The sequence below is a fragment of the Chryseosolibacter indicum genome (genome assembly GCF_018598585.1).
Taxonomy (GTDB): domain Bacteria; phylum Bacteroidota; class Bacteroidia; order Cytophagales; family Cyclobacteriaceae; genus Chryseosolibacter; species Chryseosolibacter indicus.
In genome coordinates, this window is sequence record NZ_JAHESD010000021.1 from 1 (window position 1) to 57671 (window position 57671).

At 40.1% G+C, this 57671-nt stretch carries 49 protein-coding genes (1 of these 49 running past the window's edge); 14 read left to right on the forward strand and 35 right to left on the reverse strand.

The window, feature by feature from the left end:
* Positions 1–245: 245 nt before the first annotated feature.
* A complete protein-coding gene (locus KK060_RS10980; RefSeq protein WP_254153776.1) occupies positions 246–1307 on the reverse strand; it encodes a glycosyltransferase family 9 protein in 1062 nt (353 codons plus the stop codon).
* 87 nt (positions 1308–1394) lie between these two features.
* Here KK060_RS10980 and KK060_RS10985 point away from each other — a divergent pair, with 87 nt between their 5' ends.
* Positions 1395–2387 carry a glycosyltransferase family 2 protein gene (locus tag KK060_RS10985; RefSeq protein ID WP_254153777.1) on the forward strand — a complete coding sequence of 331 codons (993 nt, stop codon included), beginning with the start codon at positions 1395–1397 and terminating at the stop codon, positions 2385–2387.
* Here KK060_RS10985 and KK060_RS10990 read toward each other — a convergent pair.
* The 5 genes from KK060_RS10990 to KK060_RS11010 are packed head-to-tail and all read right to left on the reverse strand — an operon-like array spanning position 2384 to position 8274.
* A complete protein-coding gene (locus KK060_RS10990; protein WP_254153778.1) occupies positions 2384–3508 on the reverse strand; it encodes a glycosyltransferase family 9 protein in 1125 nt (374 codons plus the stop codon). The genes KK060_RS10985 and KK060_RS10990 overlap by 4 nt on opposite strands.
* Positions 3509–5020, reverse strand: a complete 1512-nt coding sequence (gene rfaE2 / locus KK060_RS10995) for a D-glycero-beta-D-manno-heptose 1-phosphate adenylyltransferase (RefSeq protein WP_254153779.1) — start codon at positions 5018–5020, stop codon at positions 3509–3511.
* Positions 5017–5580, reverse strand: a complete 564-nt coding sequence (locus KK060_RS11000; RefSeq protein ID WP_254153780.1) for a D-glycero-alpha-D-manno-heptose-1,7-bisphosphate 7-phosphatase — start codon at positions 5578–5580, stop codon at positions 5017–5019. Before KK060_RS11000 ends, rfaE2 begins: the two co-directional genes overlap by 4 nt.
* On the reverse strand, positions 5573–7507 hold the full coding sequence (locus tag KK060_RS11005) for a glycosyltransferase (protein ID WP_254153781.1): 1935 nt from the start codon (positions 7505–7507) through the stop codon (positions 5573–5575). Before KK060_RS11005 ends, KK060_RS11000 begins: the two co-directional genes overlap by 8 nt.
* Positions 7504–8274 carry a hypothetical protein gene (locus KK060_RS11010; RefSeq protein WP_254153782.1) on the reverse strand — a complete coding sequence of 257 codons (771 nt, stop codon included), beginning with the start codon at positions 8272–8274 and terminating at the stop codon, positions 7504–7506. The genes KK060_RS11005 and KK060_RS11010 overlap by 4 nt, the downstream gene beginning before the upstream one ends.
* 240 nt (positions 8275–8514) lie before the next feature.
* On the opposite strand from KK060_RS11010, the gene KK060_RS11015 reads away from it, so the two are divergent.
* Entirely contained in the window at positions 8515–10329 is a 1815-nt protein-coding gene (locus KK060_RS11015) for an ABC transporter ATP-binding protein (RefSeq protein WP_254153783.1), read from the forward strand.
* 9 nt (positions 10330–10338) lie between these two features.
* Here KK060_RS11015 and KK060_RS11020 read toward each other — a convergent pair whose 3' ends face one another.
* The 3 genes from KK060_RS11020 to KK060_RS11030 form a co-directional block, all read right to left on the reverse strand.
* Entirely contained in the window at positions 10339–11310 is a 972-nt protein-coding gene (locus tag KK060_RS11020; RefSeq protein ID WP_254153784.1) for an L-histidine N(alpha)-methyltransferase, read from the reverse strand.
* 4 nt (positions 11311–11314) lie between these two features.
* On the reverse strand, positions 11315–12517 hold the full coding sequence (egtB, locus tag KK060_RS11025) for an ergothioneine biosynthesis protein EgtB (protein ID WP_254153785.1): 1203 nt from the start codon (positions 12515–12517) through the stop codon (positions 11315–11317).
* Positions 12518–12587: 70 nt separating this feature from the next.
* On the reverse strand, positions 12588–16160 hold the full coding sequence (locus KK060_RS11030; RefSeq protein WP_254153786.1) for a tandem-95 repeat protein: 3573 nt from the start codon (positions 16158–16160) through the stop codon (positions 12588–12590).
* 209 nt (positions 16161–16369) lie between these two features.
* On the opposite strand from KK060_RS11030, the gene KK060_RS11035 reads away from it, so the two are divergent.
* The gene (locus tag KK060_RS11035) at positions 16370–16627 is read left to right on the forward strand and encodes a hypothetical protein (RefSeq protein ID WP_254153787.1); all 258 of its coding nucleotides are present in this window, start codon (positions 16370–16372) and stop codon (positions 16625–16627) included.
* Positions 16628–16671: 44 nt separating this feature from the next.
* Positions 16672–17409, forward strand: coding sequence for an OBAP family protein (locus tag KK060_RS11040; RefSeq protein WP_254153788.1), 738 nt, complete (start codon positions 16672–16674; stop codon positions 17407–17409).
* 21 nt (positions 17410–17430) lie between these two features.
* Here KK060_RS11040 and crcB read toward each other — a convergent pair whose 3' ends face one another.
* Positions 17431–17811 carry a fluoride efflux transporter CrcB gene (gene crcB, locus KK060_RS11045; protein ID WP_254153789.1) on the reverse strand — a complete coding sequence of 127 codons (381 nt, stop codon included), beginning with the start codon at positions 17809–17811 and terminating at the stop codon, positions 17431–17433.
* A 127-nt stretch (positions 17812–17938) separates the two neighbouring features.
* On the opposite strand from crcB, the gene KK060_RS11050 reads away from it, so the two are divergent.
* The 5 genes from KK060_RS11050 (at position 17939) to KK060_RS11070 (ending at position 21324) form a co-directional block, all read left to right on the forward strand.
* Positions 17939–18379, forward strand: a complete 441-nt coding sequence (locus KK060_RS11050; RefSeq protein WP_254153790.1) for an RrF2 family transcriptional regulator — start codon at positions 17939–17941, stop codon at positions 18377–18379.
* A 122-nt stretch (positions 18380–18501) separates the two neighbouring features.
* A complete protein-coding gene (locus KK060_RS11055; RefSeq protein ID WP_254153791.1) occupies positions 18502–19134 on the forward strand; it encodes a peroxiredoxin in 633 nt (210 codons plus the stop codon).
* Positions 19135–19406: 272 nt separating this feature from the next.
* Positions 19407–19583, forward strand: coding sequence for a hypothetical protein (locus KK060_RS11060; protein WP_254153792.1), 177 nt, complete (start codon positions 19407–19409; stop codon positions 19581–19583).
* On the forward strand, positions 19556–20716 hold the full coding sequence (locus KK060_RS11065) for an FAD-dependent monooxygenase (RefSeq protein WP_254153793.1): 1161 nt from the start codon (positions 19556–19558) through the stop codon (positions 20714–20716). Before KK060_RS11060 ends, KK060_RS11065 begins: the two co-directional genes overlap by 28 nt.
* Before the next feature lie 83 nt (positions 20717–20799).
* Positions 20800–21324: a GNAT family N-acetyltransferase gene (locus KK060_RS11070; RefSeq protein WP_254153794.1), complete on the forward strand. Its 525-nt coding sequence runs from the start codon at positions 20800–20802 to the stop codon at positions 21322–21324.
* On the opposite strand, the gene KK060_RS11075 is transcribed toward KK060_RS11070, so the two are convergent.
* Together KK060_RS11075 and KK060_RS11080 are read right to left on the reverse strand one after the other, a co-directional pair.
* Positions 21321–22274, reverse strand: coding sequence for a phosphatase domain-containing protein (locus KK060_RS11075; protein WP_254153795.1), 954 nt, complete (start codon positions 22272–22274; stop codon positions 21321–21323). The genes KK060_RS11070 and KK060_RS11075 overlap by 4 nt on opposite strands.
* Positions 22275–23144 (reverse strand): diacylglycerol/lipid kinase family protein, encoded by an 870-nt coding sequence (locus tag KK060_RS11080; protein WP_254153796.1) that lies wholly within the window; start codon positions 23142–23144, stop codon positions 22275–22277.
* Between the two features lie 87 nt (positions 23145–23231).
* On the opposite strand from KK060_RS11080, the gene KK060_RS11085 reads away from it, so the two are divergent.
* The 4 genes from KK060_RS11085 (at position 23232) to KK060_RS11100 (ending at position 28708) form a co-directional block, all read left to right on the forward strand.
* On the forward strand, positions 23232–23648 hold the full coding sequence (locus tag KK060_RS11085) for a nuclear transport factor 2 family protein (protein WP_254153797.1): 417 nt from the start codon (positions 23232–23234) through the stop codon (positions 23646–23648).
* 89 nt (positions 23649–23737) lie between these two features.
* Entirely contained in the window at positions 23738–24079 is a 342-nt protein-coding gene (locus KK060_RS11090) for a YciI family protein (RefSeq protein WP_254153798.1), read from the forward strand.
* A gap of 341 nt (positions 24080–24420) precedes the next feature.
* Positions 24421–25665: an RNA polymerase sigma factor gene (locus KK060_RS11095; protein WP_254153799.1), complete on the forward strand. Its 1245-nt coding sequence runs from the start codon at positions 24421–24423 to the stop codon at positions 25663–25665.
* 97 nt (positions 25666–25762) lie between these two features.
* A complete protein-coding gene (locus tag KK060_RS11100; protein WP_254153800.1) occupies positions 25763–28708 on the forward strand; it encodes a hypothetical protein in 2946 nt (981 codons plus the stop codon).
* Here KK060_RS11100 and KK060_RS11105 read toward each other — a convergent pair.
* The 23 genes from KK060_RS11105 to KK060_RS11215 all read right to left on the reverse strand — a co-directional run bounded on the left by KK060_RS11105 (position 28705) and on the right by KK060_RS11215 (position 56284).
* Positions 28705–29229, reverse strand: coding sequence for an SET domain-containing protein (locus tag KK060_RS11105; RefSeq protein ID WP_254153801.1), 525 nt, complete (start codon positions 29227–29229; stop codon positions 28705–28707). The genes KK060_RS11100 and KK060_RS11105 overlap by 4 nt on opposite strands.
* 93 nt (positions 29230–29322) lie before the next feature.
* Positions 29323–30069, reverse strand: a complete 747-nt coding sequence (locus tag KK060_RS11110; RefSeq protein WP_254153802.1) for a DUF2490 domain-containing protein — start codon at positions 30067–30069, stop codon at positions 29323–29325.
* Positions 30070–30105: 36 nt separating this feature from the next.
* Positions 30106–33039, reverse strand: coding sequence for a TonB-dependent receptor (locus tag KK060_RS11115; protein ID WP_254153803.1), 2934 nt, complete (start codon positions 33037–33039; stop codon positions 30106–30108).
* 175 nt (positions 33040–33214) lie between these two features.
* Positions 33215–33673 (reverse strand): thioredoxin-dependent thiol peroxidase, encoded by a 459-nt coding sequence (gene bcp, locus KK060_RS11120; protein ID WP_254153804.1) that lies wholly within the window; start codon positions 33671–33673, stop codon positions 33215–33217.
* 93 nt (positions 33674–33766) lie between these two features.
* Positions 33767–35218 (reverse strand): phytoene desaturase family protein, encoded by a 1452-nt coding sequence (locus KK060_RS11125; RefSeq protein WP_254153805.1) that lies wholly within the window; start codon positions 35216–35218, stop codon positions 33767–33769.
* 103 nt (positions 35219–35321) lie between these two features.
* Complete coding sequence (locus KK060_RS11130; RefSeq protein ID WP_254153806.1) at positions 35322–36068, reverse strand: hypothetical protein; 747 nt, start codon at positions 36066–36068, stop codon at positions 35322–35324.
* 52 nt (positions 36069–36120) lie between these two features.
* On the reverse strand, positions 36121–36885 hold the full coding sequence (locus KK060_RS11135) for a DUF4097 family beta strand repeat-containing protein (RefSeq protein ID WP_254153807.1): 765 nt from the start codon (positions 36883–36885) through the stop codon (positions 36121–36123).
* A 20-nt stretch (positions 36886–36905) separates the two neighbouring features.
* Positions 36906–37676 (reverse strand): DUF4097 family beta strand repeat-containing protein, encoded by a 771-nt coding sequence (locus KK060_RS11140; protein ID WP_254153808.1) that lies wholly within the window; start codon positions 37674–37676, stop codon positions 36906–36908.
* A 45-nt stretch (positions 37677–37721) separates the two neighbouring features.
* Positions 37722–38495: a HEAT repeat domain-containing protein gene (locus KK060_RS11145; protein WP_254153809.1), complete on the reverse strand. Its 774-nt coding sequence runs from the start codon at positions 38493–38495 to the stop codon at positions 37722–37724.
* A 36-nt stretch (positions 38496–38531) separates the two neighbouring features.
* Entirely contained in the window at positions 38532–39071 is a 540-nt protein-coding gene (locus KK060_RS11150) for an RNA polymerase sigma factor (protein ID WP_254153810.1), read from the reverse strand.
* 245 nt (positions 39072–39316) lie between these two features.
* Positions 39317–41560: a helix-turn-helix domain-containing protein gene (locus tag KK060_RS11155; RefSeq protein WP_254153811.1), complete on the reverse strand. Its 2244-nt coding sequence runs from the start codon at positions 41558–41560 to the stop codon at positions 39317–39319.
* A 79-nt stretch (positions 41561–41639) separates the two neighbouring features.
* A complete protein-coding gene (gene ilvA, locus KK060_RS11160; protein WP_254153812.1) occupies positions 41640–42893 on the reverse strand; it encodes a threonine ammonia-lyase IlvA in 1254 nt (417 codons plus the stop codon).
* An 83-nt stretch (positions 42894–42976) separates the two neighbouring features.
* Complete coding sequence (gene ilvC, locus KK060_RS11165) at positions 42977–44047, reverse strand: ketol-acid reductoisomerase (protein ID WP_254153813.1); 1071 nt, start codon at positions 44045–44047, stop codon at positions 42977–42979.
* A 108-nt stretch (positions 44048–44155) separates the two neighbouring features.
* Positions 44156–44449, reverse strand: coding sequence for an ACT domain-containing protein (locus KK060_RS11170; protein WP_254153814.1), 294 nt, complete (start codon positions 44447–44449; stop codon positions 44156–44158).
* Between the two features lie 109 nt (positions 44450–44558).
* Positions 44559–46316 (reverse strand): biosynthetic-type acetolactate synthase large subunit, encoded by a 1758-nt coding sequence (gene ilvB / locus KK060_RS11175; protein ID WP_254153815.1) that lies wholly within the window; start codon positions 46314–46316, stop codon positions 44559–44561.
* Positions 46291–47907 (reverse strand): dihydroxy-acid dehydratase, encoded by a 1617-nt coding sequence (gene ilvD, locus KK060_RS11180; protein WP_254153846.1) that lies wholly within the window; start codon positions 47905–47907, stop codon positions 46291–46293. The genes ilvB and ilvD overlap by 26 nt, the downstream gene beginning before the upstream one ends.
* A 136-nt stretch (positions 47908–48043) precedes the next feature.
* Positions 48044–48931 carry a branched-chain-amino-acid transaminase gene (gene ilvE, locus KK060_RS11185; RefSeq protein WP_254153816.1) on the reverse strand — a complete coding sequence of 296 codons (888 nt, stop codon included), beginning with the start codon at positions 48929–48931 and terminating at the stop codon, positions 48044–48046.
* 382 nt (positions 48932–49313) lie between these two features.
* The gene (locus KK060_RS11190) at positions 49314–50474 is read right to left on the reverse strand and encodes a 2-isopropylmalate synthase (protein WP_254153817.1); all 1161 of its coding nucleotides are present in this window, start codon (positions 50472–50474) and stop codon (positions 49314–49316) included.
* 35 nt (positions 50475–50509) lie between these two features.
* Positions 50510–51610, reverse strand: coding sequence for a 3-isopropylmalate dehydrogenase (gene leuB, locus KK060_RS11195; RefSeq protein ID WP_254153818.1), 1101 nt, complete (start codon positions 51608–51610; stop codon positions 50510–50512).
* A 9-nt stretch (positions 51611–51619) separates the two neighbouring features.
* Complete coding sequence (gene leuD, locus KK060_RS11200; protein WP_254153819.1) at positions 51620–52207, reverse strand: 3-isopropylmalate dehydratase small subunit; 588 nt, start codon at positions 52205–52207, stop codon at positions 51620–51622.
* A gap of 23 nt (positions 52208–52230) precedes the next feature.
* Positions 52231–53640, reverse strand: a complete 1410-nt coding sequence (gene leuC, locus KK060_RS11205; protein ID WP_254153820.1) for a 3-isopropylmalate dehydratase large subunit — start codon at positions 53638–53640, stop codon at positions 52231–52233.
* 616 nt (positions 53641–54256) lie between these two features.
* The gene (locus tag KK060_RS11210; protein ID WP_254153821.1) at positions 54257–54982 is read right to left on the reverse strand and encodes an FRG domain-containing protein; all 726 of its coding nucleotides are present in this window, start codon (positions 54980–54982) and stop codon (positions 54257–54259) included.
* Between the two features lie 474 nt (positions 54983–55456).
* Positions 55457–56284, reverse strand: a complete 828-nt coding sequence (locus tag KK060_RS11215) for a sugar phosphate isomerase/epimerase family protein (protein WP_254153822.1) — start codon at positions 56282–56284, stop codon at positions 55457–55459.
* A 209-nt stretch (positions 56285–56493) separates the two neighbouring features.
* On the opposite strand from KK060_RS11215, the gene KK060_RS11220 reads away from it, so the two are divergent.
* Positions 56494–57671, forward strand: the 5' portion of a protein-coding gene (locus tag KK060_RS11220) for a pyridoxal phosphate-dependent aminotransferase (protein ID WP_254153823.1). Its footprint extends 145 nt past the window's final position; the window shows 1178 of its 1323 coding nt (coding positions 1–1178); the start codon lies at positions 56494–56496; its stop codon lies beyond the right edge, outside the window.

Below are 57671 nucleotides of genomic sequence, written 5' to 3' on the forward strand. Positions count from 1 at the left end.
GGCCGGAGGTGTGCTTGAGCAGGCAGAAACTAATAGAGACTTTAAATGCTGGCATTATCGATTTATAACGCCGATAGATATGATCAGCAAAATTATTGTTTTTATTCAGGATGATGTGGGGAATGTAGCATCGAGCGAAGTCTTAGTTTAATTGGTTTAATTGGCGTAAGCACTAAGAAAAGATACTTTGATTATTAGTCGTCACCCGGCAAAGCCGAGTGACTGAGGTTGTATTGCGTATGCAATTACCTGGCAAGGCCGAGTGGTTGGGAAGAGAATTCGTTTGACGTATTTGAAGTTTGAATTTTTTCGAGTTGATCCAAAACCGTGTAAAGAACAAACTCAGGATCTTTTGCTTGTTCAAAAAGAATAATCTTGTGAAGTGATGTTTGTAAAGGTGCCCAGCGCTGCATATCGGAAAAGGGAGAGAAGACGACAACGCTAGGAACTTTAAGTGCGGAAGCAACATGAGATACGCCAGTATCATTACTGAGGAGCATTGAACAGTTATTGAGTATTAAACCCAGCTCACCTAACGGTACCTGGCCAAGCCGATCGACAATGTTAACTACTGGAGCATCAATTTTATTTTGAAGATCCTTTAGCAACTCTTCTTCGTCCATGGATCCCGTTAGGACTAATTTATAGCCTTTAAGAGCCAATTGATTAGCCACAAAAGCGAAGTTATCAACAGGCCACCTTCTTCTTACATCACGAGCACCTGCATGAATACAGATATACTTATTATGGAGCTGAAGTGTATTAACGATTGATTGATAATTCTGAATTTCTTCCTCAAGGAATGGGAACTCAAGTTCTGCTCCCTGATGAGGAATAGCCAGCGCATCCGCCAGCTTTAAAAATCTTAGGACTTCATGATCGGTGTCTTCTGATACCGGAAACAATGTATCATCGTGATAGTGCTGCTCGCTCCTTCTTAAACCGGCAACCTGTTTGGCTCCCCATGAAAGGCACATGCTGTTAGTGATGATACCATTTCCCTGCATTTGCAGAACAAGGTCAAATTCGTAAGTACGAACGCGCGTGAGAAAATCAGCAATGCTGTTTTCATCAGGCTGTTGCTCGGGTAATCCTGGCCAACCGGGGAACTCCATGAAATCGTCGAAGTAATGAGAAAAGCGTTTGACAAAATCTTTCTGCCATCGCAAACCTATCAGTGTTATATGCGCGTGCGGATAAGCGTGGCGCATAGCTCGTACCATAGGGATGATACATAACATGTCACCCAAGTAAAGTGCGCGAAAAATACCTACTTTTTTAATTGATGTTTCGTCAAATCTTTTCATCTAACTTCTCAAGAAATTTTATAATTGAGTATATAATTTAATGCCATTGAAAAGGCACACTTTTTATTTAATGCAGAGCATTACATTATGGAAGTAAGTCAATCAATAAAAGTTTCAGTTGTTATTCCTACTTACAAGAGGCCTGTACTTCTGCTCAGATGTATAGACGCACTTTTGCAACAAGACTTTAGCAGGGATCTTTTTGAAATAATTATTGTAAGTGACGGGCCAGACGAGATTACTCAAAGAGAGTTTAACAAGGTTAAGTCGAAGACGAACCTGAATGTCTATTATTACGCTTTACCCCAGAAGAAGGGACCGGCGGCTGCGCGGAATATGGGATGGAGAAAGGCTGCAGGAGAGCTTATTGCGTTTACTGATGATGATTGCATGCCGGGATCGAAGTGGTTAAGCGTACTGTATCAGACCTTCGTTCAAAAAGGACTTGAAGAAATTGCATTTTCAGGACGAACAATAGTGCCAATACCGAAAGTACCGACAGACTACGAAAAGAACATTTCAAATTTAGAAAGAGCTGAATTTATAACTGCTAACTGCGCCTGCAGCAAAAAGGCTTTACTTAAAGTGGGCGGCCTTGATGAACAGTTTACCATGGCCTGGAGAGAAGACAGCGATTTACACTTTAAATTAATACTGCATGGTGTACCGGTGATCACCTTAAAGAACGCTATTGTTACACATCCGGTAAGAAAGGCGCCGTGGGGAATTAGTCTTCAAGAGCAACGCAAGGGAATATTCAATGCATTGCTCTTCAAGAAATATCCAAGATTGTATAGAGAAAGAATACAACCTAACCCACCACTTCTCTACTATTTTATCTTATTGTGCCTCTTACTATTTCTTATAGGAGCTTCTGCTCCTCATTATGAAATAAAGATAGCTGGGTTATGCGGCTGGATTGGCGGAACGCTATGGTTCACTGCAAAAAGGCTTTCATCAACTTCCCGATCATTTTCGCACGTGATGGAAATGATCTTAACTTCCCTATTAATTCCATACTTATCGTTGTATTACCGGATATATGGTGCCTTAAAATTTAAAGCACCACTTATTCCTTAAGCCAAAACATTTGTATTCGTAATAATAAGTTCGGGCATTGGCTCTGCGACTCCTTCAATAAGAATAGAACGCACGGCCAGATAAATATCATGAGGCCTTATACCCGCTGCGGCATCTTTAAAATAGCTGCGATTGAGAAACTGCAATACCTCGTTTTTACTTTGTAAATTATCTTCAACGGGAAAGGTTAAAATTTTACCTGTTGTTTTCCAAGGCGCATGCTGTGGGTTGGTAAGTGCGTATAACACAACAACCGGTTTTTGCAGTGCAGCACATAAGTGAATTGTTCCTGTGTTTACCGATACCGTTAATGGAGCAGAATCAATAAGTTCTATAAATCCACCCAATGAAAATTCCCCTGCTGCTGATATACAATCTGCTCCGATACCATTTTGAATATCGGCACATAACTCTACTTCAGCCGGGCCACCTGTAATGACTACCTGGCAAGCCAGGTTTTCTGTAATTAATTTTCCTGCCTCTGTCCAAAGCGCAGAAGGATATTGCCTTTTTACTTCGCTAACGCCAGGATGAAAGATTAACCATGGTTTATCCAGGTTAAGCCCCAATGATGATAACTTATCTAGAACAAAATCCTTTTTCTCTTTACCTGTTGTTAATACAAGTTGAGAGTTGGTTGTGACAGCGCCAACTGTTTTGACGAGGTCCAAATCCCGTTGTACCTGATGTCGTATGAAGGTGTATGGTTCTTCTTCAGGTACCCAGTGCGTTAGCAAGCCGTACGGGTTTTCGCGGCAATAGGCCAGGCGCAAGGGAATCTCTGCGAGGTAGGCGAGCATAACAGATGGCAGCGGATTTTGGCTGAAGACCGTAAAGATTACGGCACCATCAAACTTCTTTGCCTTTAGTACCTGTACTATTTCTGAAAAAGAGTCAATATCTGATGATGGTCCTTTTACCCAAGGAACATCATACGTAATTACTTCATCTACAACAGGAATAAACTGCGCTATGCCTTTACCGGCAGAAGAAGTAAGCAAAGTTATATGTGCACCGAACGATTCTTTCAACGCTTTAAAAGCAGGGCTGGACATGAGAACATCTCCCATGTTATCCAGCCTGATACAAAGTATGTTTTTGCAGTTAGCCCAATTCATCATCTACTGCAAGCTTGTTATTATTACAGCCTGATCTGAAGTGGCTGTGTTACTAATTCGCCTTATGATTTCCGTAGTTGAATGATCCGGTATATGAGGAAGAAAAACAATTTGTCCACCGAATTGCTCTACAGTTGATGCTTCCGGAAGTTTTTCTTTTGTATAATCACCACCCTTTGCAAAGATGTTTGGCTTAACAACTTTGATTACCTCAATAGGGGTATCATCCTTTTCGTTGCCAAAGGCAACAACATAATCAATAGAAGCAAGACCAGCCAACACTTGTAACCTATCGAGCAGAGGATTAATTGGACGTGACTCTCCTTTCAATCTCTTAATACTTTCATCTGTATTGACACCTACGATTAATACATCACCTAGCTCTTTCGCACAATGGAGGTAGGTAACATGACCACTGTGAAGGATATCAAAACATCCGTTGGTAAACACAATACGCTTACCTTGTGCCCGATAGTTTTCACAAATATTTTCAAGTTCTGCAAACGAACCTACATACTTGCTTTGAACGCTATAATAGTTTTTGAGCTCTGCATTTGAGCACGTTGATGTTAACTCCTTTTTGACTGCTATGTGCGCTGCTGCATTGGCAATATCAGCACTCCTCCTGCTATCAATAGAAGTTATATAAGCCAAAACGAAAGCGCTGAGATAAGTATCGCCTGCTCCCGCAACGTAAGGCGTTGCAATAGGCGGGGCAAAACATCTGTATGCTGCCTGGCCAAGTTCAATAACCATAGACCCTTCTGAATCCAGCGTTACTGCTATCAACTCGGCATTAACTTTCTCATATAATTGTGCTGACACATCGCGAATCTGCTCTGCTCGTCCTGAAACCTGGTAAGGAAGGTTCATCAATTTTACTACCTCATCGTAATTCGGCTTTACGAGATAAGGATGCAGTGATGAAAAGAAAGTAAGACGTTTGGAATCTACGGCAAGAAACTTAGGCATTTTTGACTGCAGTGCCTTCAATGCCTGAAGCACTCTATCTGTGATAATTCCTTTATCATAATCAGACAGGAATATTGCATCACAGGACTCGTAATTTTCAGTTATGTATTCAATTAATATATCTGCTGTTTCTTCATCAAGTGCATCACACGAGCCATAGTCAAACCTAGTTATAACATGCTTGCCAGACATAACGCGAGTCTTAGCTATTGTTTTACGCTCGGTAGTGCGCAGTATGCTGTAATTCTTTACATCTATCTTTTCAAGAAGTTCTATTGCTTCATCGCCCTCGGCATCTTCACCTACTACCGTACAGAAAGTAACGTTTGCTCCTAAAGCCTTTAAGTTACAGACCGTATTTGCTGCTCCTCCTAAAAAAGCTTTTCTTTCCTTTACATCAACTACGGGAACCGGTGCTTCGGGTGAGAGTCTTGTGCTTGTACCCTTGAGGTACACATCTAGAATCATGTCACCTATAACAAGTACATTTTTATTTTGAAATCCATTTATTATTTCCTGATGACTTAGCTTTAACGTATTCATACGACTACTTGTTGAAATATAAAAGAAGCGGCTTCATTTATAGAGCTTGCCTTATATGTTGGCTCTCTGTATTCATCCTTTATCCATTCTGTTTCATTACCATTATCAATCAGAATAGTACGGCAACCGGCGCGGTTCCCTGCTTCAACATCATTCAATATATCACCAATCATCCAAGACGCGGAGAGGTCAATATTAAAATCTTTCGATGCTTTTATGATCATACCTGGCATAGGCTTTCTGCAATCGCAGTTTATGGCGTAAGGAGATACACTACCCTTCGGGTGATGCGGACAATAGTACATCGCGTCTAATTTTACTCCATGTTCGCCCAGTAGTTCATCAAGTCTCAATCTAACACCTTCAAGCTTATTCTCGCTAAAATAACCGTGAGCTACGCCTGACTGATTTGAAATAATAACTAACAAATAGCCTTCGTCCTGGAGTAGCTTTAATCCTTCAGTACAATTTTCCTCTAATACAATGAGCGATGGATCGACATTATATGAAACGTCTTTAATCAACGTTCCATCCTTATCAAGAAAAATTGCTTTACGCATGACCATTGTACTTCGTATTTGTACTCAAGGAATATTTCGCATTTACCTTTTCGCTTACCAGATGCGTCTTGACACTGGTTTTAACCCTGATCTTATTTTTAAACAACTTGTCTTCAATCAGACTGCATAATGTATGCAACAGATGAAGATGCATCTCCTGAATGCGTTGTGTGCTATCCGACGGAATGATCAGATTAACATGGGCATACAAGCTCATTGCTCCTCCATCTTTCCCTGTCATAGCGATAACATACATATTCTTTTCAAGCGCGACCTTCATGGCGTTAATGACATTAACGGACTGGCCACTGGTACTAAAGCAAAATAAGATGTCTCCCTTTTGACCATACGCCTCTACTTGTCTTGCAAAAACATCTTCATAACCAACATCGTTGGACCATGCGGTAATAGTAGCAGTATCGGCTGTGAGGGCGATTGCTGGTAGCGCCTGTCGTTTTGCTATTTCAAAACGCCCAACAAGCTCTGCTACGAAGTGTAAACTTTCAGCAGCGCTTCCACCATTGCCACAAACCAGCACCTTCTTATTCTTCCTGAAACAATTTGCCATCATTGTTGCCGCCCGTAACGTTGGCACAGCAAGTAATTGCTTTGTTTTTATTACTGTATCAACAACCTGCTCGAAAGACTCATCAATAAAATTGAGCGCTTCGTCTTCATCCATGCGGTATACAGGGTTGAGGAGCAATGTTCTTTCGTATAAGCTCGCCATCATCTCTGACACTTTGGACCAGGTGAATAAAGCATTTACTCTTTTCAATGCGTTCTTGCGCATTGTCTTTAATAGAGCAGGATCGTTGAACATGTCATACATCTTCAAGGCAAGCATCTCTGGATCATTTGGCTCAACCAGGAACCCGGTCTTACCGTCTTCTACGCTATACTTGATACCGCCAACATTGCTTCCAATAACGGGTGTACCACACGCCATTGATTCCAGCGGTGTAATGCCGAAGGGTTCGTACCAAGGTGTAGTTACGAATACATCAGCGGCTGCGTAGTAATACTTTAGAATATCACGTTTTTTGCGGCCTGCAAAAGTTATACAATCCAGTACATCTTCTTCCGCGGCAATGTCACGGAGTCGGTTTATCTCGGGATTTGTTTCCGTCTCAATGTTGTCGGTCTCACCTCCTACAACAACCAGCCTGATTGGTGAAGCAAGTTTTTTCAGGCGTCCTACTGCACTAATGACGTTATCGATTCCTTTCCTGGGAACCATTCTGCCTAACTGAAGAACTACAAATTCATTACAGTCGATATTCAAGACCATGCGGGCAAGCATTTTATCCATCGGATAAAATTCATTTGGATTAAAGCCGCAGGGAATAATAGTAATCTTTTCAGTCTTAGCATCGTAATACTGAATGAGATCTTCCTTGTCCTGCGGACACTCAGCTATAATCTGATCTGCTTCTTCAACAATCTTTCTTTCAATGTCGATACGTTCCTCAGGAAACTTGTCGTTATTGCCCTGGTGAATTTTTCTGATATAACCGAGGGCATGAAAGGTTACAACAAAAGGAATATTTAATACTTTCTTGATATCAGCTGCTACCATTGCAGACATCCAGAAGTTAGCGTGAATAAGGCCATACGAGATATTCTCTTTTGTAATGAAGGAGATCATATTGCTTGTGAACTCGGGCATGTGTTCATACAGCTTCTCCTTTTCCATTACTTCAACAGGACCTGCCTCGATGTGTATTACACGGATATCGTTCACCCAGTTAATTACCATTGGTAAGTTACTGTTATCCCAACGGGTAAAAATATCAATCTCGTAACCTTGTGACACTAAATGTTTAGCGAGCTCTCCGACATATACATTTTGTCCCCCGCTGTCAACCCCACCCAAAGTTGCTAATGGCGAAGCATGCTCACTGATAAAGGCGATTTTTCTCTTCATAAATTCTTCCCTCCTGGTAATCCGCGATGCGGCATTTTTAAAACTTCTTTTTTTCTAGTAATTGCCTTAGGTGTGTACTGGTCTGTGTTGTGGTGCATGGCAGGTAATTGGTGATTGTACGCTTTGTCGTTTATACTTTGCTCTAAAGCACTTTTGGTATTTACCGCTTGTGTTTGGGCCGGTAAAGTTTTCACACAAGTATCCAATTCATTTTTTCCGACACAGCAAAGATTTATCAGCGAGGTATGAGTAGTAAATACTGCTGTAGTATCAATGTTGCGAGATCCAGACACAACCTGTTTAAGGCGTGGATAGCAAATGGGATTTGAAAAAATTTTGCTAGTAAACGCTAATGACGATACATAAGAATGTAATATTTCCCTTTCTCTGCTAACTTTTCGAATATTCATACAGAACCGAACGCCAGCACCATGCTCAGAGGCCTTCCCACTTGGACGGGAAGTAAAGTAAATGTTACTGTTTCCGGAAGGAACACTTTCTGTTTGTGTTGGGATATCAGAGAAAAATTGGCCAGACCTTGTAACGTTTGCATTGTAAAGGCAGCTACCAGCAATAAATTCAAAGTAAGCAGTCTGTGTTAACAGTAGTGATGCCACGCTACTAGGTAATGGGCAGCCAAAACCTACAAGAGAAGCTGAATTAGCGTTTTCTAAACTACTGTTGAAATAACCTGAAGAGTAAGTATGCCAATAGCCGCTGCGTGTTGTTGTAACTTTATCGAGCAGTTTATTGTTTAACCTCTTCATTTACTTTTGAATTTTAAGCATCAGAAGTAAATAATAACACCAGCTCTATATCGTTGTATTTTTATTCACTTCTGACAAAAAGGCTACTTCTGACAACTTGTTTCGCGAAAAAACTTCCCCAGACTTTAAACGGCAGATATGTAAGAAGGAATATTTAATTAAACTTCTTTCTTAGTGAGAGATCAAAGAATTTTGTATCACAATTCTTGACAACCCATTAAAATTAAATCTTCAAGCTACATGCAAAACCCTTACCTTTCCCTGCTAAGTACAGCATGGAAATATGCCCGTCATGAAAAGCGACGGTTCATTTTAATTTACTCTATGTTCGTAGTTGCTAATCTTATCGTTGCTATGAACCCTCTCTTCTATGGCTGGTTTGTAAACCAACTTCAGCAACATGGAGCAGCAGTTATTAACACGTCATGGATATACGTCGCCGGCTTTTTAGGATTACGCCTTTTTGAGTGGGCTTTCCACGGTCCGGCTAGGGTAATGGAAAGAAAACTTGCTTTCCGTGTTAGTCAAAACTTTATGGAAGAGTTGTATCACAAAGTACTTCACTTACCCGTAGACTGGCACCAGGATAATCATAGCGGATCGACTATAAACAAATTAAGAAAAGCTTACGAAGCACTACGTGACTTCTTCCAATCCGGATTCGTGTATCTGTATTCATTTGGAAAGTTTGTTTTCTCTTTCGCGGCAATGATATACTTCTCTCCAATATTTGGGGCAGTAGGCGTAGTGTTAGGTCTGATCACTATTATGATAATCGTTCAGTTCGATAAACCTTTTATTAAATCGTTACGTGAAGTAAATCAGAAAGAACACGAAGTATCATCAACACTTTTTGATAGTCTTTCGAATATCCGTACCGTAATTACCTTGAAACTTGAATCAAGGATTCAAACACGGTTAATGGATAAGATAAAGAACGTGTTTCCTGCTTTCAAAAGAAATGTTACCATTAACGAATGGAAATGGTTTGTTGCGCAGATGATGGTTGGTCTTATCTACTGTGTGAGCGTGTTTGGATACATTTATCAAAACTATGTACCAGGAGAAGTTTTTCAGATAGGTGGCCTTATTGTGTTAATCGGCTATGTAAACCAATTTACAAGTGTGTTTAATGACATTGCCTCTCAGTACACACAAATTGTAAAGTTCCATACGGAAGTACAGAACGTAAAAGAGGTAGAGAAAGCTTATGATAACCTATCATCAAAAGAAGGTATCAGCACACTGCCTGCCAATTGGAATACAATCAATATTGATGGCCTTAACTTCGTAAGGCGCGAGAAAGATCCTTCAAGAAAGCCATCGGGATTATTTGACCTGAACATGCGCATTCAGAAAGGACAACGTATTGCATTAATCGGCGAAAGCGGAAGTGGTAAAAGTACATTACTCTCACTCCTGAGAGGTTTACATACACCTCAAACAACTTCCTACGTTATGGTTAACGGAAAAACAGTTGCTAATTTTGAAAGCATTGCATCAACGGTTACCCTATTTCCGCAGGAGCCCGAGATATTCGAAAACTCGATCTTGTACAACATTACATTAGGGTTGCCGTTTACTGAAGAAGAAGTAATGCAAGTATGTGAAGAAGCACACTTTGCAGATGTTGTGAAGAAACTTCCAGCAGGACTACATACGCACATTCAGGAAAAAGGTGTTAACCTTTCAGGTGGCCAGAAACAACGATTAGCTTTAGCAAGGGGAATATTGGCTGCGAGACAAAGTGATATAATCCTTATGGACGAACCTACGAGCAGTGTTGATCCCAGGACGGAGAAAATGATCTACAAGAACATGTTCAATACGTTTCAGGGCAAATCAGTTATCTCATCGCTTCATCGCTTGCACTTGTTAACTCAATTTGATTACATCTATATACTTCGCAACGGTACTGTTATTGATGAAGGGTCTTTTGAAGAACTGAAGCGTTACAGCCTTGTATTTAAAGAAATGTGGGAGCACCAGGCAACTACAGATACGAACAACAATAACCCTGAGCCTAATTTCCCTCACATGAATGTGGCCCTGTAAGTACGAAAATTATGCAGGCCTTTTCCTGAGAAGAACGTCAGCAAAGTATTTATTCTTGTCGTAAAAGACATCTGCAACTTCTAAGTTATATTTTGACGCCATGTCGTCAATCATTTGAAGATCATATTTCTGGGAAACTTCCGTATGGATAGTTTCCCAGGCTTCAAAATGAAACGTGCTATTCAGTGCATCTATATACACGTCCTGTTTTCTTCGGCTTACCAAAAAGCTTTTAGCAGTGGCGCTTTCAGGATCATAGGTAGGGAAATGACTAAATTGATCCAATGAAAAGTTAGCTCCAAGTTCACGGTTTAATCTTGCGAGCAAGTTCAAATTAAATGCTTTGGTTATTCCATTTGGATCATCATAAGCAAGCTGAACAACTCTCGGATCTTTCTTTAAATCAAATCCTACTAAAAGAAAATCTTCTGGTGACATCGCCTTACTTATCTTATTGATAAATTGACGAGCGCTGTTGATCGGGTAGTTACCTATGTTTGCTCCCAAAAAAAGAATTACCTTCCTATTCTTGTTTTCTTTGAAGAGCAGTAATGCTTCTTCGTATCGGCCGGTATGCGGTTGAATTTGAAGCTTAGGCAGTGCATGTGATAATCTATTCTTCAGCAGATCCAGAACATTTTCAGAAACATCAATTGGTATGTATGTAAAATTCGTCTCCTGGTCGAGAAGGTAAGCCAGCAACAATTGCGTTTTTACACCATCGCCAGGCCCCAGTTCAATTAGTTCAAAAGAATCGGCCGCGTTGGTAAAATAGTGCGACAAGTGCTTCCTGTAGTTTCTGAGAATCTCATATTCGCATCCTGTAGGATAGTACTCAGGCATCCGCATAATTGATTGGAAGATCTGATCTCCCTGTGCATCATAAAGAAGCCAGCTGGGAAGATGCTTCGGGGTAGAAGATAGGCCCTGGTTAACAGCTTCAACTATATCTGCATCAATTATATATGATTGTACTCCCATTTTACTATTGGTTATCCTTACACAAACGAATCCCATTAAACTGCCACCTAAGCTGCGGGTAGAAGAAATTGCGATAACTCTTCCTGGAATGATTTGGTGGTGTTGCAACAGACGCACCACGCAGAACCATGGTATTTACCATAAACTTACCGTTGTATTCTCCTAACGCCCCGTCAGGCTTTGAATAGCCAGGATAAGGAAGATATGCGCTATTGGTATGCTCCCAACGTTGCCCCCAATTGAACTGATCGGCAGCTGCTTCCCACTCAAACTCTGTAGGTAATCTCATTCCTTTCCATGCTGCAAGTGCAGAAGCTTCATAGAAACTTATATGCGTAACAGGTTCATCCCGGTTAAGCGTTTCAAGACCACTCAATGAATACCGGTACCATTTTCCTTCAATGCTATACCAGTACAATGGCGCAGTAATATTATTTTGTTTTACCCATTCCCATCCGTCGCTATGCCAATATTCCCATCTTGTATATCCGCCATCGTTAATAAAATCCAGGTATTCCTGATTTGTAACAAGGCTCTTTCGTATGTGATAAGGCTTTAAGAGAACACGATGTACACCATGCTCATTATCATAAGAGAAGCCATAGCCAGAGTAACCTATTGTGTATTCTCCTTCCGGAATAAAAGCAAACGTATTGTTAATCTCGGGATATAATGTTTCTACAAAACCAGTTTTATAAGGAGGAAACAACGGATTATGCCCCAGAATATATTTAATATCTGTAAATAAAAGTTCCTGATGTTGTTGTTCGTGGTTGAAGCCTACTTCGAGAACGTAATTCGCTTCAGCAGGCAAATAGTCAAGAAGTTCGAGCATGTGGTCGTCAACATATTTTCTGTACTGATAAATTTCCTCAACGGTAGGACGACTCATGTTCCCTCTATCAAGACGTAAGACGCGATCTCCAACAGTGTTGTAGTAACTGTTGAAGAGGTAGCTGAATTTTGAATTGAATCGTTTATAATCTTTATCGTATTTACAAAGAATAAATTCTTCGAAGAACCACGTGGTATGTGCCAGATGCCATTTTGGTGGACTAACATCTACTGTAGGCTGAACTACATAATCTTCCTGTTCGAGTGGCTTACAAATTTCTTCACTATATTTCCGTATAAAAAGATATTTTTCTTTGAGAGAAATATTCTCATGTTCAAGCGTGTGTTGCCTGTGGTCGGAATGTCTTTCCATTACTCGCATCCTTCTGCCCTCCTTTAACTTCGTTAACGTTAAAAACTGTACCGACTTAGTGACTAAAGCACTACCTTAAAAGTGTTATGATACCTTTATATCGATTTTTGGCCTTTGGATTCTGTAGATCTACGGTGTAGAAATACACATCAGCCGGTAGCAGCACACCATTCATACTACCATCCCACTCAGCATTTAGCCCTGTCGCTTCAAAAACGACACTTCCCCGTCGGTTATAAATTCGTATCTGAGCATTATCAAAATTAATGTTACCGTCAGTAAACCTTATTGTCCAAGTGTCGTTGGCCCCATCACCATTAGGGGTAAAGCCTGAAGGAATATCAAGCGAAATAGATTCTTCCCCAAATCCTATTGTTCTTGTTAGTGCCGCGCTTGGAATCCTACCGTCGTTAACGGTTAAAGAAATTGTTTTCTCATTCATCGATGGATCAGAACTGCTGCGATAGTCGTATTTAATGCTTCTTATTATGTTCTGATATATTTCTTTTGAAGCAAGCCCAATAATCAGGAGTGTTCCGGATGCCTTGTCAAATATAATGCGAACAGCAGCGTCGGATTGATAAGATAACGAGTCTCTGCCTGCTTCATAAGTTGAACCATTAAACTCAACTTCTGCCAGCGCAACGCTATCATCATCCACATCTATGACTGACACATCTTCAAAAATTTGTAGTCCTCCATTATCCCTGGAATAGAACAGTTCTGTATCACCCTCTGCAATAAGCGCAGGAGCATCGTTAACAGGATCCACAAGAACAAGAAGCTGATAAGGCCTGCTCGTATTGACACCGTCATTTACCGTTACAGGAACAGAAAGGTAGCCAAAGAAATTAAGCATTGGCTTAATCCGGGTTCCTGTTACATTGTAGTTCTCACCGGTAGTAACTGAAAGGCTAAAACCATTAGGAAAGTTACTGTCAGGGTCTACAACCACCAAATGAGAAAGATCAACAACAAGCGAGTCATCTTCATTTATTCTTAAAAACTTTTGTCCTGTAATCAAAGGAACATCCGCCACAGGCAAAACATTAACTTCCAAATTAAAGGGAGCACTGGTAGATTGTTTATCACTTACTGTCACCCTCACCGTTAGCTTTCCTACAAAGTTTGGATAGGGCGTAATGGTTGTACCTTCCACATTATAATTATTTCCGCTTGAGACGGTTAACCTAAAATCATCAGGATAACGGTTATCAGGATCGGTGACAACAAGGTGAGAGAGTTGAATTAACAGCGCAGTATTTCTGTATGTACTTAACGGAACCTGTGAATTTATAACAGGAGGAACATTTGGAGGTGTATTAACCTGAATTCTAAGATTAAAGGGAGCACTGGATGCAGCCCCATCACTTACTGTAACAGGAACAGTTAATGTACCAACAAAATCTAACGCAGGGGTAACAATATTTCCTACAGCGGTAAAGTTCGGGCCATTGCCTGTGCTTATTATAAAACCGTCAGGATAATTATTGTCAACATCAGTAACTGTTAAGTGAGCAAATTCAATCTGAATCGCTTTATTCTTAAAAGTAGATAGTGCCACTTGTCCTGTAATTGAAGGTGCATCATTAACAGGAAGTACTGTAACTTGCAATTCAAATGGACTACTTTCAGAAGCGCCATCATTTACTGTTACCGGTACGGTTAAGGGTCCGTTAAAATCTCTTACAGGTGTTATGGTAGTTCCGGATACGGTATAATTACTTCCTTGTTTTACTGAAAGTGTAAAGCCCTGCGGATAAGTATTGTCAGGATCTGTTACTGTAAGGTGAGCGAGCTGAATGGTGAAAGCTTGCTCTTCATTGGTTTGCAACGGAACTTGCCCGGTGATTTCAGGAGTATCATTAGTTCCCTGCACAGAAATCTGCGCATTAAATTGATTACTTTCTAAAGCACCATCACTCACTTTTACTCCTACAGTAAGTGCACCAGCGAAACCAGGAGCTGGAGTAACTGTTGTGCCTGATACTGTATAATTATTTCCAGGAAGAATAGTAAGACTAAAACCGTTAGGGTAAGTATTATCAGGGTCGGTAACAGTGAAGTTTGAAAATGCAAGTGTAATAGAACCATTTTCCTGCACGTTTAATTGTGACTGCCCAGTAATTGTGGGAGGATCATTAACAGGGTTAACCTGAACACTAAGATTAAAGGTATTGCTTGACCCCTGCCCATCGTTTACTGAAACAGGAACGGTAAGATTACCATGGTAGTTCGCAGCAGGTGTAATCGTGGTTCCTGCTACAGAATAATTTTGGCCAGATCCTACGTTCAGTGTAAAACCATTGGGATACACATTATCAGGATCTACTACCTCGAGATGAGAGAACTGAATAGTCACTGATTGGTCTTCATTTGTGCTAACCGGTTGTTGTCCTGTAATTACAGGCAGATCATTTTGAGACGATACATTTATTTGAAGGGGATATGTATTGCTATTTGCCTGGCCATCACTTACACTTACGGAAACTGAAAGCATACCAGAAAAATCAGGTACAGGGGTGACTGTAGTACCTGACACGGTATAATTGTCACCCGGAAAAACATTTAGCGTAAATCCACCAGGATAATTATTATCAGGATCAGAAACCGCTATGTGGTTAAACGATATAGTTATTGATTGCCCTTCAGCGGTTTGAAGCGTTGAAGCCTGCCCCGTAATAACAGGCGCATTGTTTATAGCATTAACCGTTACCTGTAAATAGAACGTGTTGCTCGTTGCCGTGCCATCATTTACTGATACCGGAACCGATAGAACTCCATTAAATCCTGCTGCTGGGGTTATTGTTGTACCTGCAACAGTATAGTTAGAGCCCGGAGATACAAAAAGAGAAAAGCCTGTTGGATAGGAGCTATCGGGGTCATTTACCACTAAATGAGAAAAATCAATGGGCAAAGGTTTATCCTCGTTAATTGCTAAAGGTACTTGTCCTGTAATTTGCGGTGCTTCGTTTACCGCAGTTACCTGAATTGACAGATTATAAATATCGCTATTGCTAATTCCATCGTTCACGATCACCTGCGTAGTTAAAGTGCCTGAGAATTGAGGATCAGGAATAACTGCATTACCTGAAACGCTATAATTCTCGCCATCGAGTACTGTCAGGTTAAATCCATTGGGGTAGACATTATCCGGGTCATCTATTAAAAGCTTATCAAGCGTAATATCAATTGGAGTATTTTCGTTAGTTGACAGAAAAACATTTCCTGTAATAACAGGAGGATCATTTTCTTCGGTAACAACAAGTTGCAGATCGTAACGGTTACTCATCATTTCTCCCTGGGCCACTCGCACGGGAACCGATAGTATTCCTGCAAAATTTAAACTGGGCGTTACAACGGTACCAGAAACCGTGTAGTTAGTACCGCCAGCTACCTCAAGAACAAGTGAATTTTCATCTTCATCTCCCCCATTATTATTTCCATTATCGTTTTCACCATCCGGGTTTTCATTATCTTCTTCAAATTCAATAAACAAGTCTGCTGTTGAAAGAGCCCTTGATTGGTCTTCGATGGTACTAATAGATTGTTGTCCAACTATTTTAGGCTTCTTCTTAGATGAAGCTGCAAAAATTGTAGAATGGATCGAGATTAAAAGAAGGAGTAAAAGACTGCGAAACATATCAGCCTTACGGCCGGAAAAAACTATTCCTCAATAACATAGAGCGAATGCAAACGCGTTTGTAAGACGCCTTAATTAATAAGGAGAAGTTTTTCTACAAAGAAAAGTACTCCTTCAATTAAGCGGCTATAAATGCCAGTTCTGATTTGTATCTTATAAATGGCATACCCTTTTAACAACGGTACAAACAAAACAAACAGACGAATATTATGGCTTGTAACTTTTCCATACCATTTACCGGGACACCATCAGATGTATTAAACAGAGCAAAGTCAGCAGTACAAAGTCAGGGAGGAGCTTTCAACGGTAACGAAAGTTCGGGTGCTTTCCAGGTAAGTGTCATGGGCAGTGCTATTAAAGGTTCGTACACTGTTGTAGGAAACGATCTTAATATCACTATCGATTCTAAACCTTTTCTGATTCCTTGCAGTACTATTGAAGGTTTTCTAAGAAGCCAGATACGTTGACGAGGGTGCGTTTTACTACCATCTTAAGTAAATAGGAATATTGTATGCGTAATCTTCTATTACTTCTGGTTATAATACTTGTTGCTTCGTGTGGTGGTAATACATCTCAGGAACAGACCGAAGAACCTGGTAGTGATAAATCTGCCAAAACGGAAGCACTTGAAACAGGTTCGGAACTTTTGCAAAATAAACCTCCTGTAGATGCAATTGCCCTTTACCTTAATGGATTTCATTTCTATAATGGAGACATGAAGGGGCAAATGGAAGCGCATCACTACTGCACCAAGCTGAATGAAGATGTAACGCAATGCGTCATTTACGATGGCAATCAAAAGGATGCGCACATTATGGGGATTGAATACATCATCAGTGAAAAGTTATTTAAAACTTTGCCTCCTGAAGAAAAAGTACTTTGGCATAGCCATGCTTATGAGGTAAAATCAGGAACACTTGTGGCTCCTAACATTCCTCAAGTAGCCGAACATGAACTGATGGAACAAATTGTTTCAACCTATGGTAAAACATGGCATACCTGGCATACAGATCTTGATAAAGAATTACCTTATGGAAGCCCGCAGCTGATGATGGGTTTTACCAAAGACGGTCAACTTGACACCGCACTGGTTGCAAAGCGTGATAAACAGATTGGTATTTCAACCAAAGAGAAACGTGAAAACAGAAATGATATACCTTCTCCTGAAAAAGTATCAGGCGCTGATGCATGGGAGCAGGGAAAAATAGTACAACTACCTCCTTTTGGTAAAAAACATCACAACCACTAGTAACGCACTCTTCTTTCTAAATCAATTGAATAATTTGCTCGTTAGCAAACCTGCTACTACCGCAAGTATTCCTAAAAGTAATGTTACTGCTACATAAGTGATTGACACAACTATCATCTTTTGCTGTATAAGGTTTGTGTTTTCATAAGCAAAAGTTGAGAAGGTTGTAAAACCACCACAAAAACCAGTGGTTAAAAATAACCTCCAACTTTGCTGGCCTTCTGTTTTTAAAAGCAATCCTATTACAAAACCGAGAACAAAGGATCCAAGTATATTTACAAGCAAAGTACCATAAGGAAGGAGTGATTTTATTTTGCTATCAATAAACACAACTGATACATATCGGGCTATGGTTCCTAAAAATCCTCCAGCGCCAACTATCAAAATGGAATAAATTGTCATTCTCTTTTGTTTTACCTAAGCCAAGTCACACCTGTTTAGTAACTTCTGTACTGCAGACGGGGCTTTTGTGCCATCCAGCAACAATTGCTGAAATATAAAGACAAAACCATAAATTTGTCCCCTTACTATGCTTTCAAAGAAATGTAAATATGCTATTCATGCCCTTGTTCATATGGCAAAGCAGCCAGAAGAAAAATTTCTGATTAAGGATATCTCCGAAAAATGCAGTATTCCTAAAAAGTTTCTTGAAGCAATACTTCTTGATTTAAACCGGGCAGGGATATTGGGGAGCAAGCAGGGCAAGGGAGGCGGTTATTTTTTGAGAAGAACCCCATCGGAAGTGAACCTTGCGGAAGTTGTCAGGCTGTTCGATGGTGCTATCGCTGCGGTTCCTTGTGCTACGTATAAATTTTATGAACGCTGCGTAGAATGCGTTGACGAGGAGGTCTGCAGCGTACGAGATGCCTTTCTTCAGGTAAGAAATGCTACTGTTGAGATGCTGAAGGCAAATACCCTGGAAGACCTTATAAAGAAGGAAAATAAGCTCAGAATGCGCAAAAAGAAGTAATTTTTTTATCTTTAAACTCTATTACATTTATAGAGATAGTTAAATTGTAGTCTAATGGAAAACTAAAAGTTGCCGGAAACGGTTAACCTTACAATCCAATGTTCAACCTTAAAAAATAACTTATGTCACTTAGATTGGGCGATATTGCTCCTGATTTCACAGCCGAAACTACAGAAGGAACAATTCGTTTTCACGAATGGCTCGGCAATAGCTGGGGAATCCTCTTTTCTCACCCTGCCGATTTTACCCCGGTGTGTACTACTGAACTCGGCTCGGTTGCAAGATTAAAACCTGAGTTTGAAAAAAGAAATACAAAGGTTATCGCAATCAGTGCTGACCCACTTGACTCTCATAAGAAATGGATTCCTGATATTAATGAAACTCAAAATACCACGGTAAACTATCCGCTGATTGCTGATGCCGATTTTAAGATCGCGAATCTTTACGGAATGGTTCACCCTAATATCGACAAGTTCACTGTTCGCTCAGTATTCGTTATTGGACCTGACAAGAAGATAAAACTTACCATTACTTATCCTGCTTCAACAGGAAGAAACTTTAACGAAATACTAAGAGTAATTGACAGCCTTCAGTTAACAGCTAACTACAGCGTCGCTACTCCCGCTGACTGGAAGCAAGGTGAGGATGTTATTATCACTGCAGCTGTTAAGGATGAAGATATTCCAGCAAAATTCCCTAAAGGCCATAAGCGCGTTAAACCATATTTAAGAACAACGCCTCAGCCAAACATCTAATTAATATAATTAAAAAGCTGCATGCTAGGGTAACGATTACTGATAGCATGCAGCTTTTCTTTTATATCTATCCCTGTAAGTCTTAAGGTAGATCGAATTGAATTGTCTTCAGATACTTTATTACTTCAATTATAACCATTGCACCGCATTTTCCGTTAGGTCCACTGCACGGCAATGAAGAAAGATATTAAAAATTGGTATTGAAATTGAGTTCATACAATTTACAATAGGGGAAAACGTCTTTGTAATTGTCATTTGATTAAAGTATCGCTATGGAAAACAATATCAAGCTCAGCAATAGCATTTATACCAATTCATATCTGGCACTTTTCCAGATAGCACTGTCAAACTTCTCGCTTGCGGTTCAGGAAAATCCTGATATCAAGAAAAGGTTCAGAAGAAAATATTCTCAAAAGAAGCAGTGGCAAAATCAAAAACCTATGCGGTAGTTGGAGGAGGAATCGGCGGACTTACGCTGGCAATCGCGCTACAGAAAAAAGGATTTAATGTTTTGGTTTATGAACAAGCGACTGCCATAAAACCACTTGGAGCAGGGCTCGTCCTCGCAGCTAATGCCATCAAAGCTTTCGCTGAAATCGGTATTGATACCAGTATACTTGAGGCAGGAAAAATCTTAAAGGCACTACGAATCAAAAACACTGATGGAAGCGTATTAGCAGAAACCGATTCTGAAAAACTCGCTAACAAGTTTGGGTTAGTAAATAATTTTGCAATACACCGGGCTGATCTACATCAGATCCTGATCCATTATCTACAACCAGGAACACTTCGGCTGAATAAGGGTTGCGTAGGCTTTCAACAACAACCCAATGGTGTTACCCTTGAATTTCATGATGGAAGTACCGCTTTCGCGGATTATGTTATTGCCTGTGATGGAATTCATTCTGTAATAAGAAAAAAACTTTTACCCGAAAGTGAAACAAGGTATGCAGGCTATACCTGCTGGCGCGCAGTTATTGACAATATACCTGACACGGTCGATATGACCGAAACAACGGAAACATGGGGCCGGGGGTGTCGTTTCGGAATTGCGCCACTTCGTAATAACAAACTCTATTGGTTTGCTTGTATCAACGCAAAGAAGAATGACCCCTTAATGAGAGCAATGCATATTCCTGACCTCCTCACCTTTTTCAGTAATTTCCATTCTCCTGTTACTGATATAATCAAACATACGCAAAGCAGTCAGTTAATCTGGAATGACATCATAGACATTAAGCCAATAAAAAGATTTGCATTCGGCAACATTGTTTTATTGGGTGATGCCGCTCACGCAACAACTCCTAATATGGGGCAAGGCGCATGTATGGCAATTGAAGATGCAGCAACGCTGGCAAATTATATTGAGGCAGCTCCTTCGGCAGAAGAAGCGTTTACGTTGTTTGAAAAGAAACGAATAAAAAGAACAACTGACATCGTTAATAAATCTTGGTACATTGGGAAAATAGCACAGCTTGATCATCCTCTTCTCGTAAGCATCAGGAATAAAATTCTTAAACTTACCCCTCCGAAAGTAGCTGAAAAACAAGTACAGGAATTGGCAAACGTTACCTTTAACTGAAGTTTAAAAACGTTCCTGTTAATGTAAAACCTCTTCTGTAAAATACATTTGAGGATTAATCTTTAGTAATATAGATTTGCTCTATGATAATTCGTATAGCAGAGCCGGAAGACGCAAAGAAAATAAAAGAACTCTACCAGCAAGTAGCACGTTCTTCAAACACAATTATCAGACTCGAAAACGAAATTACCGATGAATATGTTGAAGAGTTTATAAAAAGAAGTCTTGAAAAAGGCCTTATACTTGTTGCAGAACATGAAGAAGCACCTGGGAAAATTATTGGCGAAATACATGCTTACAGTCCGGGCATTCATGCATTCAGACATATTTTTTCTAATCTCACAATAGCTGTACATCCGAACTTTCAGGGAAGAAAAATTGGAAGAACGATTTTTACCATTTTCCAGGAGGAGATTGCTCTTAATAAAACTGATATAGGAAAGGTTGAATTGATTGTGCGCGAAAGTAACACAAAGGCCATTCAGTTTTATCAGGCTTTAGGATTTCAGATAGAAGGACGGTTCGAAATGCGAATAAGAACTGCACAAAATACGTACGAGGCAGATATTCCGATGAGCTGGCAAAATCCGAACTTTGAGTTTGATTAATGGTTATCGGGCAATGGAAATTCGCCAGGAAAGTCTTCTGCGTAGTAAAACTTTATATCTCTCCCTTTAAGCCTTTCTATTGATTGTTCTATTAACGCAGTTTCATTTTTGTTGTTGACCACCTTCCGTATTATAATACAATCAATTCTTTCATAAAACTTTTCGGCAACATCTAGATAGATAAAAATATCGCGTTGCGTATTATCACCCATTAAAATGAATTTCTTCTCGGGGAAGAACTGTATTAATTCTTGAAGCGTAGTTGTTTTGTGAATATCCTGAAGAGGGTATTTAATATTTCTTACCACATCCCACAGGGTTCTCATCTGCTTTAAGAACAATGGGCCACGTGGAAATTTATTATGGAAAAGAAAGCGGTATATAAGGGGATAAAGATTTTGCTCGCTGTTGGATAAGTAAACCGGTATCGCCCCCTGCATTACAAATTTGTTCATTAAATGCTGCATGTTTTCAACTACCTTACGCTTCTCCATTGTGGTAAGCATAAGGGCACGAAACTTTCTCAATTTCTTTTTGATGAAAGAATGCAAAAGGGTGTCATCAATATCAGAAACAACTATTTTATCACTGCCAAAGTGGTGAATATATTTATCGTAAAGGCCATCAATCAACTTAACTTCTTCACCAGTTGAAACAATAACTTTAGTAAGTGTACTGCCTTTTAAGTCAAGCGGTATCTTTTCATAAAAAGCACCATAAACATTTGTCTTAACTTTTACTTGGATCTCATTAAACTCAAGAACAATCTGTTGGTTTGAGAAAGGCTTTGTCTGGTAGAGACGTAATAAAGTACGGAATGTCTTCCTCCTGTTATAATCTGTAAAACTTAGGTCGTTTATTTTAGTATAGGTCAGCTGCCCAAAAGTTAAGGTTTCGCTTCCGTTGGTAAGCGCATAAAAACTCAGAAGTATCGGAATTTTCTTCAGCACCTATACCAATAACTTAATAACTCCGGGTAAAGCTTCTATTCTCAGATGGTCAACCATCCCCATGTATTCGCCATCAATTTGGAATGGAACCTTTTGATCTATTTCAACCTCAGCTTCTGTGCAGCTGATAACATCTGAAAACATATTTTTATCGATAAAAACATTGAGAATGGTTAACCCCGCTTTTATAGCAGCATCAAGCGCTAGCTTTTCAACATTACATATTTCAAATTTACCATCTGATACAGATCCTTCTGAAATATGAACCCCTGTACCGTACATGTGTGCATTTGCAAATGCCATCATATAACCCTCCTTCGTAATTATTCCATCCGCTGTACGGATAATTGTTTTCAGCAATGGACTTTCTTGTATAGATGATAAAAGATTTTTCGCATAACCGATCATACCACGCTCACCCGATTCATTGTATTTCTTTACAAGTAGTGCATTAACTCCAATATCGCCTACATGTATACACAAATGCTCTTCGTTGAAGCGCAGCATATCCATTGATCTTATATTTGTTGCCTGAAATATCTGCTCAAGTGCTTGTATGGGATTGGAAGCTATACCCAAAGCAGTTGCAAGCCCGTTGGCTGAACCCAAGGGTAAGATACCTAGGGTGAGTTTATAAGGAATAATGTTTTCAGCGACCATTCTGATCGTACCATCGCCCCCTCCTACTATTACCCGATCCGGTCCAAATTTTTCTATGCATCGTATCAGGTTTTCTTTATCGCGCTCACCAGTGGTTAAAAGAATCTCTGATTGATAACCCTTCTCTGCCGTCAGCTGCCGCATGGCATCGATCGTTTTACTATGATCTGTACCTCCAGCAGCTGGATTGATAACAAAAAGGACTTTCATGCAATTTCAGGGTCTAAACATTTTTTAAAAAACATGTCCGGAAATCAATAGCCATCCTGTCTATAGTCCGAACTTAACCATAAAATCATGACAAAAATAATTCCATGCCTTGCTTTCGTTTTAATTGCATTTGTATCACATGCACAAAACAGGAATAAGAACCTCGAAGCAACACAGCACATTTTCGAGGCCTTCAATGCCCATAAATGGGAACAAATGTTGAGCTATTATAGCAAAGATGCTGTTTTTCATGATGCTTCTCTTGGTAAACCAATTCAGGACCCTGAAACTATTTTAAAGCGCCATCAGCACCTGGAAGAATACTTTAACGATATCCGGGTTGATCTTAAATCAATATACCCGTCAGGAGAAAACGTGATTATCGAGTTTGTATCTACCGGAACATCTGTACAAGGTGAAAAGCTCAACTTACCCATATGTACTATTCTTACTTTTAAAGATGGGAAAGTAGTTCGTGACGCCACCTACTACGACAATCAGTAACAGAGATAGTATCTTTTAGTCATTATATCTTTATAACCCTTACTACAATTTAGAACCAACAATCATCTTAATCCTTAAACTTTAACATAATGAAACACTTTATGCTATTTATCCGGGAAGACCTTGATGCGTTAAAAAATATGACTGAGGAAGAAATGCAGGAGGACATAAACACGATGATACAATGGGTAGAAGCTTTGTCGAGGTCCGGAAACTACGTATCCGGAGATCCGCTTGAACCAGAAATACGCGTAGCCCGAAAGGAAGGAATTCTGACGGATGGCCCTTTTATTGAAACCAAAGAAGCTTTAAGTGGATACCTGATAATACAGGCCGAAAACATTGAACAGGCGGCACAGATAGCGCAGGCTTGCCCCCTTATCGGAAGAAATGTTAAAAGCCTGGAGATAAGACCTATACAGAAATTCTAGTATGTAAAAGCGGAAATGGATCAGCGTAGTTACCATGGCGGTTCAGTTGTGAATCAGTAGTGATAGTGTGATGATTCACTGAAAATTCAATGATTCTTCAATAAAAAGGGCTTTTTATGAAGGTTGATAGAAGGATTGCAGAAGAATGGCAGAAGGATTACTAATGCGTCACTGGTAGGAGACCGAACCCTGACTATTGTTTCACGCTTCCGTGCCGCTCCTGCGTTGTGTACCAAGGCAGATATTTTGACGTAATGGCGCTCCACCTTTAGAGACTAACGAACTGCCCTTATAAAATCTTATCTTGCCTGAAAGCGCACAACACAACACAGCAAAACACCATGAGTGCTGAAATATCCGAAAAGGTGAACCTATTGTATCGAGACCTCTCAGGTAAGATGGTGGCCTCATTGGCTTCGTATTTTGGACTTACCAATCTTGCAATGGCTGAAGATATAGTTCAGGAAACTTTTATTACCGCATTTGAACAATGGCAATTAAAGGGACTCCCTGAAAAACCAGATGCCTGGCTATTCAAGGTCTGTAAGAATAAAGCGATTAATGCTATCGCTAAAAAACAGACCCAGCTAAGTGGTGACATGAGCTTTCCTGATAAGGGGAAAACTGATTACCAGTTCGACCAACTATTTCTTGATCATGAAATCAAAGACAATCAGCTTCGCTTGTTATTTGCATGCTGCAACCACAGTCTTTCTCCTAAGGCCCAGGTAGTGCTCATCCTTAAGCATATCTGTGGTTTAAGGATCGAAGAAATTGCCAGAGCATTGGCTATGACGGATGAGGCTGTTATGAAAATGTGTGCTCGCAGCAGGCAAACACTTATAGCGGAAAAAGTCACAATGCATGTGCCTTTCCTCCTCCGGTCACATGAAAAGTTGCACACCGTTCACCTGGCCATCTACCTGTTATTTAATGAAGGTTATCAGGCAACAAATGGTAACGAAGCCATCAGAAAAGAGTTGTGTATAGAAGCACTACGATTGATAAAGACTATTCTAGATATTTCTGAAATAAAAACGAACGACACATATGCTTTAATGGCGCTGATGTGTTTTCATACTGCACGGTTTGAGTCACGCATTTCCAACAATGAGTTTATTGATCTTGAAAACCAGGATCGCAGTTTATGGGACAAGGATTTGATTCGTCTTGCATCGTATTACCTGAAGCAAATTATTGGCTCTACTCCTACCCGTTTTATTCTTGAAGCCGCTATTGCTGCTCTTCATTGTAATGCTGATGCATTTTCAGTTACAAATTGGGCAGCTATAAAAGAACTGTATGACCAACTTCTTAAAATTCAACCTTCGCCTTTTGTAGATGTTAACCGTGCAACAGCAATATTTTTTAGCGAAGGGCCGGCCAAAGCATTAACAGCTCTTGAACAGTCGCCACATAGGAGTTGGTATAAGAACTACTACATGTACTATGCCTTGCTTGCAAAAATTTACAAGAGCAAAGGCGAAAATGCACTAGCTATTGAAAACTATGAAAGAGCAATGTCATTAGCATCGCTGGAACAGGAAAAAAAGTATCTTCAGAACCAAGTAACGAAGCTATCTTAAAAAAGTCATTTCTTACATAGCAATACATACCCCACCTATTTTATTTTATATTCTCAATACTTGCTTTAGCTTCGCAGATTAAAGTAATTAACTGTTCATGCAATCTGTATTCTTCTGGAGAAGCTGGTCAAGCGAGTATCGTATGCTATGGTATATTCTCTCCGGCTTGTTCATTATTTCTCTAATCTTTCTCTGGGCCTTTTATTTTAATGATGGCAACGGCGTTATAGCCTGGGAGAGAATCCAGGAACAGAAGACAATAGAAACAACAGTACATTCTTTCAAGGTTGGTCCATTTACGCTTGCTGTACCAGGAGAAAGTTATGTTATCTTCGAATATTTTGGTGGCGGAGATGTTGTACACAACCAACTTGCCTCCTATGTCTTTTTAGCTGTTGTTATAATTTCATCACTCTTTCTGCTCACCCTTATTACGACCCTTGAAAGGTTCTGGTTTTTAGCAGGCATGAGCTTGTTCATAATTTTCGTTGCTAGTCTGCGTCTCGATGTTCTTTTACTGTTTGGTTTAAGTGGCTCCGTTGTTCCCGCAACTGTAATTGTTATTTATACTGCTATCGGTTATTACTTTAAAAACATTAAAGCATCGGCGTTGTTTTCGTTTAGGTTGATAGTCTTCGCTGTACTTACGTTAATCGTAGGCATAATCATTGCACTTTTTTCGCAGGTGCCGTATCCTATACTTCATTTAGCAGTTACGGCTTATACGCCTGCCCTTATATTAAGTATTCTTTTCATCATTACGGTAGCACACGAAATTCCAGCATCATTTGTCTACATTACAGACCAGGGCGGTACTAACAATGTCAAGCATTTCTCAGTTATAAGTTTCATTTACATTATTAATGTCCTCATCACCTGTTTCCATGAAATGGGAGTAATCAACTGGAACTTCCTTTACATTAATCTTTACTTATTGATAACGCTGTCTGCCATTCTGGGTATCTGGGGATTCATGTTAAGAGAACCCCAATATGAAAACATATTCTCTTTTCATCCTTCAGGAGCATTCTTTATTATTTCCCTGGGTAGTATTTGTTTTATTACCTGCGCGCAACTGCTGGGCAATATGAATGATGCAACCCTTAAAGTTGTTCGCGATTTTATCATCTTCTGCCATGCAGGTTTCGGTATTATCTTCTTCACTTATTTCTTATCCAACTTTTTGCCAGTAATGGCAAGTGGTATTCAGATAAAGCGAATCTTGTACAAACCTCATCGCATGCCGTATTTCACATTTCGCTTTGCTGGCCTTATCGCTTCACTTGCTTTTCTCTTCTATTCTAACTGGCGGGAATATGTGTACCATAGCGTAGCGGGCTTTTACAACTATGTAGCTGATCTTTATACACTTCAGGAAAATGAGTCGTTTGCTCGATCGTTCTATGAACAAAGTAGCAGCCGCGCCTTTGCTAACAACAGGGCAAATTACGTGCTCGGAAAATTGAAAAGTACACGGCTTGACATAGAAGGAGCATACCGCAATTACGAACTGGCAAATACGAGACGCCCAACTGAATTTTCTTTAGTGAACGAAGCAAACCTTCACTTCTGGACTAAAGCCTACTTTGATGGCATCAGGTCACTAAAATCAGCATCAACGAAAATGCCAGGCTCTGCCAGAATCGAAAACAATCTTGGTTATGCTTACGCGAAAGTCCATTCACTTGATTCAGCTTCATACTACCTTAACAGGGCCAGAGAAAATGACCAGGTGAAGTCGTCTGCAGAAACAAACTTTCTGGCCATGGCTGCAGCTGAGTACATCCCTATTAATACCGATTCCGTTGTTCGTATTTTTAACTCAACGTCTGCATCAACTTTAAGTAATTTATTGGCAGTAGCTACTTTATTCGGACAAGCCCTTAAGATAGAAGAAAGACCAAATACGAAAGTTCTGGACTTATACTCGGCCACCTTTTTAAATAATTATATAACCAGAAATGCGAAATCGTTAGATACAGCATTTATAGAAGAAGCCTTTAAAATTGCTTCGGACTCGGTTAATTATGCTTATAGCGAAGCACTGAAGGCCTCTTTAGCCAATGCATATTACCACGAGGGAAATCTGGCAAAAGCACTTGATATTCTTGGTGGCTTAACCTACTCAACCCAAAGTTATAAAGGGAAGTATAATTATATTATGGGCCTGTGGGCTTTAGAGCAAGGAAACCCTCAGGTGGCCTCATCATACTTTAGTCAGGCTGAAACAGCAGACTATAAACATGCAAGGTTTTATAACGCCATTGCATTAACTGAAGCCCGGCGTATCAATGAAGCACTGATAGCATGGGACTCAGTTGCCACTACCGAAGAGCAATCGGTACGAAGCACGGCAACACAAGTGAGGAGAATACTAACACTTTCTGCCACGGAAGCTCTTACATTAGAAGATGGCGATAAGTATCAGTACAGTCGTTATCGTGTTGCGTTAAAAGATACGCTCTTCCTGAAGAGACTAATCAGTACATTTGATAATAATAATTACAAAGCTCAGGCATTGCTGGATGCCGCCCAGCGTTTCTATAATGCAGATCTGTTACCGGAAGCCATTAGCTTTCTTACACAAACACGAGGAATTCAACTTACAGATAAGCGCTTGTTTAATGATATCCGTTACCTTGAATTAAGAATGCTTGCATCAAAAGGTGATTTGCGTACACTTGCAAGGCAAATTAACAAGGGTGTAGAATTTGATAAGGAGCATGAGCTTCAGAAGATGTTATACACTGCATTGCTTGCTGAAAGTAACGGAGATACTACACAGGCAGGGAAGATTTATAATGTACTTGGAAGATTCAATCCATTCTTTGAAGAAGGGGTTCTTGCAGCATCTAACTTCTTTAAGAAACAAGATCCCAAATCGCAACAAACATATAATTTGCTGGTTGATGCTATCTACAGAAATCCTAATTCAATAAAGCTCTTGAAGGCTTACGCCCGAGAAGCTGCAAGACAAGGTTTTGATGAGTATGCTGTTAGCGCAGCACAAAGACTTAATGAATTAGAAAGCGCTCTTCGTTAAGAGGCTTTCTTTTTTACTGTTTTCTTTTTTGTTTTCCCGGCTTTCTGTGTTTTACCAGAAGATTTAGACTTAGCTGCTTCTTTCTTAAGCCTTTCTTTTTCTTCGGTTTTCCAAAGCTTTATATTCTCACGGATTACTTTCCAGTAATCCTTGCCGTAGTCAACAAATATCTCCGCACCAGCAGGTATGTCTTTCTTCGCTTCAATGTAGGCCTTCAATCCATCTAACACATAATCACAATTATTAACCAAGCCCGGTACTTTCGTTAACCCATTAGCATCATTTGCATATCGTGCAAGCGCTTTTGCATAAGGCTTACCATCAATAACATGGTTACGATTTACGTAAAATATATAACCGTTTTTACCGTCTTCATCTTTTACGTCTTTCCAGCTTGAGATTCTGCCCTTGTACTCAACAATACGAGTTCCTTTGGGGATAAATTTCTTGGTAAATAAGCCTTTTCCTGAATTGGGTATAGTTGACTTCTTAACAAATAGTTGCTTTTCCAGTAATGCCATCAGTGAGTAATTAAAAAACTTTATGCCTTTTAGAAAAAGGTGCGTGAAGATATAAGAAATTACTCTTTCGAAAAAACCTTTGGTCAAAGCTTACTACTGTGGCTCTGACTTGTCTCTCCAATCAATATTATGAAATACAAACAAACGAATGGTGTTGCTATGAACAAAATGATTTCCAGGCTCCTGTTGAAAAATATACATATAGCCGAGATGCGCATTAAGATGTGAAGTAAATTGATAGCCTAAGCCAAGAAACAACCGATTCTGATCAAAATAATTGTTGGTGATTTCCTTTCCGGCGTTGATATGAATTTCATCGTTAAAGAAAATAAACGGTGTTTTGGCTACAACCTGATGTCCTTTAAGAGGCAAGGTTAAAGCAAAATTATACCGGAAACGCCAGTTCTTGCTATAATCATTTGTTAACTCTCCATTTGAAACTCTTCTTCTGAATCGGTGTTCAACCCGAAACCATTGCATCAGGTTAAAGTACTTCTTCTTTTCAAACCATTGTATCTGGGCCCAAGGCCTCTGTTCAGGAACATTTGGTGCGGAACCCTGCCCATACCTTGTAACGTAGGCATGACCAATGTTCAGCCTTGCGTTATCAGAGAAATAATAAATGTAAGCCCCCCTTATAATGGTTTGGTTCACCTCGTTCACAAACTCATCGTTTAACCGAAGGTGCAGATCGAGCCACAGACCTGATTTGTCGGTAAACCGTGTTTGATTGAAATAACCCACCCAAGTCATTTCACTGCGATCGGTTGTCTTGACCTGAGCATATAGTGAGATAACAGATAAGATGCCAATGCATGCTATCCATACTATTTTAATCATGTGCGCGTATTAGTTAATCGCTGTAGATATCTTGATTTACTTTGTTAATACCCCATCAACAGTAAGGGAAATATAATAGAGACCACCAATGGTTGGGCCTCCGGCGTATTGAATAAAACGCTTATTAAATATATTGGAACCGCCGACCTTAACTGTAGTTTTTATAGCAGTAAAGCGATAGTTGGCCTGCGCGTCAACAGTACTATAGGATTTAATCTTCCCAGTTACCAACGGACTTTCCCATAAGAATGAATCCTGCCATCTGTATACGACATTAAAGCCGAGATTCTTAACTATTTCCCGATTGCCAAATGAGATGTTTGTTGTCCATTGAGGTGTATTAAAGCCTGTCACAAAAATATCACTAGCGTTATTCTCCTCCATTTCGTTGTAGTTGACATTAGCCGCTACAATAAATTTTTTATAGAAATTGTAGGTGACACCCAAAGCAGAACCAAAGTTATGATATGTGTTTTTTGCATTTGTATAAACGCGATAGCGATCTTGCCCCTGACTTGCTGTGTTACCACCGCTTGCTGTTGTAGCATCACGATTTCGGTCGAGCATGGCAATAACAGCAGCATCTGACCCTACGGTTTCACCTTTTGGAACATAAACCTGCACCTGACCTAAGAACCCTGTATATCTGTTGCTGTAAGCATCAAAATCAAAGGAGAGCTTATTATCGAATAACACACTCTTGTAACCAAATTCAATTGAGTTGATCTTTTCAGGAGTTGCCTTTGGAAGGTTAGCTACTACAAGCAAATTACGATTGGCTAATGCGGCAGCATCTGTATTTCCTTGTGCTGCAACCGCAGCATTAAAGTTAATAACAGAAGCTTGTGTATAACTATTTTCTAGATAGCCCAGGCCTTCATTGATGTAAGAAAGGCTTCCTACTCTTTTTACCCTGCCATTATTAACATAGGACAAAGCTTCAAATAAAGCCGGGAAACGATAGCCCTGCTGATAAGTAACTCTAAGGTTATGATGTTGTTTTAAAGTATAAACTGCAGCAAGGCGCGGTGTAAACTTGAGATCAAATTCAGGATTATAGTCCCCGCGAAGTGAACCAAACAATTTCAATTTTTCATTGAGAAGAGTTTTCGTTACTTGAGCAAACCCTCCAAACTTTTTATAGTGGACATTGTCTCCATAACTACCATCTGCTTTTGGCAAATTCCTCTCCTCGATAGGACGAGAGAAATCTACAAAGTTATTGCCATCAGGAATTATTTGATATATCCGCGCATCCGCACCAATCAGAAGATCAAATACCTGCACTTTTTTAGATAGATCCCATTGTGCTTCTGTATGATACATTCTGCTCTTTTGTATTAAAGCAGCACCACCGGTTTCAGGCGCGTTTGGTATCTGTGCAGATCTTATATCCCAATTGTTGATTAATGTAATTACGTTCTTAAGCGAATCAAAGCGAGGTGTACCAGGAACAGCACGGCTGGCATCCGCCTGTGCCCGTGCATACTGTGTTGCTGCTGCAAGGTTGTCTGATGTTAAAACACCTCCATGTTCGCTTGCATAGGCTGCAAGTGCATTTTTATATTTTGTACCCCAACTGCTATTTGATCCTCCTGTATAAAGATCCATATTATCAGCGAGGGGCTTTACGTTATAAGAGTCTCCTGTATTTTCTACGGACACATAACTTCTCACCAGGTAGTTACTTCCTTTTAATTCCAGTTTGTGGTTTTGTACAATTACATTCTCAAGTCTGATTTTGTTACCTCTTTGAAACACACCATCCATCTGTCCAACGCGGTAGTTATAAGATAACTCCGCATTACCACCAAAGCGATAATGCAGAGAAGCATCGAGTTTAGTATTACTTACTTTGGGACTTACAAGGTCAGTCTCCCAATAACCGGTACGCGCTACGCGCAATGTTTGATTTGCTTTTCCATCAATTGTTAGTCCACTTATGGATACAACATTACTTCCGGCAAGGGCATCATCACCATACTTATTCCAACCATCAAAAGTAGCATTGCTTTCATTCAAAGCAGGAAATGAAGGGTTAGCGCTTTTTAAATTGTTAGGATTTTGATCAAGACGCGTGTTAGATCGCCAATCAACACCTTGCATATACCCTACATTGATTTTAAAAGCAAACTTGTCGTTAATAGCCTTGGCATATCTGATCGCCGATTCTGTAAGGATACTCTGGTCATAATCAGTACCATCTACATGATTAATTCCCGTTTTGTGGTATAGACTCAATCCCTGATACAAGAATGGACTTTTAGTAGTAAGGTTAGCCATACCGTTAATTGCATTCATGCCATACAAAGCAGAGGCAGCACCTGGTGTAATTTCGACACTCTCTATGTCAAGCTCAGTAGGACCGATTGCGTTTCCTAATGGCACCCCCAGTGTAGCCGCCTGCATGTCAACACCGTCTACCAATTGCATAAAACGAAAGTTGTTGGGGATATTAAACCCTCTGGTATTAGGGACTTTAAAAGTTATACTTGACGTAGTCATTTGTACACCTTTTACATTTTCAAGAGCATCATAAAAACTAGGTGCTGGAGTTTCTTTTATAGATCGGAGATCAAGTTTTTCAATTGCTACTGGCGACTTAAGTTCTGATTCTTCAACCCTTGAAGCCGAAACAACAATCTCCTCACCTAACAAGGCACCTTCAACGAGGTTGATATCCAAAATCTGATCAGGAGAAGAAACCGTTATCTCTTGCGTACGATACCCAAGGAATGATACAACCAAGGTGACGGGAAGCTGAACCTTTGATGTTAGGGTATACTTTCCATTAGCATCACTTATGGTACCTAGCACAGTACCCTTGATCGAGATATTTACTCCGGCAACGGGCTCGTCAGTGCTACTATCGGTAACCTTGCCTTTTAAAGTAAAATTAGTTTGAGCCTGAGAAGTTAACGTAAGGCATAATAATAACGCCAGTGAGAGGGATGGGTATAAAACCTTCATAAGTCTATAGTATTGATAGACAAAAGTGTATTCTTTTATCTACAAAATCAATAGACATTAAGGATAACCTCCAAATTTATTATTCTATCGATTGTTTTACATTCCTTGAATAGCCTAGAAATTAAAAAAGGCAGCACATTGGCCACCTTAGTCTCTTTCTGACGATGGTAACTTCTTATTTCAAGATCTGCAATGTATGTTGTTCTGTATCAACATTAGTGATTACCTCTGTTATAACTCCTTTTTCATCAATAAGAAAAGTGGTACGCGCAGTGCCCCAGTATTTTTTGCCATCCTTTTCCTTTTCTACCCAAACACCATATTTCTGATGAATGGATTTATCTGTATCAGCAATAAGCGTGAAAGGTAAAGCATATTTCTCCTGGAAAGCTTTATGAGATGCTTCATCATCAGGACTAACGCCCAGAACAACATAACCAGCTTGTTTTAATACATCTATGTTGTCTCTAAGGTTACATGCTTCTGCAGTACAGCCAGGCGTCTGATCTTTAGGATAAAAATACAATACAACCTTTTTACCTTTATAATCATGCAGGCTTACAGTTTTACCGTCCTGGTTGTTAGAAGTAAAATCAGGAGCAGGAGCTCCTATTTGTAATGCGGTTTGTGCCATTGTACTCATATTTATAAAATACAAAAGAATTATACCTGTTAATTTCATTTCGTACAATTATGACTATCAAGTTAAGCCTTTTCGGCACAAACCTTAAATAGGCGTGGCGTTTTTATGAAATATATCCTTTAATGCGCGTTTCGCAGCATTGTATCCGCACATGCCGTGAACACCACCGCCGGGTGGTGTAGAAGATGAACATATATACAAGCCCTTTGCTGAGGTACGATAAGGAGATAACCTTAAAGCCGGTCGCGTGAACAACTGACCTATTGTTATCGCACCACCATTAATATCCCCACCAATATAATTGGCGTTGTAACTTTCCATTTGCGAAGTATTCATCACACTTCTGCTAAGAATTCTGCTTCTGAATCCAGGAGCAAACCGCTCTATTTGTTTTTCAATTACCTCGGTCATATCTACCGTTGAACCATTGGGCACGTGGCAATAGGCCCATGCAGTATGTTTGCCTTCTGGTGCGCGTGTTGGATCAAACAAACTTTGTTGAGCTAATAGTATAAACGGTTTTTCAGGATGTCCTCCTCTCCATATTTCTTTTTCAGAACCTCTGATTTCTTCGTAGGTGTTTCCAATATGTACCGTTCCTGCATGTCTGGCTTCTGCTGCTGTAAAAGGAATTACATCATCTAATGCCCAGTCTACCTTAAACACGCCCATTCCATATTTATACTTTTCAAGCTGAAACTTATAGAGTGATGAGAATTTATGTCCTGCAATTTGGAGGAGTTGTTTAGGTGTAATGTCAAATAAAACGGCGTGTGACGACGGAAGTTGATCTAATGACTTTACATAAAAATTAGTTTGTATTTGCCCTCCTATTGAAGTGAAGTAGGATGCCAGGGCGTTAGCTATGGATTGCGATCCTCCTTTGGGTATAGGCCATCCTTTGATATGGCCCGCACTCATTAATACCAATGCTATAGCAGACGTTGCAACTTTACTTAATGGCAGAATAGAGTGTGCTGCCATTCCAGCCCAAAGTCCGCGTCCAGCTTTTGTAGAAAAAAGCTGAGCGAGAAAGTCGGCAGGCTGTAATGCCTTTAAACCAAATTTAGCTAAGGCAAATGGATGCTTTGGATAACTTAGTGGACCAAGTATGTCTTTAATTATTGCGTTCCAACTATTTACTACTGGCTTTATAATATGGAGATAAGCCTTCTTATCATTTCTTAACAAGTGCGCAGTATTTTCAATAGAGCTATCGAGTATTGCTGCTGAACCATCATCAAATGGATGCGCTGCTGCAAAGGTTGGAAAGATATATTCAAGTCCGTGCTTCTTTAATGGCAGTGTACTAAAGAAGGGAGACCCAATGGCTAAGGGATGAATAGCAGAACAAATATCATGTTTAAAACCAGGTAGCGTTACTTCTGCAGTACGTAGACCACCTCCTATTGTATCCTTCGCCTCAACAATTAATACCGACAGTCCTGCCTGTTGAAGTGTAATTGCTGCCGCAAGACCGTTAGGTCCGGAGCCTACTACAACTGCATCAAAATCCCTTTTTCCAAGTGTTGCCATTAAAGTCAAAGATACATTTCTTTTTTACTTTCAACTTTAATAAGCGACAGATTAAAAAAGCCGTCTCGAGAAAGACGGCTTTTAAATTTAATGCAATGTAAAATTAATTAGAAGTTGCTTTGCGTATGTATACATTTCCATACTTCGATTCAAACGAATACTTCGGACCTGAGCCAAGCTTAGCGGCAACAACTGTATGGAAGTCACCATTGGTTAAATTGTTCTCTCCAAACTTTACATCAAGATTGGTATAGATGTTTCCATAGTTTGTCTCAGCAGTAACCTCCCCAACTGTTTTCTCAGCCAATGCGGCGTCTACTCCTCCATAGGTTGCCTCTACAGAAAGAGGTCCATCAAACTTCGTTACTTCTACCATTCCATAAATTGATTCGACCTTTGTATCTACATTTCTGGGAACCTTAACTTCTAAAACAATATCTATCTCCGGACCATAAGAGACTGAGTTATATGATCGCCCACGCTCACTTTGGTATTTTTTGAGTGCCGCTTTATCCTTGAAAACAATTTTTTGGCCATCAGTATCCACTACAATACGCACAGGAAGACTTTTTAAATTCTTTATCTCAGATCTGACAGTTACTGTTTTTCCAGTGACAACATTGTCTAAAGTAAAAGCATCGTCATTTTCTCCCTCATTTATACTCACTGTTCCTGTAATCAAAATCTCGTTCTTCTCCCAAGTTGTGACTTTTACAAGTTCAGGATAATCGAAATGCATTACTATGCTTTGTCCATTTTGTAATGGAATCGTTTTATTAATTGCTGTTTGAGCAAATGTCGCACAACAAACAAGCATTATTAACTGTGTTATGAATATCCAGCTTTTCATAAAGTTTTAAAATTAAAAGCATCCGATGCTTAATAACCGGATGCCTCTTATGTTACTTCTTTCTTAAATATACATTGTTATGCGTTGAAGAGAGATTAATTTCAATACCTCCTCCATTTATCTTCCCGCTGAATTGATCGCTGTAGCGAACCATATCCCCTTTAGTATCCATTTCAATTTTTAATTCCGGTGCAACAAATAACTCACCCCAGGTAGTAGACAATTTAAGAGAAGCCTTTACTGTGCCAGGTAGGGTAACATCAATGGGTCCATGAACAGATACCATCGAGATGGGATTCTTCAGATTTTCACCTAACACTGCATCAATGTCACCATGCACACTTTTAATGTTTAATGGACCTGTTACATTTTCAAGATTAATTCCATTATGAACGGTAGATACCTCGACTTCATTCTCAATATTTTTTAGGTTAAAATCCTGCCCGTGGGGAGATGTATGATTATAAGAAATGACAACACCCTTTGGAACCTTGATTGTAATCTGAGGCCCATCCATTTTCTTAAGCTGCCGCACTTCAATTACATCGCCCTTTGTTTGAACGGATAGCCCAAGCCCGGTATTGTCTTCTAAACCCATGCTGCTTACAGCTCTTAGTCCTTTTGCACGCTCGTCATTTTCCCTGATATTACTCCGCGAACTAAAAACTATTTCATTACCTGTTGTTCCTTCAATAGATACATTATTTACTTCAACTATGTTAAGCCTTCCTGAAGTTTTAGACACCTTATATTCCTGCGCGAATACCGTACTTGATAATACCAGTACAACTACTCCAACTATTACCTTTTTATACATAACTTTTCTTTTAAATATTATTAAATCTTTCTTCTCAGGTAGACCTTACCATAGTTTGCGCTAAGATCAATATTTAAGCCTCCCCCATTGATTTTACCACTAACCTTATCGCTATAGCTAACCATGGATCCTTGCTTATCGATATCAATCTTAAACTCCGGTGCTACCAATATTTCACCGTAAGATGTACTAAGCTTTAAATTTGCTTTTGTTGTTTCCGGTAAAGACACATCTACGTGACCATATATAGACACTATCGATATAGGATCTTTAATTACTGATTCTAATACTGCGTCCACGCTGCCATAAATTGTTTTGGCTGTTATAGGGCCAGTAACATTTTTAAGCTCAACGTTATTGTACTGCGCTGATATTTCTATTTCATTGGGAAGATTAATAAACCTTGCAGTGCTTCCATATTGTGATTCGTGCTGATAGGAAACTATTACCCCTTTTGGAACAAGAATCTTAATGTCTGGAGAGGTGGTTTTCTTTAGCTGAAGAACCTCAATTACGTCACCTTTTGTTGTTACATTGACCCCAAGCCCAGTGTTGTCTTCCAAACCAAGGCTAGTTACAGTTCTTAAGCCTTCAGCGCGCTTATCCTTCTCATGACGATTATTGGTAGATGAAAATATAATCTCATTTCCATTATGACCTTCAACTGTTACCCGACCCAGATGTATCTCAAGTCGACCAGAATTTTTTGATATTTTAAATTCCTGCGCGAGTAATTCAAACTCAGAACAGAATGCTAGTATTACAATAATTATTGTTAATTTCTTTTTCATTTTCAATGTTATTTAACCTTACTACTTAACCTATATTACAAGCTTTCATGAAAGTTTCATTATTCCTGAGTATGCCTCATCCTTTACAACCTGCATCGTTTCAGTATCATTTACCATCTTTTGTAAATCCTTGATGACTGCTTTCTCTTTCATTTTTACCATCAACTGAATCAGTGCAATCTGAACCAAGGGATCTTTCTGCGTTTCCAGAGATTGTATGAGTACACTTCTTACTTTAGCATCATCACTAAAGTTGCTTAACGCATCTAATGCTGCCAGCCTCACATTAGAATTTGGATCTTCATTCATTGCTTTAACTAGAGCCCTCACAATCTCATCGTCAGCTTTGTTCATGTTAAGCGCAACATTCACGCCTTGCATCCGCTGACTGGCTGAAGTGCTATTATCAAGCATAGACATCATCATTAGTTTCGTTGCCTTCATCTCATTCTCTATAGCTAAAAGGCGTTGCTGTTGTTCATTTTTCTCACTGATCCAAAAACCAATTCCACAACCCAAAACAAGTAACGCTACCGCTGCGGCCGCCCTGTAAAACATTGGTTGAAAAATTATTGTCTTTGCTTTTTTTGAAGCCTTTACTTCTTCACCAAGCATAGCTTCAAAATTGTATTTCAACTTTTCACTTGGCTCTAGTCGGGAAGCACCATCCATTATCTCGATTACTTCTTTGAGCTCTTCATATAATCTGTAAGCCTCGGCGTTATCCACCAACTCCTGCTCTACTCTACGCCGATCAGTTGAGTTTAATCTATTATCTATATAATCAATAATGAGGCTTTCTAATTTTTCTCTTTCCATACTTAACTTTAGGGATTAACCCCGAATTAATTGCTACTATATTCTTTCCAGTTCGAAGTAATACTCTTTTAGTTTAAGGATCGAACGATGCACCTTTACTTTAATGTTGGCGACTGTAGTATCCATGATGGCAGCAACTTCTTCATACTTCATATGTTGAAATCTCGTTAACACCAACAACTCCCGCTGCTCTTCAGTAAGCTTAGCCATACACTGATGAAGCAGTTTTTCCTTTTCATCTATGTCTTCCGCTTCATTGTAATCAGCCATGTAATCGCTTACTTTTTCTACTTCTATGAACCCCGTGATTTTATTTTTGCTGGATTGATAATGGTCTGAGAACACATTTCTTGCTACCTGATAAATCCATGACATGAACCGTGAACCTTCACGATAGCTTTGCCTGTATTTGATAATCCGCAGGAATACATTTTGCGTAAGATCTTCTGCCAATTCACGATCGCGTGTCATCTGGGCCAGAAAATTAAAGATGCGCTTATGATACCGCTCGAAAAGCAAGGTTGCCTGCTGAAGATTTCCGTCTTTAACGGCTTCCATTATCGATTCGTCGGTCATTCAAGTCTTCAGTTTAGTGCCTTTTGCTTACTTTAATTTTTCGGTTTTGACCGGGTTTAGTATTCCGTATCATTCAATCCGTGTTAGTTACCGGACAATGGTATGTAGGTTACAAAATAAGTTAAAGTTTTTTCTAAAGGCTGAATTTGAGGGAGTTAATAATAGGAGCAGAAAGCTTAAAAGCACAAAGCAGAAGGTGGAAAAGCTTTAGTAAAGGTTAGGTAATAGCAAATTAATTACCTTGATCAGTCAGATTTGCTCATTTCAGTATGGGCTACCACCGCCTTCAAAACACCATATCCGTACCTGCCATTCAGTTTCTCAAACAACTCCTTTAAAGTAAATTCTTGGGGAAGAGTGGTAATGGCCTCGCTTACTTCCCGAACTGTTTCGTCATCTGCAAGTGTTGAAATAGGTATAGCGCCCGACGCCACGCCCTTCGCCAGATGACCTTCAATTGTTGATACAGCGAGTTGTCGTTGCGCAGCGATCTCCGTAACAGTCATTCCGCTCTTCAGGAGTTCAAGGCTTATATCGTAAGTACTCTTTTCTGAGGTTTTATCTTTCTTGGCCTTCTTTTCCTTCTTGGTCTTCTTTTGCTCTTTCACTGATATTTCAGGCATTAACTTCCTGATTTCTTCCATCATCAGGGATCGCTTTGCAGTGCTTTGTACTTTGAGTTGCTCTACATCGATGTTTTCTTTCCCATTAAGAATAGCCTCGGTTAGTACCAGCACTTTGTCTAGCTCGTCCAGTTTCCTTGTAAATGCCACATCAAGTTCTGTCAGCTGATTGACATATGTTTTTACTCGTTTATGCTGATGCATCTCATGCTGGTGCAATACCAATGTTTTTAATTTTTCAGCGAGCAGCGTTTTGTAATAGTCACTCCCCTTTCTAAGGCGTTCAACTAACAATCCATGATCTGAAAGCAAACCTGCAAGCTGTCGTCTATACTTTACTGTATTCTCTTTTTCAGCATCAAGAGCATTAGCTATCGGCTGAAGAACACTTTTAACGCCGTCTTTATGTGCTCCCGTTTCATTATTCCTAATGGTATAGTGAAGGTCTCTTGCAAGAGATGAAAAGTCGAATGTCTGTTCTATTAACTGCACGAGAAAGCCATGCTGCCTCTCTTTAATGACCTCATTTAACCGGTCTGGTTGGTGATTCTCCTTAACAAAGCTTACGATCTGCTTATCCGTGCTGATGGTCGTTGATTGTATCTTTGCTCGTAGCACAAGTCCATCTAATGTCCGAAGCCTGGATAGTGCCACATATACTTGTCCGTCTGCAAAAGCCTGACCAACATCAATTATAGCCTTATCAAAAGTTAATCCCTGACTTTTATGTACTGTAATTGCCCATGCCAGCTTGATCGGAAATTGCTCAAATGAACCGACTACTTCTTCATCAAGCTCTAGGTTATCCTTCTGCAACGCGTATTTTTTATTCTCCCATCGCTCGCGCTTAAGTTTGTAACGTGTACTTGTTCCGGCCAGCTCAACCCAAACATCGTTCCCGTTAATTTCTTTTACCGTAGCCAGTTTTCCATTGTAGTAATTTCCTTCCGGGTCGTTCCTTACAAACATAATTTGTGCTCCAACCTTTAATTCTATACGTTCAAGCACCGGGTACATACCTTCAGGAAATTCACCTTCAACATTGGCTACAAAGAAATGTGACTTTCCTGGCAATGATTGTAATGCCTTTGAGTTTAATTCATCCGCTTTAAAGTTATGGGTAGTAAGAGTTATAACCTCTTCTAATGCCTCGATTTCAGAAGGTGTATGGTAATACCTGTTTAAGGTATCAATATCCTGTTGGGTAACGGTGTTGTCCCGCAGGTTATTCAGCAGATTAATAAAAGTCTCGTCATGCTGCCGATAGATTTTATCAAACTCAATAAAAACCAGTTGAACCTGCTCCAATGCTTTAGCCTCATAGAACCATGGCGATTTATAGTACCTGTTGAGTACTGATTCTTCTCCTCGCTTTACTACCGGAGGTAATTGATAAAGGTCGCCAATAAAAAGAACCTGTACTCCGCCAAAGCTTTCCCTGAAATTTCCACGGGCAGCCCTCATCCTATAGTCAATGGCATCAAGCAAATCAGCTCGTAACATGCTTACCTCATCAATAACAAGAAGGTCAATTGAACGAAGTACCTGTTTGCGGGCACCGTTTAGAGGATGATTTCGTGCAAGTGTATTTTGTGTATAGCATGGAACCGATTCCGAATGCTCTCCGTGTAGGGAACGATCAGGAATAAACGTTCCAAGGGGTAAAAGAAACTGGGAGTGAATAGTAACACCACCCGCATTTAACGCTGCAATACCCGTAGGAGCAACAACAATAAAGCTTTTGTGGGTTATTTTTTCAAGGTTCTTGAGAAAGGTAGTCTTCCCTGTCCCTGCTTTACCGGTAATGAACAGGTGACTGCGGGTAGTATTAATAAACCTTTTGGCGACAACCTGGAATCCTTCCATACTGCAAAGTAAAAAAGAATTGCATATCAAGTCCATCGTATAGAAAACGAAGGACTAAAACAAGACCATGGAAATCCGCTTACACGAGATACTCGAACAGGTTCTCGTTCTGGTTTACTAATGTATAATTCAACTTATAGCTATTCATTCGTTCGATAAGGGCATTGAAATCGTCTCGAGATTTCACTTCAATACCAATTAATGCAGGACCAGTTTCTTTGTTGTGCTTCTGAATAAATTCAAAACGTACAATATCATCATTGGGCCCGAGGATATGATTAACGAACTCTTTTAGTGCACCAGGACGTTGAGCAAAGCGAACGATGAAGTAATGCTTAAGGCCTTCATAAAGTAAAGAACGTTCTTTGATCTCTTGCATCCGGTCAATGTCGTTATTTCCACCACTAACAATGCACACCACTCTTTTGCCTTTTATCTTGTCAGCATATTGTTCAAGAGAGGCAATGGACAAAGCTCCTGCAGGCTCTGCTACAATGGCATCTTCATTATATAACTGAAGAATTGTTGAGCTCACTTTTCCTTCCGGCACAAGAAGCATATCAGAGATAAGATCTTTCGAAAGTTCGAACGTAAGATCGCCAACTTTCTTCACGGACGCACCATCAACAAAACGCTGAATTTTATCCAGCACCACTGGCTTCCCTGCCTTAAGTGCTTCTTTCATAGAAGGAGCTCCTTGTGGCTCAACACCAACGATTTTTGTATTCGGTGAATAGGTCTTGAAGTATTGGCCCACACCAGCACAAAGCCCGCCGCCGCCTATTGGAACGAATATAAAATCGATACCGGATAACTCATCCAATATTTCCTTTCCTACGGTGGCCTGTCCTTCAATAACCTTGATGTGGTCAAATGGAGGAATGAAAACCATGTTGTTGGCAAGGGTAAATTCAACAGCATGTGCCTGGCATTCATCAAACGTATCACCAATCAATACAATTTCGATGTTTTCACCACCAAACATCTTCACTTGGTTGATCTTTTGTTTGGGTGTAATAGCAGGCATGTAAATCACGCCTTTAATGTTAAGGTTCTTACACGAGAAAGCAACTCCCTGCGCATGATTACCAGCGCTCGCGCAAACAACACCACGATTACGTTGTTCTTCTGACAAGCTTTGAATCAGATTATATGCACCGCGAATTTTATATGAACGGACAACCTGAAGGTCTTCACGCTTCAGGTAAATCTCTGCTTTAAATTTTTCAGAAAGCTTTGCATGAAATTGCAACGGAGTTTTAAGTGCAACATTCTTCAATGCATAAGCAGCTGCATTAACATTTAAAGTTTGGCTTGTGGCGTTTGTTATCATTGCTATCGTATTCAATCTACACGTATCCTTAGATGAAAAACCCTCTCCTTAATGACGGAGAGGGGAGTTTCGTTTTTGATTGTTTAGTTTATCATGCTCGCTTCGACCTGTTGTTTTTCTGGTCTTAACTTTCTTACGGCTGCACCTGCCTGCCAAAGTTCGCTTTCACGAAGTTCTTTCAGTTCTTCAGCTAGCTTCTCACGATAATCAGGCTTGCTACATGTTTCTATCGTACGTTTTGCTTCCTGGCCTGAAGCTACACTTTGGTATAACTCCTGAAATACAGGCAGCGTTGCTGCTTTAAATCTCTTCTTCCAATCTAACGCACCCCGTTGTGCTGTAGTTGAACAGTTAGCATACATCCAGTCCATGCCATTTTCAGCTACCAATGGCATTAAACTTTGCGTAAGTTCTTCAACTGTTTCGTTAAATGCTTCAGAAGGTGTGTGACCATTAGCACGTAACACTTCATATTGTGCTTCAAAAATTCCAGCAATAGCACCCATTAGCGTTCCGCGTTCACCACTTAAATCAGAAAATACTTCTTTCTTGAAATCAGTTTCAAAAAGATATCCTGATCCCACTCCGATACCTAAAGCAATTGCTTTCTCTTTTGCTTTTCCTGTAGCGTCCTGGAATACAGCATAACTTGCATTGATACCTTTACCCTGAAGGAATAATCTGCGTACAGATGTACCTGATCCTTTAGGAGCCGCTAATACAACATCAATATCAGCAGGAGGAATGATACCTGTTTGTTCTTTAAAAGTAATTCCGAAACCGTGAGAGAAATATAATGTCTTACCTTTAGTTAAATAAGGCTTTAATGTAGGCCAAAGTGCAATCTGCCCTGCATCCGATAGAAGGAATTCGATTACCGTACCTCGTTTTGCAGCTTCTTCTATTTCGAAGAGTGTTTCGCCAGGAACCCAGCCGTGTTCAACTGCCTTATCCCATGTTTTAGAACCCTTACGTTGCCCTACAATTACATTGAACCCGTTATCACGAAGATTCAGAGCTTGTGCTGGGCCTTGCACCCCATATCCAATAATTGCAATAACTTCATTTTTAAGAACAGCCAGGGCTTTATCCATAGGAAATTCTTCCCGTGTAACTACATCTTCAATAACGCCTCCAAAATTGATCTTTGCCATACTTTTTGTTTAATATTTCAGGTTTATGTTAAGTGTTCATTCTTTTTCTGGTATTCGCAGTTTAAGGTTTAGTTATCCTCGAACATGGAATCTTAACCCTTGAACTAATTAAGCTACTTGCTTATTCGTTCTTTCGCTAAGCGCGTAATAGTGATTACTACCTTCGTAATATAGCGCACTCTCTACTTCAATACACTTCTCCAATTGATGTTTTACTTTCTCCACCATGTCCTGAGTCGTATATATAAGCAGGATAGCTCCTCCTCGCGTAAAATCCTCTTCGTTTTCGGTAGCGATGAGTTTTTTAATTCTCACGCGCCTCCGGTTCAATACATTCACAATGCGATTTAAGATCGAGAAGTTATTGTCCGCTGCAATCTCAAGTGTGAATTCCTGTTTCATATCGTTCTACTTTAGTATTATTCTTAACCTATCTTTATCAGTAATCTGCACCCTATATTCCGGCCCATCTTTTCCTCAATACAATTGCTCACTGCATTTTGCCTACTGCCTACTTTTTTACAGGTGCTTCCAACATAACATCCGATACGCATCCCCCAGCGGGTACCATAGGAAAAACGTTATCTTCTTTTCCTACAACAGCTTCAAGGAAGTATGGGCCTTTCGCATCGAGCATTTCCTGTATTGCTGATTTAAGATCACCACGTTGTTCTACTTTGCGTGCAGGTATATTGTATGCTTCAGCAAGCTTTATAAAGTCAGGATTCACCATCTCGGTAAATGAGTACCGCTTTTCATGGAAGAGTTGCTGCCATTGGCGCACCATACCCAAGAAGCTGTTGTTCAACACGAGAATTTTCACTGGTATTTTATACTGCATGATTGTTCCTAACTCTTGAACAGTCATCTGATAACCTCCATCCCCAATAACTGCTATTACCTGTTTCTGAGGAGCTCCAAGTTTCGCTCCCATTGCTGCAGGAAGTGCAAATCCCATAGTACCTGCCCCACCTGACGTTACATTTGAGCGTGGATTAGTGTATTTATAATAACGGGAAGTAACCATCTGGTGCTGGCCTACATCGGTTACAACAACGGCTTCTCCTTTTGTAATATTTGATAAAAGGTTGATTACTTCTCCCATCGTTAACTTATCAGCAGGGTTGCATTCCTTATGGATCACTTTATCATACTCAACTTTATTAAGAGTATGAAAACTTTGAATCCATTGGTCATGCTTTCCAGGATTGCAATAGCCAACCAGAGCCTGAAGTGCTTCTTTGGCATCGGCGTGAATAGAAACTTCAGTTTTTATAATCTTATCAATCTCGGCTTTGTCGATATCAATGTGAATAACCTTTGCCTGAGGGGCATACATCTTCACGTTGCCTGTTACACGGTCGTCGAAGCGCATACCAATGGCTATCAATACATCGCACTGGTTGGTGTTAACGTTGGGTCCGTAGTTACCGTGCATACCGAGATACCCAACGTAATTAATATGATTCGCGGGAAAGCTACCTAGGCCAAGCAACGTACAGGCGACTGGTATTCCTGTTTTTTCAGAAAGTGCTTTAAGTTCTTCTGTAGCGCCTGATAACAAGACTCCCTGCCCTGCAAGTATGTAAGGCTTCTTTGCCTGATTTATTAGTTCAGCTGCAGCCTTTACGTTATTGAGCTGAAGTACAGGCTTTGGCTTATATGTACGAATACTATCGCACTTCCTATACTCCGGTTCCTCAATAAGCTCGTTTTGCGCATTCTTGGTAATATCGATTAACACAGGTCCCGGCCTTCCTGTAGTAGCAATGTAGAATGCTTTTGCTACAGCATCGGCAATGTCCTTAGCTTCTGTTACCTGTATATTCCATTTGGTAACAGGAATTGTGGTGTTAACCACATCGGTTTCCTGAAAGGCATCGGTTCCTAACAAATGAGCGAACACCTGCCCGGTAATACAAACAATGGGAGTTGAATCGATCAGCGCATCGGCAAGACCGGTAACAAGATTTGTTGCTCCAGGACCCGATGTTGCAAAAACAACGCCTGGCTTACCTGACACTCTTGCAAAACCCTGCGCAGCATGAATAGCGCCTTGCTCATGTCTTACCAGCACGTGATTTAATCTGTCTGCGTAATGATATAGTGCATCATACACAGGCATAATAGCACCTCCAGGATAACCAAATATTGTTTCTACATTCTGAGCAATCAGACTGCGAAGCAATATCTCCGATCCGGAAATCTGTTTTCGAGGCTGTTTATCAGTCTCTGCTTTTTTCTCACTCTTCGTCAGTAACGCATCCATCAGCAGCAGTTTTTACTTGTTTAGCATACTTTAATAAAATTCCACTCTTAACATTCAGATTTGGAGCTTTCCATGTTGCTCTTCTTTTTGCTATCGTGGCTTCATCAACCAAAAGGTTGATTTTGTTATTCTGAATATCAATTTCTATAACATCATTATCTTCAACGAGCGCAATTAATCCGCCGTCAAAAGCTTCCGGTGTAATATGGCCTACGACAAAGCCGTGTGTTCCTCCAGAAAATCTTCCGTCTGTTATGAGGGCTACGCTCTTACCGAGCCCTGTTCCCATAATTGCTGAAGTTGGCTTCAACATTTCTGGCATTCCAGGTGCACCTTTAGGTCCAACATAGCGGATCACGACAACGTCTCCGGCCTGTACTCTACGTTCCTGGATACCTTTAATTAGTTCAAACTCCCCGTTAAAAACACGTGCTGGGCCCGTAAACTTCTCACCTTCTTTGCCCGTAATCTTTGCCACTGATCCTTGCTCTGCAAGGTTTCCATAAAGGATCTGAAGGTGACCTGTTTCTTTAATCGGTTTTTCTAATGGAAGAATTACATCCTGTGTGCTGAAATCAAGGTCTTTAGCATTGGCAAGATTTTCTGCTATTGTCTTTCCGGTAACGGTGAGGCAATCGCCATGAAGAAAACCTTTCTTCAACAAGTACTTCATCACAGCAGGAACCCCACCATGGCGGTGAAGCTCATTCATTAAATATTTTCCGCTAGGTTTTAAATCAGCGATCAATGGCGTCTTATCTGATATCTTCTGGAAGTCATCCTGAGTTATTGAAACTCCGGCAGATTTTGCCATTGCAATAAGGTGAAGCACGGCATTCGTTGACCCGCCTAACGCCACCACTACGGTAATGGCATTTTCAAAAGCCTTTCTTGTCATGATATCGCGAGGTTTAATATCATGTTTAAGAAGGTGATAGATAGCTTTTCCGGCTTGCTGGCATTCTTCCGATTTATCCTTGCTTAACGCAGGATTAGAAGAACTGTAAGGTAACGCCATTCCTAGTGCTTCAATGGCTGATGCCATCGTATTAGCCGTATACATACCACCGCAAGCTCCCGCACCAGGACAAGCATTTTGTATAACACCTTTAAAATCCTCAGGCGTAATGGTCCCCGCTATTTTCTGGCCCAATGCCTCAAAAGCAGAAATAATATTAAGTTCCTGTCCTTTCCAATGTCCTCCTGCTATAGATCCACCATACACCATAATGGCAGGTCTGTTTAAGCGGCCCATGGCAATTAATGCACCAGGCATATTTTTATCACAACCCACAACGGCAATTAAACCATCATAATATTGCGCACCACATACTGTTTCAATGGAGTCCGCGATTACTTCACGACTTACCAACGAGTAGCGCATACCTTCTGTGCCGTTACTCATGCCATCACTTACACCAATTGTGTGGAACATCAGGCCAACAAGCTCATTATCCCACACGGCGGTCTTAACTTCTTCAGCAAGTTTATTAAGATGCATATTGCAGGTATTGCCATCATAGCCTGTGCTTACTATACCCACCTGTGCTTTTTGTAAATCTGTTTCCGTTAATCCAATCCCATAGAACATAGCCTGCGCTGCCGGCAGTGTGGGATCTTGTGTTAATGTTTTACTATACTTATTCAATCTCTACCTTGTTTATTATAACTACTTATCATTAACCAACCTTCGCTACTACTAATGACTATTGCCTAATAACCATTGACTATATAATCACATAACTAAATGACTTCTCTAACACCTGACACTTGTAGGCTTCCTGTACAATAGCGCCCAGGCTATCTTTCCATTCCTTTTTAAATGTATTGGCATCTATCGATTCAATACCAGCGATCTCCACTGCAGTGCCACAGAGAAAAGCACTGTCTGCAGTTTCCAGTTCATGTGGGTTGATTTGTTTCTCAACTACTGGAATATCAAGTTCGCGGCAAATATTAAGTACAACCTGGCGGGTAATGCTTGGAAAAATATGCCCGAGCGAAGGCGTATACAGAACACCATCTTTTTCCATAAAGAAATTAGCTGCAGGTGCCGCTGCCACATTACCGTTCATGTCTAACAATAATGCTTCATCATACCCTCTTACTTTTGCTTCGCTTGTCGCGAGAATTCCATTTACATAATGTCCGCAAACTTTTGCTTCTACTTTTATAGATGCAGGATTAGGACGCTGATAAGATGAAACACAAAGCTTCAATAATTGGTCACCATGATATTTCGCCCACTTCCATGTGCAGATCATCAGGTAAACATCTTTCGGCGTTGAGAGATACATATTAGGCCCGCAGTATGCCAGTGGACGTACATAAGCATCGGTAAGATTATTTTTTTCGAGAAGCTGATAAGAAATGTTAGTTAATTCTTCTGAATCATAGTCGAGGTTAATACTAATGGAAGCACAGCTATTCTTTAAACGTTCAAAATGCTCGTATGCTTTAAATAACTTCACACCGTTTTGAGTCTGGTAAGCACGAATTCCTTCAAACGCTCCAAAGCCGTAATGTAACGATTGGCTATAGAGGTCGGTGTGTGCATCAACGGCTTTGATGAACTTACCATTTAAGAAGAGAACCGTGTCTTTTGTGTAATACATAATTTACAACTGTTAGTTTGTTCTAGTGTATATAAAACAAAACCGCCCCGAGGCTGTCGGGGCGGTCATTTATCTTATTATCTAAATCTTATACCATTTTCGCCCCGGCAGGTTTTATTCCTACGAGAATGACGATAATTAGCACAGAACCTATATTTCCTACGATTGCACCGTAGATAAACTGACTTGATAAAGTTATTAACTTCCTCATATTGTTCTGCGTGAGTACAATTGTCACAAATTATAAACTAGAATTCAAGAAAACACAGGAAAAAATTTTGTTTGCAAACGAATGTTAGTAACAAGACAGCGCTATTGCTAAAACAAAAAAGGGAATGGGCTGTCTGCCCATCCCCCTTGATTTATCCGTTACAGGTAATACCTATTTAACAAGGATAGGCATTTGCCCCATCAATGCTATCAGATCTTCGTTTTCAACTTTCTTCTTCTCGTCAGCTATTATTAAGAAATGTTCATAGATTGTATCAAGCTCGGTCTTGCTGGGTTGATATCCCAATAGTTCCAACCTGTGTTTTAATGCAGCACGACCACTTCTTGCTGTAAGAATAATAGACGAACAAGGAACTCCAACCTGGTCAGGGCTAATGATCTCATAATTCTCAGGATTCTTTAAAAATCCATCCTGATGAATACCAGAAGAATGCGCAAAAGCATTTGCACCTACAATTGCCTTGTTGGGCTGAACAGGCATACGCATCATCTCAGAGATCATCGTGCTGATAGCATAGATCCTTTCTGATTTGATATTGGTATGTAAGTTAAGATCCTTATGTGTGTTGATAATCATTGCTACTTCTTCAAGAGAAGTGTTACCCGCACGCTCTCCTATACCGTTAATAGTTACCTCTGCCTGTCTCGCTCCATTCATTAATCCTGCCATCGTATTTGCAGTAGCCAAACCAAGATCGTTATGACAGTGAACAGAAATAGTAGCCTTATGAATGTTCTTTACATTTTCAAATAAATATTGAATTCGCTTTCCATATAGATGCGGCAGGCAATAACCTGTGGTATCCGGAATATTAACAACATCTGCTCCTGCTGCTATTACAGCCTCAACCATTTGTGCAAGAAACGCAAGATCAGCACGACCTGAATCTTCTGCAAAAAATTCCACCTCTGCATTCTTACTCTTCGCATATTGAACTGCCCAAACACCTTGTTCAAGCACCTTCTCTCTACTGCTATTGAATTTGTGTTTGATATGGATATCAGAAGAACCTATACCAGTGTGAATACGCGGATTTTTCGCGTAACGTAAAGCCTCAGCTGCCACGTCTATATCGTCTTTCTTAGACCTCGTAAGGGCACACACGATAACCTCATTTACAGCCTTGGAGATTTCAATAACTGAAAGGAAATCACCTGGGCTTGATATTGGAAACCCGGCTTCAATTACATCTACCCCTAGCAGTTCCAGCTCACGCGCAACTGTAATTTTCTCATCGGTCGAAAGCTGGCACCCTGGCACTTGTTCGCCATCGCGTAACGTAGTATCGAATATTTGAATTTTTTGGCTCATTTCGTTTCGTTTATTTATTAACGCTGATGTTTCTACTATCGATTGACATCTATGGAGGTTATTATTCTCACTTGATTACTGATAACGTTACCCATTACCTCAGTTCCAAGAATTTTCTCAAGTGCAGTTGAACTATCTGCTATATCTTTTGTCCTATATCCTTCCTGCAATGTCTTTTCAACAGCCTTTATCACTGTTTCAGACTCTTCTTTTAATCCAAATGATATATCCAGAAGTAGAGCTGCTGAAAGAATAGAAGCTAGCGGATTGGCTATCCCTTTGCCCGTAATGTCATGTGCACTGCCATGTATAGGTTCATATAATCCTACTTTGTCTCCTACCGAAGCTGAAGCCAGCATACCCATAGACCCCGCAATCTGAGATGCTTCATCAGTAAGGATATCACCAAATAAGTTTCCTGTAAGCACAACATCAAAACTTCTTGGGTTTTGAATTAACTTCATTGCCGCAGCATCAACAAACATGTGCTCAACAGTAACATCGGGATATTCTTTTGCTACCTCCTGAACAACGGCTCTCCATAACCGGGAGCTTTCAAGCACATTTGCCTTATCAACAGATGTTACCTTATTCTTTCTTGTCTGGGCTGCCTTAAATGCTTTATGCGCAATTCTTTCTACTTCAAACTTTGAGTAGATCATTGTATCATAAGCAGTCTCATTATTGTTTTTACGGCCACGCTCACCAAAGTATACGTCGCCAGTAAGTTCGCGGAAGAATAAGATATCTGCACCTCTCAATATTTCAGGTTTAATACTCGAAGCTTCAAGAAGCTCATCAAAAAGTTTAATAGGACGAAGGTTAGCATACAACCCAAGTTCCTTTCGCATTTTAAGAAGGCCTTGCTCTGGTCTTACTTTTAGTGTAGGATCATTATCATACTTCGGATGTCCAACTGCACCAAAAAGAATGGCATCGGTATTTTTCAATTTGGTAAGTGTCTCTTCAGGAAGCGGATCTCCGGTTGATTCAATAGCATCATGACCAATAACTGCGTAGTCAAACACAAATTCATGACCAAAACATTCTGCTATTTGCTCTAATACTTTTTTGCCGCAGGCAGTAACTTCTTTACCGATTCCGTCTCCAGGCAGTATGGTAATCTTCTTCTTCATGCTTAGAACTTAGTGTGTTAATTCAAATTGTTTAATATCATCACGTAAACTGATCAGGTAGTCGATATCGTCGTATCCGTTCATCAGGCATGTCTTCTTATAAGCATTGATGTCGAAGCTTTCTGATGATCCGTCTTCCAGCACTACCTGTTGTTTTGTAAGATCTACTGTGATTATTGTTGAAGGATTTTTTTCTATGAACTGAAAAATTTTCTTAAGAAATGTGTCTGATACCTGTACAGGAAGTAAGGCGTTATTTAACGCATTATTTTTAAAAATATCTGCAAAGAAGCTTGAGATAACTACACGAAAACCACCATCATATATTGCCCATGCTGCGTGTTCGCGACTGCTTCCGCAACCAAAATTCTTTCCCGCTACAAGTATTTTACCCGAATAGGTCGTATTGTTAAGTACAAAATCTGCTTTAGGATTTCCATCCGCATCATAGCGCCAGTCACGAAACAGGTTTTCACCAAAACCTTCTCGTGTAGTGGCTTTTAAAAAACGCGCAGGAATAATCTGATCCGTATCAATATTCTCTATAGCTAGAGGAACTGCTGTACTTTTTAATGTTGTGAATTTTTCTTTACTCATTGTAACGTAGCCGTTATTCAATTTTAAACTAGTTCTCTGACGTCGGTAACTTTCCCTGTAATGGCCGCAGCTGCAGCCGATAGCGGACTTGCCAGAAATGTCCTTGACTTTGGTCCTTGTCTTCCTTCAAAATTTCTGTTTGAAGTCGATATACAATACTTACCCGCGGGAATCTTATCTTCATTCATTCCAAGGCAGGCTGAACATCCAGGACCACGTAGTTCAAATCCTGCTTCTTCAAATATTTTATCAAGGCCTTCCTGACGCGCTTGCTGTTCTACCTGTTTTGATCCTGGTACAACCCATACTTCTACATCAGGTGCCTTCTTCTTGCCTTTTACCATCTGGGCTACCAAACGCAGATCTTCAATACGTGCGTTTGTACAACTTCCGATGAAAACATAGTCAACCTTTCTACCAAGGAGTTGTGCTCCTGGCTCAAGCCCCATGTACTCAAGAGATTTTGAAAAAGATGTATGCTCACTAATATCTTTAAGCTCATTCAATGTTGGAATACGATCAGTGACCTTGATGCCCATACCAGGGTTTGTACCGTAAGTAATCATAGGCGCAATGTCTGCAGCATCATATTTTAGAACTTCATCAAACTCAGCTCCGTCGTCTGATTTCAAATGCCTCCATTGTTCAACCAATCGATCGAACTGTTCTCCTTTAGGAGCAAATTGACGACCTTTAATGTAATTGAAGGTCGTCTCGTCAGGCGCAATTAGTCCGCCACGCGCTCCCATCTCAATACTCATATTGCAAATCGTCATACGAGCTTCCATAGAAAGATTGCGAATGGTATCACCGGCATATTCAACAAAATATCCTGTAGCACCGCTCGCAGAGATTTTCGAGATGATGTATAGAATAATATCTTTTGCGAGAACTCCTTTGCCAAGTTTTCCATTGATCTCAATCTTCATACGCTTGGGCTTATACTGAAGTACACATTGAGTCGCCAATACCTGTTCTACCTCACTTGTACCAATGCCGAAAGCAATGTTTCCGAAAGCACCATGCGTAGATGTATGGCTATCACCACACACAATGGTCATACCTGGAAGTGTAAGACCTAACTCGGGTCCGATTATATGAACAATGCCTTGAAAAGGATGGCCAAGATCGTAGAGGTTAACGCCAAACTCCGCACAGTTCTTACGCAGTGTTTCTACCTGATGTCTTGATAATGCTTCTTTAATTGGTAGATGCTGATCTTTGGTAGGAACATTATGATCTGCTGTGGCAGTAGTTCTTGAGGTATTAAAAACTTTTATGCCTCTCTTACGTAATCCATCAAAAGCTTGCGGACTTGTAACCTCATGAATAAAGTGTCTGTCGATGTATAACACGTCAGGATAACCTTCACTTTGCCTTACTACGTGCGCATCCCAGATTTTGTCGAACAATGTTTTAGCTGTCTGGCTCATTTCTATTACGTCTAAAAAATTCAATCAATGTAAACAAGTGTTAGTTTGTCGTAGTCTTCTTAAAACGAAACCGCCCCTCCAGAAGAATTTCTGGAGGGGCGGACGACAATATCTATATTTACAACGATTGCTCTGTGTTAACTCAAAATTATTTAATTGTGATTTACGAAGATGCCAAAAGTAATCGGTACATCAATAAAAAAATAAAAAAATTTCAAACCACACAAGTGTTTGGTTGTTTCCTCATCTCTTGAATTTAAAAAGAACATCTTAAAAATTTATAAAGCCGCCTTGTCCTGATTATTATTTAGCAACTTCTTCATCAGTGTACTTCTCACACATTAATCAATTGTCTCGTTGCTAAAGTGTTTTTCTCATTTCGTTATTTGCTTTCTCTTCTCATTATAAATCAGTAGTAATACGGAGCGAAAATCAAGTTTTATCTGTATACCCGGTTGCCTGCCCAAATGTTAATTTTGCATTCACACCAATCAATATAGTTTCAATCAATATTGATATTTAATGAAGGGATTTTTCTTCATTGGTTTAGGCTTAGGTATAATTGGATGGTTGGCTAATACGGTCGCATCAGACGGATCGACCTTACCATTCATACTTAAAAATGACCACTATTTTGTTGAAGAAAAAGCCACTCAACATGTTTAGCCAGCCCATCTATATCAGGATACATTGAAGCAGAGTTTATCCCGAAGTTATGAAGCCTCTTCTTGCATTCTCCAAAGCACTCACTACTAATCTTAATCTTAAATAACCGCTCACTGTATTCCGCATTTTTCTCAAACGGAACAAATTTCTTTTCAGCATTTGCTTTATGTATCGTAAACCAGCCAAACTGGGCCGATATTCTTTTTGTGATATGGTTAGGCTTAAAAACTTTGGTCATCCTTTCCTTAAAAGGATCCATGTCTTCTGTAGATGCCACAATGTCTTCTTCAGGAACATTAAAACCCCACACTACAGAGTAATCAGCATGACGTGCCTCTGTTTTTGGTGCCATTGAAAACCACATTGCTATTAAAGGATTCTCTGACCAATCAAGCAAGCGGGTAGCCATGCCATGATGCTGAGCAAGCGCTAGCCAATCCCATGAATTACCGGGTTGATAATCTATAAGGTGAATACTTCTTCTCTGAAAGTCTTCCAGCATCTCGCGCTCAACTTTATCAACATCAAGTACGTCGTATCGCGCAATCTTTGGCAATAAGGCTTTGTCAAGACTTTGGCCTCTGTACAGTGTAAACTGATCAAGGGGTATCTCCAAAATTATTTCCTGGTACTCTTTAAAACTCGAAATCGTATATGTTTTATAACCGGCATCCATAGTGTTTCTAAACCGCTAAAATTGCGTACCTAAATAAGGTATAATTAATGGAAATAATGGTACAGCGCAATTCCAGCACGGAATATCTTCGTGATAAATTTTCTCAAGTCTTAATATGTGCCACCTTACATTAGTTGCTCTTTGGGGTACCCTCAAAAGCAGCTTTCACCCACCTCAGCCTAACGTCTCCGTAACGTTAGCCCCACGTTTCACCTGGGTTTGAGTAGCATTTGTCTAACCCTTGTCTAGGTTTCTCCCGTCGCAAACGTTAGAAAAACGAGCTCCTTTTATATCACATTGGAAATCAGATTATTACCTGTTTTTAAAATCTATTGCAACGGTTTTTAGTGAGTCAAGCCGATTCACATTTCAAACGGCTCCCTTACAGGCAGGAACGATAACAGTAGGAACTGCTTTATGTCGGCATGGAAAAAGTGTCTTCGCAGTTTTACGCAACCACGAAGACATTAAGCATTACTTCAAACTCTTAAGGTAAGCGAGGCTTTGTGGTATTTGCTGAACAGCATGTGATGACTCATCTTCAATAAAATAATATTTTATGCCAATCTTCTTTGCCGCCTTCATTACTTCTTCAATACCAACATCACCCTGCCCCAACACAACATTTGTTTCTACATCAGCATGTCCATTTTGGTTGCCAGGCGTTCCATGTGCCCTGTCCTTGAGGTGCATCAACTCAAATCGCTTCGGATACTTATTTAGCAACGCCACAGGATCCTGACCTGGATGTTTCACCCAAAATACATCCATCTCGAAGTTGAGGTTCTTATCCGTGTGCTTCACAAGATAGTCAAAGAGAGTACCACCTTCGTAAGGCCTGAACTCATATCCATGCGGATGATAACAAAGTGTTATGCCGTTCTTCTTTAGCAATGCTCCGGCTCTGTTAAATACGTCTACTGCTTTCTTTGTATCTTCAATGGTAAAATTATCTCCATTGTGTGGTATCCAGAAACACACCACATATTTAGCTCCAAAAGCTTTCGCATTATCTACTGCCTCTTGGGGGTTTGTTGCAAGCTTGTCAAACTCCGCCCCTACACTTACAACTTTAAGGTTATTCTGTTTTAACATCTTGTCAAACTCCTCCTGAGGTAACCCATAGGTTCCGCCTCCTTCTATTTCTTTAATACCCCATTGCTTTACTTTCGACAACGTACCTGGTACATCAATCTTAAACTCATTTCGTAAACTGTATAACTGCAGTCCTATGTCCTGCGCCAATACCGGCATAGCGGCAATAAGCACAAAACACATAATCATCAATAATTTGGTTCTCATAGTTTGTAGTTTACAGTAAAGTAGCTAATTGTATCGTAATTACTAGGAAGCATTATGCAAGTGGTAAATCTGATATGTTAACTACCAAACACTTGTTAAAGACACTTTTAAAATATTTCTGTTCATAAGCTTGAATCCTTTCTCCAAAACAAAGAACATAGTGTTTATTTATTTTCTGTATAACACAACACAGTGCGAAGACAAAAGCCATGCGACAAAAACTCCTAAGTGAAGGTGCTAAAGAACTTAGTTATGAAATTCGTGAGATTGTAAAGAAAGCGGATCAGTTAAAGAAAATCGGTCTAGACATCTCATGGGAAAATATTGGTGATCCTATCCAGAAAAACCATAAACTTCCTGATTGGATTAAACACATTATCGCTGACCTTGTGAAGCAGGACGATGTCTACAGCTATTGTCCTTCTAAAGGTATTCTAAGCACGCGTGAATTTCTTGCCAAACAAACCAACGCCATGGGTGGCGTACAGATAACTCCTGAAGATATTTGTTTCTTTAATGGCCTTGGCGATGCAATCGGAAAAGTCTACCAGTTTATTACAGAAACCTCGCGTGTTATCGGCCCCTCTCCTGCATATTCTACGCATTCCAGCGCCGAAGCTGCCCATGCTAATCATGAACCTTTAACATACAGGCTCGATCCGGAAAACCATTGGTACCCCGACCTTGATGACCTCTATAACAAAGTAAAGTATAACCCTAACGTTGTAGGCATTCTTATAATCAATCCTGATAATCCGACCGGGATGGTTTACCCACTTGAAACATTAAAAAGAATTGTTGAGATAGCGAAGGAGTTTAAGCTATTTCTAATCGCAGACGAAATCTACCTCAACATAACATACAACGGTGCAAAAGCACATGCGTTGGCAGAAATTATTGACGATGTTCCTGGTATCTCAATGAAAGGCATCTCGAAAGAGTTACCCTGGCCGGGTTCACGTTGTGGGTGGATGGAATATTACAATCGCGATAAAGATGAGGACTTCAATAAATTCTGCCAGGCACTCGATAATGCCAAGATGATCGAGGTTTGTTCAACAAAACTACCGCAGCTCGCTATTCCCAAAATACTTGGCGACGCACGTTTTAAACCATACCGCGAACAAACAAATCAAAACATCGGGCGCAGAAGCAAAATCATTGCTGATATACTTCATACCGTTCCTGAATTAACTTTTAATGAAACCTTCGGCGCTTTCTATAATACCATCATCTTCAGGAAAGACACACTTAAGTCGCATCAGAAAATGAGAATTGATAACGATCAAATAAGAAGTCTTGTTGAAAGCTGGGTTAATAGTAAAGATGGCTCACCTTCAAAGAACATTCAACTCGACAAGCGTTTTGTCTATTACCTTCTCGGTGC

Coding starts and splice junctions, on each gene's coding strand:
- leuD (WP_254153819.1), bottom strand. CDS start 52,207: ATGAGTAAAGAAAAATTCACAACATTAAAAAGTACAGCAGTTCCTCTA.
- KK060_RS11030 (WP_254153786.1), bottom strand. CDS start 16,160: ATGTTTCGCAGTCTTTTACTCCTTCTTTTAATCTCGATCCATTCTACA.
- KK060_RS11215 (WP_254153822.1), bottom strand. CDS start 56,284: ATGAGAACCAAATTATTGATGATTATGTGTTTTGTGCTTATTGCCGCT.
- KK060_RS11125 (WP_254153805.1), bottom strand. CDS start 35,218: ATGGCAACACTTGGAAAAAGGGATTTTGATGCAGTTGTAGTAGGCTCC.
- KK060_RS11100 (WP_254153800.1), top strand. CDS start 25,763: ATGCAATCTGTATTCTTCTGGAGAAGCTGGTCAAGCGAGTATCGTATG.
- KK060_RS11020 (WP_254153784.1), bottom strand. CDS start 11,310: ATGGGAGTACAATCATATATAATTGATGCAGATATAGTTGAAGCTGTT.
- KK060_RS11140 (WP_254153808.1), bottom strand. CDS start 37,676: ATGAAAAAGAAATTAACAATAATTATTGTAATACTAGCATTCTGTTCT.
- KK060_RS11150 (WP_254153810.1), bottom strand. CDS start 39,071: ATGACCGACGAATCGATAATGGAAGCCGTTAAAGACGGAAATCTTCAG.
- KK060_RS11085 (WP_254153797.1), top strand. CDS start 23,232: ATGACAAAAATAATTCCATGCCTTGCTTTCGTTTTAATTGCATTTGTA.
- KK060_RS11130 (WP_254153806.1), bottom strand. CDS start 36,068: ATGAAAAGCTGGATATTCATAACACAGTTAATAATGCTTGTTTGTTGT.
- KK060_RS11040 (WP_254153788.1), top strand. CDS start 16,672: ATGCGTAATCTTCTATTACTTCTGGTTATAATACTTGTTGCTTCGTGT.
- KK060_RS11005 (WP_254153781.1), bottom strand. CDS start 7,507: ATGAAGAGAAAAATCGCCTTTATCAGTGAGCATGCTTCGCCATTAGCA.
- KK060_RS11210 (WP_254153821.1), bottom strand. CDS start 54,982: ATGGATGCCGGTTATAAAACATATACGATTTCGAGTTTTAAAGAGTAC.
- KK060_RS11035 (WP_254153787.1), top strand. CDS start 16,370: ATGGCTTGTAACTTTTCCATACCATTTACCGGGACACCATCAGATGTA.
- KK060_RS11095 (WP_254153799.1), top strand. CDS start 24,421: ATGAGTGCTGAAATATCCGAAAAGGTGAACCTATTGTATCGAGACCTC.
- leuB (WP_254153818.1), bottom strand. CDS start 51,610: ATGAAGAAGAAGATTACCATACTGCCTGGAGACGGAATCGGTAAAGAA.
- KK060_RS11170 (WP_254153814.1), bottom strand. CDS start 44,449: ATGAAACAGGAATTCACACTTGAGATTGCAGCGGACAATAACTTCTCG.
- KK060_RS11060 (WP_254153792.1), top strand. CDS start 19,407: ATGGAAAACAATATCAAGCTCAGCAATAGCATTTATACCAATTCATAT.
- KK060_RS11135 (WP_254153807.1), bottom strand. CDS start 36,885: ATGTATAAAAAGGTAATAGTTGGAGTAGTTGTACTGGTATTATCAAGT.
- ilvC (WP_254153813.1), bottom strand. CDS start 44,047: ATGGCAAAGATCAATTTTGGAGGCGTTATTGAAGATGTAGTTACACGG.
- KK060_RS11000 (WP_254153780.1), bottom strand. CDS start 5,580: ATGCGTAAAGCAATTTTTCTTGATAAGGATGGAACGTTGATTAAAGAC.
- ilvA (WP_254153812.1), bottom strand. CDS start 42,893: ATGATAACAAACGCCACAAGCCAAACTTTAAATGTTAATGCAGCTGCT.
- KK060_RS11105 (WP_254153801.1), bottom strand. CDS start 29,229: ATGGCATTACTGGAAAAGCAACTATTTGTTAAGAAGTCAACTATACCC.
- KK060_RS10980 (WP_254153776.1), bottom strand. CDS start 1,307: ATGAAAAGATTTGACGAAACATCAATTAAAAAAGTAGGTATTTTTCGC.
- KK060_RS11090 (WP_254153798.1), top strand. CDS start 23,738: ATGAAACACTTTATGCTATTTATCCGGGAAGACCTTGATGCGTTAAAA.
- bcp (WP_254153804.1), bottom strand. CDS start 33,673: ATGGCACAAACCGCATTACAAATAGGAGCTCCTGCTCCTGATTTTACT.
- KK060_RS11110 (WP_254153802.1), bottom strand. CDS start 30,069: ATGATTAAAATAGTATGGATAGCATGCATTGGCATCTTATCTGTTATC.
- egtB (WP_254153785.1), bottom strand. CDS start 12,517: ATGGAAAGACATTCCGACCACAGGCAACACACGCTTGAACATGAGAAT.
- KK060_RS10985 (WP_254153777.1), top strand. CDS start 1,395: ATGGAAGTAAGTCAATCAATAAAAGTTTCAGTTGTTATTCCTACTTAC.
- KK060_RS11145 (WP_254153809.1), bottom strand. CDS start 38,495: ATGGAAAGAGAAAAATTAGAAAGCCTCATTATTGATTATATAGATAAT.
- KK060_RS11070 (WP_254153794.1), top strand. CDS start 20,800: ATGATAATTCGTATAGCAGAGCCGGAAGACGCAAAGAAAATAAAAGAA.
- KK060_RS11080 (WP_254153796.1), bottom strand. CDS start 23,144: ATGAAAGTCCTTTTTGTTATCAATCCAGCTGCTGGAGGTACAGATCAT.
- KK060_RS11055 (WP_254153791.1), top strand. CDS start 18,502: ATGTCACTTAGATTGGGCGATATTGCTCCTGATTTCACAGCCGAAACT.
- ilvB (WP_254153815.1), bottom strand. CDS start 46,316: ATGGATGCGTTACTGACGAAGAGTGAGAAAAAAGCAGAGACTGATAAA.
- leuC (WP_254153820.1), bottom strand. CDS start 53,640: ATGAGCCAGACAGCTAAAACATTGTTCGACAAAATCTGGGATGCGCAC.
- ilvE (WP_254153816.1), bottom strand. CDS start 48,931: ATGTATTACACAAAAGACACGGTTCTCTTCTTAAATGGTAAGTTCATC.
- KK060_RS10990 (WP_254153778.1), bottom strand. CDS start 3,508: ATGATGAATTGGGCTAACTGCAAAAACATACTTTGTATCAGGCTGGAT.
- KK060_RS11115 (WP_254153803.1), bottom strand. CDS start 33,039: ATGAAGGTTTTATACCCATCCCTCTCACTGGCGTTATTATTATGCCTT.
- KK060_RS11050 (WP_254153790.1), top strand. CDS start 17,939: ATGCTTTCAAAGAAATGTAAATATGCTATTCATGCCCTTGTTCATATG.
- crcB (WP_254153789.1), bottom strand. CDS start 17,811: ATGACAATTTATTCCATTTTGATAGTTGGCGCTGGAGGATTTTTAGGA.
- ilvD (WP_254153846.1), bottom strand. CDS start 47,907: ATGTTCTATGGGATTGGATTAACGGAAACAGATTTACAAAAAGCACAG.
- KK060_RS11155 (WP_254153811.1), bottom strand. CDS start 41,560: ATGGAAGGATTCCAGGTTGTCGCCAAAAGGTTTATTAATACTACCCGC.
- rfaE2 (WP_254153779.1), bottom strand. CDS start 5,020: ATGAATACGTTAAAGCTAAGTCATCAGGAAATAATAAATGGATTTCAA.
- KK060_RS11190 (WP_254153817.1), bottom strand. CDS start 50,474: ATGAGCCAAAAAATTCAAATATTCGATACTACGTTACGCGATGGCGAA.
- KK060_RS11015 (WP_254153783.1), top strand. CDS start 8,515: ATGCAAAACCCTTACCTTTCCCTGCTAAGTACAGCATGGAAATATGCC.
- KK060_RS11010 (WP_254153782.1), bottom strand. CDS start 8,274: ATGAAGAGGTTAAACAATAAACTGCTCGATAAAGTTACAACAACACGC.